The 56,749-nt window shown below is 54.9% G+C and carries 54 protein-coding genes and 2 tRNA genes; 30 read left to right on the top strand and 26 right to left on the bottom strand.

What is annotated here, in order from left to right; all coding sequences use genetic code 11:
• Positions 1-23: 23 nt before the first annotated feature.
• Together Q371_RS12755 and Q371_RS12750 are read right to left on the bottom strand one after the other, a co-directional pair.
• Entirely contained in the window at positions 24-338 is a 315-nt protein-coding gene (locus tag Q371_RS12755; RefSeq protein ID WP_034341198.1) for a metal-sulfur cluster assembly factor, read from the bottom strand.
• 1 nt (position 339) lies between these two features.
• Positions 340-654 (bottom strand): rhodanese-like domain-containing protein, encoded by a 315-nt coding sequence (locus tag Q371_RS12750; RefSeq protein ID WP_245618328.1) that lies wholly within the window; start codon positions 652-654, stop codon positions 340-342.
• A gap of 60 nt (positions 655-714) precedes the next feature.
• Between Q371_RS12750 and Q371_RS25755 the strand changes: the two genes are divergently transcribed.
• The 5 genes from Q371_RS25755 to Q371_RS12725 all read left to right on the top strand — a co-directional run bounded on the left by Q371_RS25755 (position 715) and on the right by Q371_RS12725 (position 7,127).
• The gene (locus tag Q371_RS25755) at positions 715-1,128 is read left to right on the top strand and encodes a rhodanese-like domain-containing protein (protein WP_157442694.1); all 414 of its coding nucleotides are present in this window, start codon (positions 715-717) and stop codon (positions 1,126-1,128) included.
• A gap of 118 nt (positions 1,129-1,246) precedes the next feature.
• Positions 1,247-2,110 (top strand): DUF2167 domain-containing protein, encoded by an 864-nt coding sequence (locus Q371_RS12740; RefSeq protein WP_034341195.1) that lies wholly within the window; start codon positions 1,247-1,249, stop codon positions 2,108-2,110.
• Between the two features lie 103 nt (positions 2,111-2,213).
• Positions 2,214-3,191: a Holliday junction branch migration DNA helicase RuvB gene (ruvB, locus tag Q371_RS12735; protein ID WP_034341193.1), complete on the top strand. Its 978-nt coding sequence runs from the start codon at positions 2,214-2,216 to the stop codon at positions 3,189-3,191.
• A 222-nt stretch (positions 3,192-3,413) separates the two neighbouring features.
• Complete coding sequence (gene dnaG, locus Q371_RS12730) at positions 3,414-5,192, top strand: DNA primase (protein ID WP_034341191.1); 1,779 nt, start codon at positions 3,414-3,416, stop codon at positions 5,190-5,192.
• 234 nt (positions 5,193-5,426) lie between these two features.
• The gene (locus Q371_RS12725; protein ID WP_034341189.1) at positions 5,427-7,127 is read left to right on the top strand and encodes a M1 family metallopeptidase; all 1,701 of its coding nucleotides are present in this window, start codon (positions 5,427-5,429) and stop codon (positions 7,125-7,127) included.
• A gap of 48 nt (positions 7,128-7,175) precedes the next feature.
• Here Q371_RS12725 and hutH read toward each other — a convergent pair whose 3' ends face one another.
• From hutH to hutU, 4 genes are read right to left on the bottom strand one after another with little or no spacing between them, the layout of a single operon-like run.
• Positions 7,176-8,693, bottom strand: a complete 1,518-nt coding sequence (gene hutH, locus Q371_RS12720; RefSeq protein WP_211253842.1) for a histidine ammonia-lyase — start codon at positions 8,691-8,693, stop codon at positions 7,176-7,178.
• Positions 8,693-9,898: an imidazolonepropionase gene (gene hutI / locus Q371_RS12715; protein ID WP_034341186.1), complete on the bottom strand. Its 1,206-nt coding sequence runs from the start codon at positions 9,896-9,898 to the stop codon at positions 8,693-8,695. Before hutI ends, hutH begins: the two co-directional genes overlap by 1 nt.
• The gene (locus Q371_RS12710) at positions 9,895-10,803 is read right to left on the bottom strand and encodes an arginase family protein (RefSeq protein WP_034341184.1); all 909 of its coding nucleotides are present in this window, start codon (positions 10,801-10,803) and stop codon (positions 9,895-9,897) included. Before Q371_RS12710 ends, hutI begins: the two co-directional genes overlap by 4 nt.
• Before the next feature lie 7 nt (positions 10,804-10,810).
• Positions 10,811-12,460 (bottom strand): urocanate hydratase, encoded by a 1,650-nt coding sequence (hutU, locus tag Q371_RS12705; protein WP_034341182.1) that lies wholly within the window; start codon positions 12,458-12,460, stop codon positions 10,811-10,813.
• Between the two features lie 65 nt (positions 12,461-12,525).
• Between hutU and Q371_RS12700 the strand changes: the two genes are divergently transcribed.
• Positions 12,526-13,227, top strand: coding sequence for an IclR family transcriptional regulator (locus tag Q371_RS12700; protein ID WP_034341175.1), 702 nt, complete (start codon positions 12,526-12,528; stop codon positions 13,225-13,227).
• A 382-nt stretch (positions 13,228-13,609) separates the two neighbouring features.
• Complete coding sequence (locus Q371_RS12695; RefSeq protein WP_169743842.1) at positions 13,610-14,023, top strand: ACT domain-containing protein; 414 nt, start codon at positions 13,610-13,612, stop codon at positions 14,021-14,023.
• A gap of 77 nt (positions 14,024-14,100) precedes the next feature.
• Here Q371_RS12695 and Q371_RS25750 read toward each other — a convergent pair whose 3' ends face one another.
• The 4 genes from Q371_RS25750 to Q371_RS12675 all read right to left on the bottom strand — a co-directional run bounded on the left by Q371_RS25750 (position 14,101) and on the right by Q371_RS12675 (position 21,032).
• The gene (locus Q371_RS25750) at positions 14,101-16,986 is read right to left on the bottom strand and encodes a protein kinase domain-containing protein (RefSeq protein WP_084571414.1); all 2,886 of its coding nucleotides are present in this window, start codon (positions 16,984-16,986) and stop codon (positions 14,101-14,103) included.
• 245 nt (positions 16,987-17,231) lie between these two features.
• Positions 17,232-17,750, bottom strand: a complete 519-nt coding sequence (locus Q371_RS12685) for a YqgE/AlgH family protein (protein WP_034341173.1) — start codon at positions 17,748-17,750, stop codon at positions 17,232-17,234.
• Between the two features lie 170 nt (positions 17,751-17,920).
• Entirely contained in the window at positions 17,921-20,368 is a 2,448-nt protein-coding gene (gene lon, locus Q371_RS12680) for an endopeptidase La (protein WP_425388040.1), read from the bottom strand.
• Between the two features lie 256 nt (positions 20,369-20,624).
• Positions 20,625-21,032, bottom strand: a complete 408-nt coding sequence (locus Q371_RS12675) for a c-type cytochrome (protein WP_051964244.1) — start codon at positions 21,030-21,032, stop codon at positions 20,625-20,627.
• Positions 21,033-21,286: 254 nt separating this feature from the next.
• Here Q371_RS12675 and Q371_RS12670 point away from each other — a divergent pair, with 254 nt between their 5' ends.
• Both Q371_RS12670 and Q371_RS12665 read left to right on the top strand, forming a co-directional pair.
• Complete coding sequence (locus tag Q371_RS12670; protein ID WP_034341171.1) at positions 21,287-21,667, top strand: acyl-CoA thioesterase; 381 nt, start codon at positions 21,287-21,289, stop codon at positions 21,665-21,667.
• A complete protein-coding gene (locus tag Q371_RS12665) occupies positions 21,660-22,277 on the top strand; it encodes a histidine phosphatase family protein (RefSeq protein ID WP_034341168.1) in 618 nt (205 codons plus the stop codon). Before Q371_RS12670 ends, Q371_RS12665 begins: the two co-directional genes overlap by 8 nt.
• Before the next feature lie 11 nt (positions 22,278-22,288).
• On the opposite strand, the gene Q371_RS12660 is transcribed toward Q371_RS12665, so the two are convergent.
• Positions 22,289-23,128, bottom strand: coding sequence for a hypothetical protein (locus tag Q371_RS12660; RefSeq protein WP_034341167.1), 840 nt, complete (start codon positions 23,126-23,128; stop codon positions 22,289-22,291).
• Positions 23,129-23,465: 337 nt separating this feature from the next.
• Here Q371_RS12660 and hisJ point away from each other — a divergent pair, with 337 nt between their 5' ends.
• From hisJ to Q371_RS12630, 6 genes are all read left to right on the top strand, one after another.
• Positions 23,466-24,236, top strand: a complete 771-nt coding sequence (hisJ, locus tag Q371_RS12655; protein WP_034341263.1) for a histidinol-phosphatase HisJ — start codon at positions 23,466-23,468, stop codon at positions 24,234-24,236.
• Positions 24,237-24,618: 382 nt separating this feature from the next.
• The gene (locus tag Q371_RS12650) at positions 24,619-26,304 is read left to right on the top strand and encodes a PHP domain-containing protein (protein ID WP_034341166.1); all 1,686 of its coding nucleotides are present in this window, start codon (positions 24,619-24,621) and stop codon (positions 26,302-26,304) included.
• A gap of 91 nt (positions 26,305-26,395) precedes the next feature.
• Positions 26,396-26,470 (top strand) — tRNA-Cys (locus tag Q371_RS12645).
• Between the two features lie 5 nt (positions 26,471-26,475).
• A tRNA-Val gene (locus tag Q371_RS12640) sits at positions 26,476-26,550 on the top strand.
• Between the two features lie 336 nt (positions 26,551-26,886).
• On the top strand, positions 26,887-27,153 hold the full coding sequence (locus Q371_RS12635) for a hypothetical protein (protein WP_034341164.1): 267 nt from the start codon (positions 26,887-26,889) through the stop codon (positions 27,151-27,153).
• 143 nt (positions 27,154-27,296) lie between these two features.
• A complete protein-coding gene (locus tag Q371_RS12630) occupies positions 27,297-27,686 on the top strand; it encodes a response regulator (RefSeq protein ID WP_169743841.1) in 390 nt (129 codons plus the stop codon).
• Here the strand turns inward: Q371_RS12630 and Q371_RS12625 are convergent.
• Complete coding sequence (locus Q371_RS12625) at positions 27,683-27,925, bottom strand: hypothetical protein (RefSeq protein ID WP_034341163.1); 243 nt, start codon at positions 27,923-27,925, stop codon at positions 27,683-27,685. The two genes, Q371_RS12630 and Q371_RS12625, sit on opposite strands and share 4 nt — an antisense overlap.
• Positions 27,926-28,264: 339 nt before the next feature.
• On the opposite strand from Q371_RS12625, the gene Q371_RS12620 reads away from it, so the two are divergent.
• The 4 genes from Q371_RS12620 (at position 28,265) to Q371_RS12605 (ending at position 31,139) form a co-directional block, all read left to right on the top strand.
• Complete coding sequence (locus tag Q371_RS12620; protein WP_034341162.1) at positions 28,265-28,561, top strand: hypothetical protein; 297 nt, start codon at positions 28,265-28,267, stop codon at positions 28,559-28,561.
• Between the two features lie 791 nt (positions 28,562-29,352).
• Positions 29,353-29,658: a hypothetical protein gene (locus tag Q371_RS12615; protein WP_034341161.1), complete on the top strand. Its 306-nt coding sequence runs from the start codon at positions 29,353-29,355 to the stop codon at positions 29,656-29,658.
• 142 nt (positions 29,659-29,800) lie between these two features.
• Positions 29,801-30,580 (top strand): HD-GYP domain-containing protein, encoded by a 780-nt coding sequence (locus Q371_RS12610; protein ID WP_169743840.1) that lies wholly within the window; start codon positions 29,801-29,803, stop codon positions 30,578-30,580.
• Positions 30,581-30,731: 151 nt separating this feature from the next.
• Entirely contained in the window at positions 30,732-31,139 is a 408-nt protein-coding gene (locus Q371_RS12605; RefSeq protein ID WP_157442692.1) for a hypothetical protein, read from the top strand.
• Positions 31,140-31,217: 78 nt separating this feature from the next.
• On the opposite strand, the gene fusA (Q371_RS12600) is transcribed toward Q371_RS12605, so the two are convergent.
• The 6 genes from fusA (Q371_RS12600) to Q371_RS12575 form a co-directional block, all read right to left on the bottom strand.
• The gene (gene fusA / locus Q371_RS12600) at positions 31,218-33,212 is read right to left on the bottom strand and encodes an elongation factor G (RefSeq protein WP_034341157.1); all 1,995 of its coding nucleotides are present in this window, start codon (positions 33,210-33,212) and stop codon (positions 31,218-31,220) included.
• 463 nt (positions 33,213-33,675) lie between these two features.
• Positions 33,676-35,751: an elongation factor G gene (gene fusA, locus Q371_RS12595; RefSeq protein WP_034341154.1), complete on the bottom strand. Its 2,076-nt coding sequence runs from the start codon at positions 35,749-35,751 to the stop codon at positions 33,676-33,678.
• Between the two features lie 3 nt (positions 35,752-35,754).
• Positions 35,755-36,225 (bottom strand): 30S ribosomal protein S7, encoded by a 471-nt coding sequence (gene rpsG / locus Q371_RS12590; protein ID WP_034341152.1) that lies wholly within the window; start codon positions 36,223-36,225, stop codon positions 35,755-35,757.
• A gap of 12 nt (positions 36,226-36,237) precedes the next feature.
• Entirely contained in the window at positions 36,238-36,642 is a 405-nt protein-coding gene (gene rpsL / locus Q371_RS12585; protein ID WP_034341258.1) for a 30S ribosomal protein S12, read from the bottom strand.
• A 280-nt stretch (positions 36,643-36,922) separates the two neighbouring features.
• On the bottom strand, positions 36,923-37,465 hold the full coding sequence (locus tag Q371_RS12580) for an antibiotic biosynthesis monooxygenase (RefSeq protein ID WP_034341256.1): 543 nt from the start codon (positions 37,463-37,465) through the stop codon (positions 36,923-36,925).
• A gap of 60 nt (positions 37,466-37,525) precedes the next feature.
• On the bottom strand, positions 37,526-38,578 hold the full coding sequence (locus tag Q371_RS12575) for an alpha/beta fold hydrolase (RefSeq protein ID WP_084571411.1): 1,053 nt from the start codon (positions 38,576-38,578) through the stop codon (positions 37,526-37,528).
• A 270-nt stretch (positions 38,579-38,848) separates the two neighbouring features.
• Here Q371_RS12575 and gnd point away from each other — a divergent pair, with 270 nt between their 5' ends.
• The 5 genes from gnd (at position 38,849) to Q371_RS12550 (ending at position 44,246) form a co-directional block, all read left to right on the top strand.
• Complete coding sequence (gnd, locus tag Q371_RS12570; protein ID WP_084571410.1) at positions 38,849-39,760, top strand: phosphogluconate dehydrogenase (NAD(+)-dependent, decarboxylating); 912 nt, start codon at positions 38,849-38,851, stop codon at positions 39,758-39,760.
• Positions 39,753-41,255, top strand: coding sequence for a glucose-6-phosphate dehydrogenase (zwf, locus tag Q371_RS12565; protein WP_051964234.1), 1,503 nt, complete (start codon positions 39,753-39,755; stop codon positions 41,253-41,255). The genes gnd and zwf overlap by 8 nt, the downstream gene beginning before the upstream one ends.
• A gap of 8 nt (positions 41,256-41,263) precedes the next feature.
• Complete coding sequence (locus Q371_RS12560) at positions 41,264-42,190, top strand: glucose-6-phosphate dehydrogenase assembly protein OpcA (RefSeq protein ID WP_034341146.1); 927 nt, start codon at positions 41,264-41,266, stop codon at positions 42,188-42,190.
• A gap of 109 nt (positions 42,191-42,299) precedes the next feature.
• On the top strand, positions 42,300-42,962 hold the full coding sequence (gene pgl, locus Q371_RS12555; protein WP_034341144.1) for a 6-phosphogluconolactonase: 663 nt from the start codon (positions 42,300-42,302) through the stop codon (positions 42,960-42,962).
• A 243-nt stretch (positions 42,963-43,205) separates the two neighbouring features.
• Positions 43,206-44,246, top strand: coding sequence for a peptidase C39 family protein (locus tag Q371_RS12550; protein ID WP_034341142.1), 1,041 nt, complete (start codon positions 43,206-43,208; stop codon positions 44,244-44,246).
• Between the two features lie 2 nt (positions 44,247-44,248).
• Here the strand turns inward: Q371_RS12550 and Q371_RS12545 are convergent, their stop codons facing one another.
• The 3 genes from Q371_RS12545 to Q371_RS12535 all read right to left on the bottom strand — a co-directional run bounded on the left by Q371_RS12545 (position 44,249) and on the right by Q371_RS12535 (position 46,691).
• The gene (locus tag Q371_RS12545; RefSeq protein ID WP_034341139.1) at positions 44,249-45,310 is read right to left on the bottom strand and encodes an endonuclease/exonuclease/phosphatase family protein; all 1,062 of its coding nucleotides are present in this window, start codon (positions 45,308-45,310) and stop codon (positions 44,249-44,251) included.
• 189 nt (positions 45,311-45,499) lie between these two features.
• A complete protein-coding gene (locus tag Q371_RS12540) occupies positions 45,500-46,249 on the bottom strand; it encodes a hypothetical protein (protein ID WP_034341138.1) in 750 nt (249 codons plus the stop codon).
• Complete coding sequence (locus Q371_RS12535; RefSeq protein WP_245618327.1) at positions 46,242-46,691, bottom strand: riboflavin biosynthesis intermediates N-glycosidase; 450 nt, start codon at positions 46,689-46,691, stop codon at positions 46,242-46,244. The genes Q371_RS12540 and Q371_RS12535 overlap by 8 nt, the downstream gene beginning before the upstream one ends.
• A gap of 199 nt (positions 46,692-46,890) precedes the next feature.
• Here Q371_RS12535 and Q371_RS12530 point away from each other — a divergent pair, with 199 nt between their 5' ends.
• Complete coding sequence (locus Q371_RS12530; RefSeq protein WP_034341136.1) at positions 46,891-47,685, top strand: SDR family NAD(P)-dependent oxidoreductase; 795 nt, start codon at positions 46,891-46,893, stop codon at positions 47,683-47,685.
• A gap of 57 nt (positions 47,686-47,742) precedes the next feature.
• Complete coding sequence (locus tag Q371_RS12525) at positions 47,743-48,378, top strand: hypothetical protein (RefSeq protein ID WP_157442690.1); 636 nt, start codon at positions 47,743-47,745, stop codon at positions 48,376-48,378.
• A 47-nt stretch (positions 48,379-48,425) separates the two neighbouring features.
• Here the strand turns inward: Q371_RS12525 and Q371_RS12520 are convergent, their stop codons facing one another.
• Positions 48,426-49,799 carry a nicotinate phosphoribosyltransferase gene (locus Q371_RS12520; RefSeq protein ID WP_034341132.1) on the bottom strand — a complete coding sequence of 458 codons (1,374 nt, stop codon included), beginning with the start codon at positions 49,797-49,799 and terminating at the stop codon, positions 48,426-48,428.
• A 106-nt stretch (positions 49,800-49,905) separates the two neighbouring features.
• Here Q371_RS12520 and Q371_RS12515 point away from each other — a divergent pair, with 106 nt between their 5' ends.
• Positions 49,906-50,214 carry a hypothetical protein gene (locus Q371_RS12515; protein WP_034341129.1) on the top strand — a complete coding sequence of 103 codons (309 nt, stop codon included), beginning with the start codon at positions 49,906-49,908 and terminating at the stop codon, positions 50,212-50,214.
• 107 nt (positions 50,215-50,321) lie between these two features.
• Here the strand turns inward: Q371_RS12515 and Q371_RS12510 are convergent, their stop codons facing one another.
• A complete protein-coding gene (locus Q371_RS12510; RefSeq protein WP_034341126.1) occupies positions 50,322-51,323 on the bottom strand; it encodes an ADP-ribosylglycohydrolase family protein in 1,002 nt (333 codons plus the stop codon).
• Between the two features lie 316 nt (positions 51,324-51,639).
• The gene (locus Q371_RS12505; protein WP_051964232.1) at positions 51,640-52,665 is read right to left on the bottom strand and encodes a bifunctional nicotinamide-nucleotide adenylyltransferase/Nudix hydroxylase; all 1,026 of its coding nucleotides are present in this window, start codon (positions 52,663-52,665) and stop codon (positions 51,640-51,642) included.
• 118 nt (positions 52,666-52,783) lie between these two features.
• Between Q371_RS12505 and Q371_RS12500 the strand changes: the two genes are divergently transcribed.
• From Q371_RS12500 to Q371_RS12490, 3 genes are all read left to right on the top strand, one after another.
• Positions 52,784-54,067, top strand: a complete 1,284-nt coding sequence (locus Q371_RS12500) for an alpha/beta fold hydrolase (protein WP_034341120.1) — start codon at positions 52,784-52,786, stop codon at positions 54,065-54,067.
• The gene (locus Q371_RS25740) at positions 54,060-54,584 is read left to right on the top strand and encodes a PadR family transcriptional regulator (protein WP_051964229.1); all 525 of its coding nucleotides are present in this window, start codon (positions 54,060-54,062) and stop codon (positions 54,582-54,584) included. Before Q371_RS12500 ends, Q371_RS25740 begins: the two co-directional genes overlap by 8 nt.
• Positions 54,585-54,685: 101 nt before the next feature.
• Positions 54,686-55,540: a DUF4350 domain-containing protein gene (locus tag Q371_RS12490; protein WP_051964227.1), complete on the top strand. Its 855-nt coding sequence runs from the start codon at positions 54,686-54,688 to the stop codon at positions 55,538-55,540.
• A 58-nt stretch (positions 55,541-55,598) separates the two neighbouring features.
• On the opposite strand, the gene trhO is transcribed toward Q371_RS12490, so the two are convergent.
• Together trhO and Q371_RS12480 are read right to left on the bottom strand one after the other, a co-directional pair.
• Positions 55,599-56,372: an oxygen-dependent tRNA uridine(34) hydroxylase TrhO gene (trhO, locus tag Q371_RS12485; RefSeq protein ID WP_084571408.1), complete on the bottom strand. Its 774-nt coding sequence runs from the start codon at positions 56,370-56,372 to the stop codon at positions 55,599-55,601.
• Positions 56,373-56,444: 72 nt separating this feature from the next.
• Positions 56,445-56,749 (bottom strand): ISAs1 family transposase (locus Q371_RS12480; protein ID WP_034341117.1); only part of this gene is annotated, 305 nt, incomplete at its 5' end.

Raw genomic sequence — 56,749 nt, 5'->3', positions numbered from 1 at the left:
AGGGTTCTGGAACGTTCAGAAGATCAGACGTTGAAGCCAAACATCCGCATCTGGCGTTTGCCATCTTCGGACATTTTTTCGGTGGTCCATGGTGGAGTCCACACAAAATCCACGTTGACTTTGTTGACCTCTTCCAAACGCATCACAGCCAGTTCGGCATCTGCACGGATCATGTCCTGCACAGGACAACCCACACTGGTGAGGGTCATTTCGATGTCCACGGTGCCTTCTTCTGAAATCTGCACATCATAAACCAGACCCAGATCCACCACATTGACGGGAATCTCGGGGTCTTTCACCACTTTCAGGGCTTCCAGCACCTGTTCAACGGTTGGCACGTCATTCTCCTTTCACGTGAGGCAGACCCTCATTGACCCAGGCCATGGTGCCTCCGGCCAGATTGACCACGTTGGAATAGCCGTTCTGCAAAAGGTAGCTGCCTGCTCGAGCACTGCGGGCACCGCTGCGGCAGATCATCACCAGTTCGCGGTCCTGGGGAATTTCGGTGTAACGGGCTTCGAATTCAGAGAGGGGAATCAGCTGTGCACCTTCAGCATGCACTTCCTGATACTCTCCGGGCTCGCGCACATCGATGAGCAAAGCTCCGGCCTGCACACGGGCCAATCCTTCCTGAGGGCTCACATCTTCAATCATGGCACTCAGCATAACAAAGGAAATCCTGCAAAACAGTCCATGGGTTACACTGCAAAAGCCATGACTGAACAACCCCTCAAGCACCTCCTTGATTTGCGCGATGAACTGGACCGTGAAGCCGAACCTCTGGGGCTGTATTTTGAAGGTTTTGAGGCCACCGCTCTGGACCTTGCCACCCTGGAACAGGGAGAACACCACCTGACCCCAGAGCACACCTATCTGGTGGTCTGTGAGGTGGGTCAGAAAAGCAAACTGGCCGTGATGTATTTGCAGGCCGATGGCATTCAGGCCAGCCATCTGGAGGGGGGGATTCTGGGCCTCCGCAAGCAGACGGAACAGGAGCACCGTCTTCCCTATTCGGATGCATTGTTCAAAAGAGGACTCCTGCATCCCAGAGTTCGGTTTGTGGCCAGAGATGGGGACACCCTGGTGATCCGAGGGGCCTTGAGCCAGGACGACCTGCGCGACATGTGATCCGCAAAATGCCCACCATTCTGTTATAAGCTAAACAACCTATAGGCATGTGAAAAGAATTTGTCATAGATTAAATGGATGAGGAATTGGGAACTCCACTGGAAATGTGAGGAAATCAATGAAAAAAATGCTGATTTTGGGCCTTTCGCTGCTGGGTGTTGCTCTGGGCCAGAGTGACACTTTTGATCCTGCACAATTTGAAAGAAGTTTGGTGTACCAGACCGGTCAGGTCAGCGTACTGAATCAGAAAGTCAACATTCAGGTGCCGGTCAACATGCGGTTTCTGGATGCCAGCAATGCACAGAAACTGCTGGAAGAAGGTTGGGGCAACCCTCAGGACCCCGATGTGCTGGGCATGCTGGTGCCTGCAAAAACCAGTCCCATGAGCAACTCGGGCTGGGGTGTGGTGGTCACCTATGAGGAAGATGGACACATTTCGGATAAAGACGCCAGCACCATCAACTACAGCCAACTGCTCAAAGACATGCAAGAAGCTTCCAGAAGCAGCAATGCAGAGCGCAAAGAGGCCGGTTATCCAACAGTTGATTTGATCGGCTGGGCCACCCCTCCCCGATACGATGGCCTCAGTCACAAAATGTACTGGGCCAAAGAGATTTCCTTTGACAGCGATCCTGTGCACACCCTGAACTACAACGTTCGTGTGCTGGGCAGGACTGGGGTTTTGAACCTCAATGCTGTGGCAGGCATGAACCAGATTTCTGAAGTCGAAGCAGCCATTCCAGAGATGCTGGATGCTGTCAGCTTCACCCCTGGCAACCGTTATGAGGATTTTCAGGCCGGACGCGACAAGGTGGCCGAATACGGTCTGGCAGCTCTGGTGGCCGGTGGGCTCGGGGCGGCAGCCAGCAAAACCGGGATTCTGGCCGTCATCTTGCTGTTCTTGAAGAAGTTCTTTGTGTTCATTCTGGCTGGAATCGCTGCCCTGTTCAGGGCCATCACGGGCAGAAGGCAGCAAGCTTAACCCAGAATCCATTGAAATGCCCCGGATTGAACCCTCCGGGGCATGCTCCTGAATTGTGCCCTCCCCCTCCCCTTCAATCTGTTTATAGCGTAAAATAGAAACAATGGAAGCCGACCTCACTTTGCGCCCGAAAACCCTCTCGGATTACGTCGGGCAGGAAAAAGTCAAAGAAAAACTTGCGGTGTACCTGCAAGCCGCCAAAACCCGAGCCGAAGCGCTGGACCACACGCTGATTTTCGGGCCTCCCGGTCTGGGGAAAACCACCCTCGCCCACATCATCGCTTATGAAATGGGCGTAAACATCAAAGTCACCTCTGGACCTGCCATCGAAAAGCCCGGAGATCTGGCCGCCATCCTGACCAACAGCATCGAAGAAGGCGATGTGCTGTTCATCGACGAAATCCACCGTCTGGGACGGGTGGCAGAAGAACACCTTTACCCGGCCATGGAAGATTTCAAACTGGACATCGTGCTCGGGCAGGGTCCAGCAGCACGCACCATCGAACTGCCCCTCCCGAGGTTCACTCTGGTGGGGGCCACCACCCGTCCCGGTCTGATCACCGCGCCCATGCGCTCCCGTTTCGGGATCATTGAGCACCTGGAGTATTACACCCCTCAAGAGTTGGCGTGGGGTCTGACCCGAGAAGCCACCCTGAACGGCTACGAGCTTTCCGAGGAGGCCGCTCTGGAAATCGGAGCCCGTTCACGCGGAACCATGCGGATTGCCAAACGTTATCTGCGCCGGGTGCGCGATTATGCCGTGGTTGCCGGAGAGCACAACATCTCCAGAGAACGGGCAGAAAAGGCTCTGGACCTGCTGGGTCTGGACTCTGCCGGTCTGGACGAACGCGACCTGAAGCTGCTGGAAACCCTGATTCACCGTTTTGCGGGCGGACCTGTGGGCCTCGACACCCTTGCCATTGCCATGAGTGAAGATGCCAACACCCTTGAAGACGTGTACGAGCCCTACCTGATCCAGCTGGGTTTCATGAAACGCACGCCCAGAGGCCGTGTGGCAACCGTGAGGGCTTACGAGCACCTCGGGCTGCCGGTGCTCCACTACGACGAAGATCAATATTGACCGTCTGGCACAATCAAAATGCGCTTTTCCCGTCTGAGTGAATTGCGCATTTTTTTGCAAAGATGTCAAGCGCTCCACTCTCTATTTACACCGTGACCTTGCTTTAAGATAGAATGACAACCCCGAATCTTGCGGGGCACGTTTGCGTGTGAACAAAAAATGGGACTTTTGAACAGAGGCTCCAGCACATTTTTCTTTTGCTGGAGGTGAAGAAAGACAGGCATGGGGACCAAAGAAGAAATCAAAGCCAGACTGAACCTCGCCGACCTGATCGGAGAGTACGTCCGTCTGACCCCTGCTGGAAACGGCAGGTTCAAAGGTCTGTGCCCATTCCACAAAGAAAAATCCCCCTCTTTTAACGTGGACATCAATCAGGGCTACTACTACTGCTTCGGATGCAAAGCCGGTGGAGATGCTTTCAAATTTCTGATGCAGGTGGAAAACCTCCCCTTCTCGGATGCCCTGCAAAAACTGGCAGACCGCACCGGCATCAAACTGGAATTCAACACCTCCGACAAGAAGCAACGGGACCTTTTTGAGGTCAATGAACTGGCCCTCAGCTACTTCCGCCAGAGCCTCAAAAAGCCCGAAGGCAGCGATGCTCTGGGTTACCTGTACGCCCGTGGCCTGACCGAAGAAAGCATCACCCAGTTTGAACTCGGGTATGCCCCCGCAGGATGGGACGGCCTGATCAAATTCTGCAAACTGCAAGGGGTTCACGAAGCCCAGTTGCTGCAAGCTGGACTCCTCTCCGAAGCGCAGGACACCGGACGGGTCTATGACCGCTTCAGAAACCGGGTGATGTTTCCCATTCGCGATTATCTGGGCCGGTTGGTGGGCTTCGGAGGCCGGGTCCTCGATGACAGCAAACCCAAATACCTGAACACCCCCGAAACCGACATCTTCAAAAAGAGTGAGTTGCTGTACGGCTTTAACATCGCCCGCAATCTGGCCCAGAGCAGCCATGAAATTGTGGTGGTCGAGGGTTACATGGACGTGATCGCCATGCACCAGTGGGGCTTCAAGCAGGCCGTGGCCACTCTGGGCACTTCATTGACTGCAGAGCACGGAGCGCTGCTGGCAAGGCAGGGCATCCGCACCGTCAAACTGATGTTCGACCAGGATGGAGCCGGACAGAAAGCCACTCTGGCAGGCTTGGACCAGATGCTGGGCAGCAAATTTTTGATCTCTGCCCACCGGGTCCCGAGTGGCAAAGACCCAGCAGATGCCCTGCAACACGGAGACACCGAAAGCATCCGCACCTCTTTGCAAAAAGGGGTCAGCGAGGTGGAATTCCGCATCCAGCACGCCATGACCCAGTTTGACCTGACCCACCCTGAGGGCAAACGTGGCTTCCTGCAAATGCTGCTTCCCCGCATGCAGGACCATGACATCTACGATGAAATTGCAGCCGAGGTGCGCCGTCAGGTCTCCGAAAAAGCTGGCATCGACGAAGCCAAACTGAACGAGTGGGTCCAGAGCAAAAGCAAACGCAAAAACCTCACCGAGGTGAACATCAAAGGCATGGTCTCCTCGCAAACCCAGGAAGACCGCCGTGAGCTGTATCTGGCTCAGCAAATCCTGCTGGACCCCAAACTGCTGCAAAAAATGGAAGGCTCCAGCCCCTTCAAAAACACCTTTGCAGAGGAAATCATCCGGGTGGCCCGAGAAAAACCCTCCCGCGAGGCCATTCTGGAACACTTCCGGGGTCGCCCAGAAGAAAAAATCCTGATGTCTTTCCTCTTTGAGAACCCCGAGGCCCAGATTCAGGCCCAGCATCAGGACATGGTGGAACGCCTCACCGAAATGAAAGAACAGGGCCTCATGGAAGCAGAATCCCTGCACACCCAGACCCTCATGAAAGATGAAGTCTCCAAGCTGAAAAAACAGCTGGCAACCGCAGATCCCACCCAGCAAATCCAGCTCCTCAAACAGATCAGCGAACTCCAGAGGGCCATTGAAGCGGAAAAACGTGGTCGGATGATGCGGACTCGGGCGTAGGGGTCGAGGGTTTTGTAGGGGCTAGGCGTGCCTCGCCCTGAGGCCGAGAGCATCGTGCTGTACGCATAAAACATGGTCAAGGGGAACTGTAGGGGCGCAGCACGCTGCGCCCCTCATCGCTTTAGCCAAAGCTTTCTTTTCCTTCTGCCTTCTGCTTTTTGCCATTCTTGGCCCTCAGCCCTCGGCATTCTCGCCTCCAACCCTTAAAATGTTCCTCTGGAGGATCTTTTCACAATGCACAAACACCTGATTTCCGCCCTTTTGATGTCAAGCCTTGCTTTCGCTGCCCCCAGAGTGGGAGAGCACGACAACGCTTACCGTCTGGTGTTTGACCTTGCTGGCAACACCGATTTTTCCGTGCAGGCCCTGACCAGTGGCATTCAAATTCAATTGACCCAACCTGTCCTGACCCCAGAGTCTGGAACGGTGAATGTGCCTTTTGTGCGCTCTTATGCCACCACAGCCAACAGCATCACCCTGAAGTTTGATCCTGCTTATTTGCAGGAGATCAAAGTGTCTTTTTTGCCTGCCTCTGGTGAGCAAAAAGCCCGTCTGGTGCTGGACTTGCCCAAAATGGTTCTGGCTTCTACACCACCCAGCCCTTCCAAAGATTTCCCAGTCCCAACCCCTGCCAAAAATCCAGAGGTGATGTATCCCGAGTCTCTGGACCCCAATCTGGATGTGCTGAATTACGATCTGGGTCTGGAGGTGGATGTTCAGAAGAATTTTCTGAAAGGCACGGCTTTGATCCAACTCAAGACGGTGGCCTCTACACCTGCCATCCGTTTGAACCTCCTGGGCCTGACGGTTTCAGAGGTGCAGGTGAATGGGAAAACCGCAGCTTTCCAGCAACAGGGGCAACACCTGCTGATTGATCTGAATGAAACCTCCAGCGTGGGCAAAACCTACCGTGTGCAGGTGATTTACTCTGGGGTGCCCAAAACCGTGAAAGATCCCGGAGACACTGAAGAAGATTCGGTGGGCTGGAAGAAATTCAAAGACGGAATTTACGTGCTGAACGAGCCCAATGGAGCCATGTCGTGGTTCCCTTGCAACGATCACCCGAGCGACAAAGCGACTTTCACCTTCCGCATCACGGTGCCCCTGCCTTACATGGGGGTGGCGAATGGGACGTCCAAAACCACAAGCAACCTGAACGACTCCAAAACCTACGTCTACGAGATGAAAGAGCCCATGGCCACCTATCTGGCCACCGTGCACATCAACCGTTTTGGGCAAGAAATCCGGCAACTGAGGCCCAACCTGAAGATTCGCAATTACTTTCCGGCCAGTCTTCCAGAGGATTTTCAAAAGAAAGAACTGGGCAAGCTGGAGGCCATGTTGAACTTCATGGAAAAGCAGGTGGGACCCTATCCGTTTTCAGAGTATGGGGTGATATTTACGGAGTATCCGACCCCTTATGCGCTGGAAACCCAGACCCTGTCCACCTTTCCCAGCCAGAAAAAAGCCGACTGGGCTTTTGTGCATGAGTTGTCCCACGGGTGGTTTGGCAACAGCGTGACACCCAAAACCTGGTCGGATTTGTGGCTGAGTGAGGGGTTTGCCACCTACTTTCAGGACCTCTGGCAGTACCCCAAAGAGAAAGACCTGAAGGCTTTTCTGAAAACCCGCTACGAGCGCAACCTCAAGAACAAAATGAAGCCCCCTTACATCACCGAGCGAAAAGAGTTGTTCAGCCAGAGGGCTTACCAGAGGGGGTCTCTGGTGCTACATGCTCTGAAATTCAAAATTGGAGAGAAGGCTTTTGGGCAGGTGCTGCAAAATTACCACAAAACCCATGCCTTTAAAAATGCCAGCACCGAAGATTTCGTGCAAAGTGTGGTCAAAACCACCGGGAAACCGGAGCTGAAAGGCTTTCTGGAAAAGTGGATCTATGGGTCTGTGGTGCCAGAGTTTCCGGAGTTGGGACAGTAACTCAAAAGACCGGGAGTGAATTCCCGGTCTTTTGCAGGTTTTTGTCTTTCAGTGCAACTTGCCCACTGCGTTGACTGCTGCCTGCACCAGACGCCCAGAGCGGACCATCTCACGGATTTTGCTGACCTCGGGTTTGAAGTAGCGGTCCCGTTCAAGGTGGGGGATTTCGCTGCGGATGGCGTCATAGACGGCTTTGACTCCATCTCCGGGCTTCAGGGGGGCCTGAAAGTCCAGCGCCTGTGCAGCCGAAACCAGTTCTATGGCCACCACCCAGAGGGTGTTTTCAAAGATCTGGTGGGCTTTGCGGCAGGCGATGGTGCCCATCGAAACGTGGTCTTCCTGATTGGCGCTGGTGGGGATGCTGTCCACACTGGCCGGGTGGGCCAGCACTTTGTTTTCGCTGACCAGACTGGCTGCGGTGTACTGGGAGATCATCAGGCCACTGTTGAGGCCCCCCTGATCGGCCAGAAAGGCAGGCAGTCCGCTGAGGGCAGGATTGAGCATCTGTTCAATGCGCCTTTCGCTGATGTTGGCCAGTTCAGCGATGGCGATTCCGGCATAATCGGCAGCAAGGGCCAGAGGTTGGCCGTGAAAATTGCCGCCCGAGATGACTTTCCCCTCGTCTGGAAAAATCAGGGGGTTGTCGGTGACGCTGTTCATCTCGATTTCGAGGACTTCACGGGCATGGCGCAAAGCGTCTCTGGAAGCCCCGTGCACCTGAGGGGTGGCCCTGAGAGAGTAGGCATCCTGTACCTTCTCGCAGTTCTCGTGTGAGACTTCGATTTCGGAGTTTTGCAAAAGCAGCCTGAGGTTTTCGCTGACCTGTCTGGCTCCGGGATGGGGTCTGAGGCGCACGATGCCTTCAGAAAAGGGTTTGTGGCTGCCTTTGAGGGCTTCGATGGTGGAAGCTGCGGCCAGATCCACACTGGACAGCAAAATCTCCACATCATGAATCAGCAGGGCCAGCAAACTGCACATGGCCTGCGTGCCGTTGATCAGGGCCAGACCTTCTTTGGCCTGCAGCACAATGGGGCTCAATCCCACTTCGTTCAGGACTTCTCTGGCCGGGCGAACCTGTCCCTGATGCTCCACTTCTCCCTCACCAATCAGGGCCAGCGTGAGGTGTGAGAGGGGAGCAAGGTCTCCACTGCTGCCCACCGATCCCTGAGAGGGCACCACAGGGTGGATCTGGTGGTTCAGGAAGTTCAGAAGCCCCTCAATCACCAGAGGACGCACGCCAGAGTGTCCCATGGCAAGGCTCTGTGCCCGCAAAAGCAGCATTCCGCGCACCACATCTCTGGGGAAAGCCTCCCCCACCCCGATGGAATGGGACAGAATCAGGTTGCGCTGGAGTTCTTCAAGCTGGTGGCGGTCAATGCGGGTGTTCTGGAATTTCCCGAACCCGGTGTTCACACCGTAAACTGGATCGCCCTTCAAGGTGATCTCCTCGATGAAGGTGCGGCTTTTCTGGACCCGCTCTCGGGCTGTGCCAGAGAGGGTCACCGTTTCAAAATCACGGACCACGGCAATGAAATCTTGCAGGGTCAGGTGCTGGTCAAGTTCAATCATGCTTCCTTTCCGGAAATGTACACTTTGCCGACAGCGTTGCCAAAACGGTAGGCGATTTCTCGCCAGTCGTGGCTGTCGAGCACCAAGAAATCGGCCTTCATGCCTGCTTCAAGGCGTCCGGTGTCAGAAAGCCCCAGAGCGTGGGCAGCGTTGGCGGTCATGGCGATGAGGGCTTCTGCAGGGGTGAGACCATTCAGGCGCACCCCGAGGGCAAGGGCCAGACTTGCACTGAACATCGGACTGCTGCCGGGATTGTGGTCGGTGCCAATGGCCACAGCCCCACCTGCATCAATGATTTTGCGGGCAGGTGCAGCAGGCAAACCCAGATGTAAAGTCACACCGGGCAGCACCGTGGCCACCGTCTCTGAGGCTGCCAGAGCCTGAATTTGCTGATCTGCAGAGGCTTCCAAATGGTCCACACTCAGAGAGCCCAGCTCACAGGCCAATTCCACCCCTCCCAGAGCGTGAAATTGATCGGCATGCAGTTTGGTGTGCAGACCGTGGCTTCTGGCAGCTTGCAAGATTTCTCTGGCCTCCTCTACAGTGAAAGCTTCTTTTTCCACGAAGACATCCACCGCAGAGGCCAGACCCTCTTGCGCAACCTCGGGAATCCAGACCTCCGTCACTTCACGGATGAAATCTTTGCGGTCCCGGTCTTTGGGGGGCAGGTGAATGAGCAAGGTCGGAACGATGCGGGCCGGAGTGAAGTCCTGCAAATCACGTATGGCTTCCAGCATGCGCATTTCGGTGTCGTAATTGAGGCCGTATCCGGTTTTGACCTCAATGGTGGTGGCTCCGCTGCGCACCAGAGCATTCATGCGTGGAACCGCCAGAGACACCATCTCAAAGGCAGTGGAGGCCTGCGTGTAACGCACCGTCTGGTGGATGCCTCCCCCTCTGGAGAGGATTTCTTCGTAAGAAACGCCTTTGATGCGGTCCTCAAAGTCATTCAAGCGACTGCCAGACCAGATCAGATGCGAGTGGGGATCAATCAGGCCGGGAACCACCGCTTTGTTGCGGAAATCCACGGTTTTGTCGTGGGCAGGGGCGTCTTTGCGTTCTCCCACCCACAGCAGGGTCTCCCCTTCCACCAGCAAGGCTGCGTCTTTGATGACCTTCAGGTTGCGTTGCTCGGGGCCTTTTTTCAGTTCAGGGCCGGTTGCGGTGGCCAGTTCCGTGATGCCAATGTAAAGCGTTTTCATTCGAACACCTCTTGAAGTGTTTCCATGATGAGCCTTGCGATCAGCAAATTGCTATTCCCGCTGTGGTCCAAATGGGGGGTGAGTTCCACCACATCTAGACCCATCAGATGGTTGCGCCGAACTGTTTCACGGATCAGGTGCATGGCCGTGCGGTAGGTCATGCCGTCCACCTCTGGACTGCTGGTGGCCGGAAGCACTGTGGGGTCCAGCACATCCACATCGAAAGACAGGTACACGTTTTTGTTCTCTGGAAGCTGCTGAATCACCTCTTGCAGGTCTTCGCAGGCCCACATGCCAATCAGGGTGTGACCTCTGACACGGGCTGCCTGAACCGCCTCCTCATCGAAACGCAGGCCCCTTAAGCCAATGGTGGTGATGTGTGTCAGGTTCGGCAGGTCTTCACAAGCCCGCCTGAACGGACTGGAATTGCTGAAACGCGTGTCGTTGCGCACATCGGTGAAATCCAGATGGGCATCGAGTTGCACGATGTGCAGGTCCTGAACATCTTCAAACGCCCGCAAAATCGGATAGGAAACGCTGTGGTCCCCTCCCAGAAAAACCGGAAGTTTCACGCTGGACCGCAGTTGTTTTGCTGCCAGAGTGATCCGGTCGCGGGCCAGTTCAGGCTCCAGACTGGGAAGCACCACATCGCCAGCATCCACCAGCTTCAAACCAGCCAGTTTGCGCGTTCCAGAGCGCAAATCGTAAAAACCTTCCTCGGGCAGGGTGTAACGCAAAGAGGCTTCACGGATGGCTCTGGGAGCAAACCGGGCACCGGGCCGAAACCCGAGGGCAATGTCAAAAGGAATGCCCAGCACGCCCACATCGGCATTGAAGGAAACGGTCAGGTCCACAACGGGAGACCTTGCGAATGAAATCAAACCCGAAAACGGCAAATGGGACATGCAAACCTCAGATCGACGGCAGGTCCAGACCGCGTTCTTTTGCGACCTGTTTGGCTTTGTCGTAGCCTGCATCGGCGTGGCGGATCACACCCATGGCGGGGTCATTGACCAGACACATGGAGAGGCGTTTTTCGGCCTCCTCGCTGCCATCGGCAACGGCAACCAGTCCAGAGTGCTGGCTGAATCCCATGCCCACACCACCTCCATGGTGGAAACTCATCCATGCTGCGCCACTTGCCACGCCCGTTGCGAAGTTCAGCAAGGGCCAGTCTGAAACCGCGTCACTGCCGTCCAGCATGGCTTCGGTTTCACGGTTGGGACTGGCCACCGAGCCAGCGTCCAGATGGTCCCGTCCGATCACGATGGGGGCTTTCAGGCGTCCATCTTTCACCATCTGGTTGAACATCAGTCCGGCCTGATCGCGCTCTTTGTATCCAAGCCAGCAAATCCGGGCAGGCAGCCCCTGAAAAGCAATCTGGTCTGCAGCGTATTTCAGCCAGTTTTGCAGTCGGTGGTCGTGTGGGAACAGCTCCAGCAATGCCTTGTCGGTTTCGTAGATGTCCTGAGGGTCACCACTGAGGGCTACCCAGCGGAAAGGGCCACGCCCTTCACAGAAACTGTCCCGGATGAACGCAGGCACAAAACCGGGGTAATCGAAGGCGTTTTGCACTCCAAATTCCTTTGCCCTCTGGCGCAGGTTGTTGCCATAATCAAAAGCCACTGCGCCCCGTTTCTGCATCTCCAGAATGGCCTCAACGTGCTTGGCCATGCTCTGGTAGGCCCTCTGGCGGTAGATTTCCGGTTGCTCACGGCGCAAAACATCGGCATCTTCGTCTGGACCCAACACAGGGATGTAGCCCCACATGGGGTCGTGGGCGCTGGTCTGGTCGGTCACCAGATCGGGGGTGAAGCCCATCTCCACCAGAGCAGGCACCACCTCGGCAGCATTCCCGAGCAGGCCAATGGAACGGGCCACACCCTGAGTTTTGTAAGATTCTGCACGCTGCAAAGCGTCTGGCAGGTTTTCGGCCACCTCGTCAAGGTAACGGGTTTCCAGCCTGCGCTGAATGCGGTGCGGATCAATCTCGATGTTGATGCTGACCCCTCCGGCCAGTTTGACTGCCAGAGGTTGTGCCCCTCCCATGCCACCCAGACCCGCGGTCACAGTGATGGTGCCTTTCAGGCTGCCTCCGAAGTGTTTTTCTCCAGCAGCAGCAAAAGTTTCATAGGTGCCCTGCAAAATGCCCTGCGTGCCAATGTAAATCCAGCTTCCAGCGGTCATCTGGCCGTACATCATCAAACCCTTGCGGTCCAGCTCATCGAAGTGTTCCCAGGTGGACCAGTTGGGCACCAGATTGCTGTTCGCCAGAATCACTCTGGGGGCAAGGCTGTGGGTTTTCAGCACCGCCACGGGCTTGCCAGACTGCACCAGCAAGGTTTCATCGTTTTCCAGACGGTCCAGCGTCTCCACAATTTTGTGGAAGGCTTCCCAGTTGCGGGCCGCCTTGCCCCGGCCTCCGTACACAATCAGGTCTTCGGGTTTTTCGGCCACTTCAGGGTCGAGGTTGTTCATCAACATGCGTTTGGCGGCTTCCTGAATCCAGCCTTTCGCGGTTTTTTCAGGCCCTCGGGGGGCACGCACCATGACTTGTTCCATGGGTCCAGCATGATCTGATTTTTAAGGGAGTACAATAAGGGTGTCCAGCATGATTGGACACCCTTATGCTCGAAACCCTGCAAAAAAGTGCCCAGATCTTGAAGCAATTCACCTCCACCCATCCAGAGTGGGGTTCCCGTGAACTGGCTTTGCACCTGCAACAACCCAGAAGCACCGTAAACCTGCACCTGCAAGCCCTTTCTCAGGCAGGATTCCTGAGAAAAACCCCCAGAAACAAGTACGCCCTGTCATGGCGTTTGCTGGAATTTTCCAGCCATTTGCACCAGCAACTCGGCTGGTATCAGCAGGCCATCTCCCTGATGAACCGTCTCGCAGAGGATGTAAAGGCCCTCACTTACCTGTGCGTTCAGGAAGGACAGGATGTGCTGTGCATCGCCAGAGCCCACCACGAACCACAGGAACACCGCGAAATCCAGACCGACCTGTACTTGCCCACCCACGCCACCGCAGCAGGCAAAGTCTTCTGCGCCTTCTCTGACTTGCAAGTGAAGAAATTCGAGGGCTACACACCGGGCACCATCACCACACCAGACGAATGGGAAACCGCCCTGAAGAAAGTGCGAGAAGACGGTTACGCCCTGTCTCTGGAAGAATGGGTGTCCGATTCCTGCGCTCTGGCAGCTCCGCTCTGGCATGAAGAAAAACTTGTGGCCGTGCTGGGGTTGCAGGTCAAGACTGTGCGGTTCAGGGGCCAGAAGGGGGCATTATTGCAGGCGTTGTTGGAGAGGGTGGAGGGGATCTGGTGAGGGCTTCGCCCTGATGCCGAGAGCCGAGCGGCCCAGCGCGAAACTGGCCGTCCAGTGAGCGCGTAGTGGGGCCAAGCCGAGAGCCAAGAGCCGAGAGCCGAGAGCCGAGAGCCGAGAGCCGAGAGCCGAGAGCCGAGAGCCGAGAGCCGAGAGCCGAGAGCATGATGTGCTAGACGGTAAAAATCGTCAAGGGAAATGTCTTTAGGGGCGCAGCGTTCTGCATCGCTTTCGCCAAAGCTGTCTTTTGCCCTCGGCCCTGTGCCCTCGGCTCTCGGCTTTTCCATTGCTTCTAAACAAGTGACAGGTTTCCCAAGCAAGATCTCTTAGAGTAAAGACAAATAGCCCTGATCAGAACTGACACAGCCCCCCTACAATGAGACCCATGAGAGTGATGGAGTCTGAAACGAGAAAGCGAGGCAGCATGGTCACCTTACAGCGCCTGGATGGAGAATACGCCATCATCAAATTTTCCCCGGACAGCACCCCCCCAGAGTGGGCTTTTCAGGGGGATTTCTCCAGCGTCACCCGCACCCCCAGCGAACTGTCCATTGTTTGCGACGCACGTTTTGCTCCCCTGCAAGCCAAAGCCGAAATCGGCTGGGTGGTTTTTCAGGTGATGGGTCAGTTTGGCTTTGAACAGTACGGCATCCTCGAATCCCTGATCCGTCCTCTGTCCGATGCCGGAATCAGCATCCTCTCGATTTCCACTTTCGACACCGATTACATTCTGGTCAAAGACAGTCAGGAAGAAAAAGCCCGTGCTGCATGGACAGACGCTGGCTATCGTTTCGAGTAAGCCCCCTGTTCTTCGCTGATGCTCAGAACTGTCCCCCTAAAAGGGGGACAGCTTCAAACGGAGTGAGAAGCAGGGGGTTACTGCGTTCCACCCTGCACAGCAGACACCCGGCCAATGCTCACAAATTGGCCGTTTTTCACTTGCAGGATCACAAAGGGTCTGTTGATGATGCCTTGCTGGTCATCGAAACGGATGCTGGAAGTCACCCCTGAGAGCGCATTTCCACCTTTAAAGGTTTGCAGGGCAGCCTGCATGTCTTCTCTGGTGGGCAGGGCACCCTCGTTTTTCTTCTGGGCATAACCGAGGGCTGAGAGCATCAGTTTCATGCTGTCGTAGGCCTGCATGGCTCTGGCGTTGGGATCTGCTCCTCCAAAAGACTTGCGGAATCTGTCCCGGAATTTGACAGCACTGGTGGTTTTGTCGGTGTGGTGGTAGAAGCTGAGGATCTTGATGCCTTCCACCTGCGTGCGGGCTTCCTGCAAGAGCTTCTGACTGTAAGCCGAGTCTCCAGAGTACAGGGGATAATTGATGCCTTCGGCTTTCAGGGCTTTGGCGATGCGGGCCACATCGGTGAACCCTCCAGCAATGAAGACACTGTCTGCTGTGCTGCCCTCTGGAATCAGGGTCTCGGGCAATCCGTTGGCCGGGTATTCCACGGACCAGATGTTGATGTCTTTCTCTCCTGCACTGGCAATGAACGATTCGTGCAAACTGTTGGAGTAGGCGTTGTCCGGGTTGTAATACACCAGCACACTCTTGCGACCCTCTTTTTGCATGAGTTGTGCCATCGCCTGAGCCTGTTGGGTGTTGGTCGGGGCCATGCGGTAGGTGTAATCGCCAATGCCGATCAGGCGGTCGTCGGTGGCAGTGGGCAGCAACTGTGGCACCATGCTGTTGTTGTAACTGGGCGCAGCATTCAAGCTCTGGCCAGAGCTGACCGGACCAATCACGCCCACCACCGCAGCATCTGCAGCAAACTCTCCGGCAACTGTGCTGGCCGTGTTGGCATCGTAATGGTCGTTGAGGATGCTGACCAGCACCGGTGGAGGGTTTTGTGCTTCACCAAGGGCTAGGGTGACCCCTTGCAGCACCGCTTCAGACACCTGCACGTTGTCTCCACTGGTCGGTACACTGATGCCGATGGTGACTGTGTCCAGGTTTTTGCGTTGCAAAGCCGCGTTCCAGCGGGTCAGGCGCACCAGAGCATCGGTCTTGTGGGTGGGAATCCAGGCATCGGCCAATTTGAGGGTGTTGCTGTAATCCCCATTCTGATAAGCCTCCAGAATGGCTTTGCGTTCAGGATTGGTGATTCCATCCAGAGGATTGATGCTGTTTTCGGACGTTGTTGGGGTGGGCGCAGGGGTGGGCGTGACCGGATTCAACTCGGGATTGGCCACCGTCAGGGTGCTGTTCAGGTCTTGCAAATCCTGCTGGGCCAGACTGGCATCTTGCTGACTGAGGAACGGTCCCACCACCACACGGTTGGTGTTGGCATCGTCCAGATACGCACGGTAACCTGCTGCATTCACCTGCTCAACCAGACGGTTGGCCTCTTCCAGAGATGACAGTTCTCCAGAGACCACCCGGTAGTCCTGAACGGTTGGAGCACGCTCGGGTTGACGGGAAGGGTCCACTGCTGGGGTTGCGGTGGGAGGTGCAGTCTGCTCTGGTTGCGTCTCTGGTGAAGGCACAGGTGTGGGATTCTCGGGCTGGGTCTGGGTTTGGGCTGGAGGGGTGGTCTGCTCCTGACGGTTCCAACCTTCCAGAAAACTGGGGTACAGGAAATAGGCAGCCACACCCACACCCACCAAACCCAATCCGCCCACCCATGCCAGACATCCGACACATCCTGCATTTTGTTGTTTGCGAGGTGCAGGCTGCGGGACAGGCTGAGGTCTGGGTTGAGGCGCAGGTTGGGGGGTCGGCTTCGGTTTGGGTTGTGGAGCAGGCTGAGGCTGGGGTTTGGGTTGAGGGGCAGGCTGAGGGTTTGGTTTCGGAGTGGGTTGAGGGGCAGGCTGAGCGGCTGCTTTGTTGCCCAGAATGGCCAGAAAAGCATCTGCGGTTTGAGGCCGCTTGACCACTTCCACTTGCATGGCTGCTTCTACAGCAGAACGCAAGGCTCTGGGCATGTTGGCAGGCAATGGAGCCAACTGGGCGCCTGTGGTTCTGGACACTGCATCTGGGGGTTGCTGCCCGGTCAGGGCGTGGTGCAACGTGGCACCCAGAGCATAAATGTCCGTGTACGGCCCGAGGGTGGCCTGCGTAGCGTACTGCTCAAGGGGCGCATAACCGGGGGTCACCAGTCGGGTGTGCTTGCTGGACTGCCCGGAAGCAAAGTTTCTGGCCGATCCGAAATCAATCAGAACCACCCGTCCGGTTTTTTCCAGATAGATGTTGTCCGGTTTGATGTCGCGGTGCAGGAGGCCGTTGCCGTGCACCACCTTGAGGGCCTCCGCGACCTCTCTGGCGGTTTTTTCCACGAGGTCCATGCTGGCCGGACCTTTTTCAAGGACTTTTCCGAGGGGTTGCCCTTCAAGGTACTCCATCACCAGATAGGCGGTGCCGTTCTCCTCGAAGATGTCCATCACCCGCACGATGGCCGGATGGTTGAAGCGGGCCACCGTCTGGGCTTCCAGAATGAAGCTTTTCTTGAGTTCCTGCCATCCTCCACCACCAAGGGTGCCAGGAGGGGCCACTGTGGTCCCCTGCCGTGCTGTGCCCTCTGGAAAGAGTTCTTTGATGGCGACTTTGGAATTGAGCACCGTGTGCGTGGCTGCATAGGTGATCCCAAATCCACCCTGACCAAGCACCCGATCAATCTTGTATTTTCCCTGCAGCATCGTCCCGGCAGCGAGTTCTGAAGTCAGAAAACGCGCCTGTCCAGAGTTGGGATTGGGCGTGCCGCAAACGGGGCAGAAGGATTTGTCATCCGGATATGTATGGGAACAGGTAATGCATCGCATAAGATGGCCGTCACCTTAAGCATACGGGAATGTGGGGGAAAAAGTTGCATTTGGGGCATGCAGAAGGTGGAAGGCAGAAAGCAGAAGGCTTTTTGGAGGGCTCGGTGGGCCTCACCCAGTTGCCGAGGGCCGAGAGCTTGAGGGTATACCTCCAGAAAATCATCAAGCAAAAATGCAGGAGCGAGGCATGCCTCGCCCTTCATCGCTTTTCTTGCCCTCAGCCCTCGGCTCTTGGCCCTCGGCAATTACGCCTTTGCCCCCCCCGGCATGATCTGTGCAGGTTCAATCCCCAGAGAGGCAATGGCTTTGCTCCAGCGTTCTTCCAGAGGCGTGTCGAAGATCAGGCTGTCGTCCATGTGGACCCACAGCCATGTACCGTCCTGACATTCCTTTTCAAGCTGTCCTGCTCCCCATCCCGAGTAACCCATGATCAGCTGGTACTCTGATCCCACGCTTTGCATCATGTGCTGAAGGATCAGGTAACTGGTGGACACACAGGTGGTGTCATTCAGGCGGATCTCCCCTTCCATGTTGGTGGGGTAACGGTAGAGGCACCAGCCAAATTTCTGGTCCACGGGACCGCCCAGCAGCACCGGGTCATCTGAGGTGCCCCCTTCCACCACGTCTGCGATGGTGGCGTTGCTCTCCTGATTGACGATCAGGCCTAGAGCCCCTTTTTCGTCGTGTTCCAGAATCAGGATCACGCTTTCCTGAAAATAATCGCCTTGCAGGTAAGGATTGGCCACCAGAAAAGTCAATTCCATAAGTGAGAACCTCCAAGCGCGAGATGGGGCCCCCTCCAGAACGTTCCCTCAGGCCGGATCTCACACATTTTGAATTGGGTCAGGATGGTGTGGAGTGTGTTCCTCTGCTTCCCAGTGTTCCACACCTCCACAAAAAGAAGGGTGAGGAATACCCCTCACCCCTTTAACCGTTACGCGCTTGCGCTCTGGTCCCTTTTGGTTTTTTTCTTGCTGGGTGTGGTTTTGCCTTCCAGGGCTTTCAGTCCGCCCACCAGAGCCACGTCGAGCACCTGATCGATGTTCTCACAGGGATGGAAGGAGATGCTGGCCCGCAGGTTGGCTGGAATGTCGGTGATGTCCCGTTCATTCATTTTGGGCAGCACGATGTGTTTGATGCCTGCCCGACGTGCTCCAAGCACTTTTTCTTTGAGGCCGCCAATGGGGAGCACCCGTCCGGTGAGGGTGATTTCTCCAGTCATGGCCACATCCCTGCGGGCAGGAATGCCGGTCAGGGCACTGACCAGACTGGTCACCATGGCCACCCCTGCGCTCGGGCCTTCTTTGGGGATGGCTCCGGCAGGAACGTGCACGTGGATTTCCGAGTTGTCCAGTTTCTCCTGGGTGATGTGGAAGCGGGTGCTGTTCTGTTTGGCGTAACTGAGGGCAGCACGGGCGCTTTCTTTCATCACTTCGCCCAGTTGACCGGTCAGCACGAGGTTGCCTTTGCCGGGCATCACACTGGTTTCCACAAAGAGGATGTCTCCACCAACGGGGGTGTAGAACATGCCTGTGGACACGCCCACAGCGTCTTCACGCGCTTCGGACTCTGGCAGGTAACGTGGGTTCCCGAGGTAACGCTCAAGCTCTTTGTCCGTCACGCGGGCGCGTTTCAGTTCTCCGCTGGCAATCCGGCGGGCCACTTTGCGCACGGCTGTTCCGATTTCGCGTTCCAGATTGCGAACTCCGGCTTCTCTGGTGTAGTGGGAAATCAGTTTTTCCAGAGCGGCATCGGTCACCTGAATCTGGGCGGGTTTCAGACCGTTTTCTTTGACCTGACGGGGCAACAGGTAACGCTTGGCAATCTCCAGTTTCTCCTGCTCGATGTAGGAGGTGAATTCAATCACTTCCATGCGGTCCAGCAAGGGGCCGGGGATTTGCTCGGGGTAGTTGGCGGTGGCAATGAACATCACTTCGGAGAGGTCAAAAGACACCCCGAGGTAGTGGTCTGTGAAGCTGTGGTTCTGGGCAGGATCCAAGACTTCCAGCAGTGCGCTGGAAGGATCTCCCTGATAGCTCTGGCCGAGTTTGTCCACCTCGTCCAGCAGGACCACAGGGTTTTTGGTTCCAGCGTTCCTGAGGCCCTGAATGATGCGTCCGGGCATGGAGCCAATGTAGGTGCGGCGGTGGCCCCGGATGTCGCTTTCGTCGCGGGCACCCCCGAGGGCAATCCGCACGTATTTGCGTCCGAGGGATTTGGCGATGCTCTGGGCAATCGAGGTTTTGCCGACACCGGGAGGTCCAGTGAACACCAGAATGGGTCCCTTGTTCACATCCGAGAGGTCAATTTCGCCTTTTTCGGCACGCTCTTTGCGAAGTTGACGCACAGCCAAAAATTCCAGCACCCGGTCTTTGACTTTCTCCAGACCGTAGTGGTCCTCAGCCATGGTTTTTTCGGCCTCTTTGAGGTTGAGCTGGTCTTCGCTGCGCACGTTCCAGGGAAGCTCGGTCATCCAGGTCAGGTAAGTGCGGATGACGGCAGCCTCTGCGGAATCGGGGTGCATGCGCTCCAGACGGTTGAGTTCCCGGTCGGCTTCTTTTTTGGCATCGTCAGGGAGGCCCAGAGCGTTGATTTTTTCGCGAAGCTGGGCCATTTCGTCCTCTTCGGAGTCTTCGCCATGCAGCTCTTTCTGGATGATTTTCATCTGCTCACGCAGGTAGTAATCGCGCTGGTTTTTGTCGATTTCTTCTTTGACCTGCTGCTGGATGCGCCTCTGGATGGCCATCAGTTCGGCTTCGCTGTCCAGCATGATCAGGACTTTGCGCACCCGTTCGGTCAGGTTGGGGGCTTCCAGCACGGCTTGTTTGTCCACGAGTTTGAAGTCCATGTTGAAGGCGATGTAATCGGCCATCACACCGGGATCTTCACGGTTGAGGATCAGTTCCACAACGTCAGGGGCAAGAAATTTGCTGCCGGGGATCATCTCTTCGAATTTGGTTCGCAGTTCGCGACCCAGAGCCTGGTATTCGGAGACTTCACCCGCGGGCACCTCGAAGGGTTTCACTTCGGCCTGAATGAACTCGGTTTTGTGGTAGGTTTGCACGGAAACACGGGTGACTGCAGAAACCAGCATTTGCACGGTGCCATCCGGGTTGCGCTTCATGCGCAGGATGTTGCAGGCGGTGCCAACGGTGTACAGGTCGTTTCCGGTGGGGTCATCGATGTCTTTGTCTTTCTGGGACACGATGAGGATGGTTTTGCTGCCCTGCATCGCCGATTCAATGGCTTTGATGCTGACTTCGCGGGCGGCGTCGATGTGCTGGACCATGGTGGGGTAAATCACAGAACCCCTGACCGGGCACACCGGGAGAATCTCTGGAATGGGCGGATTGGGAATGTCGTTCTGGTTGTCATCCGACATGTGGGGTTCCTTTCATGGCTCCTCAAGAGTATACCAAAAAGTACATAAGAAACTTGAGTCTACCTGTATCAAGTCTAGTGGCTCTTCTTCCCTGAGACAAGTCCTTCAGCCAGCCCTTTACGGGGTGAACGCTCCCGTTTCGCCTGCTTGCACCTCCATTGTGGACAGCATATCACTCTGCCCTTCGCGTGGCACCGACAAACCCATGAAAAAATGAGAGGAAACCCGAAGGCTTCCTCTCATGAAAACTTTAAGTTTATTTCTTGTCGAGGCTGTGGTTTTTCAGGTCTTCTTTTTGCAGCTCTCTGGGCTTGAAGCCGTTTTGTTGCAGCAGGTAAGCATAGATCGCTTCATACTGGTTCTGGGTCAGAGAACCCGGCTTGTTTCTGGGCATGGTGGTGGCAATCTTGTTGTAAAGATCAGCAGCAGTTTTGCCTTCACCAGACCACTTGGCCAGGAATGCATTGCCTTTGAGCACTGGAGAACGGCCATCATCTAAGGCTTTGCCGTGGCAACCTGCGCAACTGGCATTGTAAGCTGCTTCGCCTGCTTCTGCTTGTTTCTCTGTGAATGTGGGAGCACTGGAGTTGCTGCTGGATTGAGCGTAAACCCAAGTTCCTGCAGCACCCAGAGCCAATACACCGAACAACACCATTTTTTTCATGGAGCCTCCTCTTGCGCGGGTCGTACTTTAAAAAACAGTGTACTTGAACATTTAAAACTTTAAAAGAGTGGGGCAGGGAAAACCCTCATCTGGGATTGATGTTTAGCAGTGTTACAGAACTCATACAACTCTCAGAAGATGTAGTCTTTTTCCTTACATCCCGTTCAAGACCGGGTTTTCTGGATGTGAAGGGTCACTTCAAAAGGGACGCCTGCCATGGATTTAACCGGGTACAGACTTGTTATGATGCCCCTATGTCAGAAGCCCGCATGCTGGAAATCATCTTTCCTGCCAACACCAACAACCTTGGAACCGCCTTTGGGGGTTACATCCTCAGCCTGATGGACAAAGCCGCCAGCATCGCTGCCGTGCGCCACTGCCGCAAAACCGTGGTCACGGTCAGCATGGACACCGTCACCTTCCACGTGCCCATCAAAGTCGGCGATGCCGTCAACCTCTACGCACAGGTCGTCAAAGTGGGCCGCACCAGCATGCACATTCAGGTGGATGTGCACAAAGAAAACCTCGCCACAGCAGAGCAGGTGCTCGCCACCTCGGGGCGCTTTGTGTTCGTGGCTCTGGACGCTGAAGGCAAACCCACCCCGGTTCCCCCTCTGGACCACGTGCATGATTAAACTGACACTGGTCCGGCACGGCATCACGGTGCTCAACAGCACCGGACGCTGGCAGGGCCACACCGATGAACCCCTCTCAGCAGAAGGCATCCAGCAGGCCCTGAAACTGCGCAGGGTCCTGAACCCCGAGGATTACGACTCCATCGTCAGTTCTGATTTGCAACGCGCCTATCATACTGCCGAACTGGCCTTGCCCAACACCCCCATTCAAGCCGACCCGAGGCTTCGCGAGCTGCATTTTGGCGTGATGGAAGGCCGCACCCTTGAGGAAAACCAGCAGCACCCGAGCTACCTTCCCTGGAAAACCGACCCATTTGGACACAAACCCGAAGGTGGAGAAAGCTTTGAAGACCTGCTGGAACGTGCTCTGGACTGGCTCTCCGAAATTCCAGAGGACAGCAGTGTGCTGGCGTTCTCGCACAATGGGTTCATACGGGCTCTGGTGGCCCACCTGATCGGCATTCCCAAAAAAGCCCACGAACCCATGCTGCTTCCTTTTCCCCTGAACACCTGGAACACTGGAGTCACCCTGCTGCAAAAACGGCAGGACCTGTGGGTGCTGGAAAAACTGAACGACACCGGCCATCTGCTGGAACCGGTGTCGTTGTAACACAAGCAGGGTTACTGCTCTGGCAGGATTTCGACAACCAGAAGCTTGCCTTTTCCGGTCAGGTGCTCTGCGTATTCATACGGCTCTGCAAAACGCAATTGGAGGCTTCCCAGTTGGGCGGTGTGCCCGGCCTCCAGTTGCGCACCGTAATACACCACATACTTGAGAAGCGCACCCAGCACATCAAAAGCCTGCTGCCCCTCTCCAGGCTGCCCAAGCAAGGCAAAATTCGGTGAACCAAAACGCTCAAAGCCCCGACTGGCATACCAGATGCTGCCGTCTGGCTTGTGAAACTTCAGCAGGTTGGTCCAGAGCATCACTGGAAAATCCTCTTGCAAATCCTGGACTTTCAAGGTGCTGAACACCTCCTGCAACACATTCACAGGGGTGACATTGAAAGCGGTCTCATCTGCAACAGCCAGAAGACCCAGATTGCTGAACGCTGCTGCCAACTGGTAAAGGGCCAGCAGTTGCTCTCTGGCATCTTCACGGTTGCCTTCATAGGTGCAGACCAGATGGGCACGGTGGTGGTACAGACCATCCTTGACGCTCTGGGGCCAGTGGCTGAAGTGGATGGTGCGCTGCTGAAAATCACGGGGCAGGGGGGCAGGAATCCCAAAGGCACGGATCTGGTGCGGTCCAAACCGGTAAGTGCCCAGTTCGGTGCCATCCACCCGGTCAAGTTCCACATTCAGACCTGGCAAAAGGTGCCGAAGTTGCAACATCCCACGCATCAGGTCAGGAGGGGCATCAAAAAGCAGCACAATGCCCTCTCTGGTAAGAGGGGCAGGTACAGGTTCTGGCACAGCCACAGCGGCTGGTTTTTGAAAGAGTCGTTTGAAAAATCCCATTACACAAATTATACATTTCTGGTCTTCTCAACATCCGGATGCTTTCATGATGTAAAGGGGCAACGCAGCGTCGCTGTTCGGACGATGCAAGCAGAGAGAGCCATCAGCCGTCAGCAATCAGTGGTCAGCAAGAAGGAAAAGCTTCTTCTGACTTTTTGATCCTGCAAAACCCACACGAGCTTTACTGTTTTGGTCTTGCTGTTTTCAGTAGGAAAAGACTTTGGAAAGGTTTTTTGCTGAAAGCTGAGGGCTGACGGCTGAACGCTTTTTCAGTGGAGGGGCCAAACCTCAGACTTTGCGCTTCCCTGCCAAGCTGCAGGCATGGGAAAATGGCCCCATGTTTGACTCCCACATGCACACCCCCCTTTGCAAACATGCCTCTGGCAGCCCCATGGAATATGCGCAGGCCGCTCTGGACCGGGGCCTGACCGGGATTGTCTTCACCGACCACATCCCCATGCCCGAGTGGTATGACGCCCCATGGCGCATGCACCTCTCTGAACTGGACCGCTACATCGCGTGGGTTCAGGAGGCGCAGGAGGCATTCAAAGGCCAACTGGACATCCGTCTGGGTCTGGAAGGCGACTATCACCCCGGCACCGAACGGTTCGTGGAAAAAGTGCTGAACCGTCATCCCTGGGATTATGTGATCGGCAGCATCCACTACCTTGGTGCATGGGGCTTTGACAACCCAGAGTTTGCCTCCGAATACGAAGCGCGCGACCTGACCGAACTGTATCAGCAGTACTACCGTCTAACGACACAGGCCGCCCAGAGTGGCCTCTTTGACTCCATCGGCCATCTGGATTTGCCCAAAAAATTCGGACACCTGCAACCCGAGCTTTCTCTGGCCTTCGAAACACTGGACGCTGTCTCAAAAGCAGGCATGGCTCTGGATTACAACACCGCTGGATACCGCAAACCCGTTCAGGAAGCTTACCCCAGCCACAGCCTTGTTGCAGAAGCGGTCAAACGAGACATTCCCTTCGTGCTGGGCAGCGATGCCCACAAGCCTGAAGAAGTGGGGCACCGCTTTGAGGAGGCCAGAGCGGATCTGGAAAGGCTCGGGGCGAAAGTGGTGGTGTTTGAGGGGCGGAAGGCGTTTTAAAGATTTGTGTCTTGTAGGGACTTGACATGACTCACCCTGAAGCCGAGGGCCGAGGGCCGAGAGCCGAGAGCCGAGAGCCGAGAGCCGAGAGCCGAGAGCCGAGAGCCGAGAGCCGAGAGCCGAGAGCATCGTGCAACACATAGAAAAAATGTTCAAGGGGAGTTGTAGGGGCGCAGCGGACAAGGAGACCAGGACGCGGTCTCCTGTTTTGTACAAGAAGCGTGCTGCGCCCTCAAAGCTTTAGCCAAAGCTTTTCTTGCCCTCGGCTCTCGGCCCTCGGCTTTTCCTCTGCTCGCAGCCCTATGCCCTCTGCGGAGCGCAGCCCCTGCTTTTCCACCCCATCTCTCAATTCCCCCTCCTCCCCTCAACGTAAAATGACCCCATGAGCCTCAAGGACCTGATCAAAACCCTGAATTTGACGGCAGACCTGTTTGAACTGCTCGAAGAAAATGCTTTTCGCATCAACTCGTACCGTGCAGCGGCACGCAGTCTGGAAGGCATCGAAGAAAGCCTGGAAAGCCTGACTGAGAGGAAATTCAAAGGGGTGCCCAAAATCGGCAGCACCCTTGCCGTCCTGCTGGTGGAATACGCCCAGAGTGGGGTGTTTGGCCCTCTGGAGGAAGCGGCCAGTCAGGTGCCTGCTGGAGTGCTGACCCTGTTCAAAGTGCGGGGTCTGGGTCCGAAAAAGATCCGCCTGCTCTGGAACACCGGAATTGAATCTCTGGAAGACCTGCGCGAAGCCTGCGAGAATGGCGTGATCGCCACCCTGAAGGGGTTTGGAGCCAAAAGTCAGGCCAACATTCTGGAAAGCGTGGTGTTTGCCTTGCAGTCTCAGGAGCGTTTTCACCTGAGCACCGCCATGAGCATTGCAGATCTGCTTTTGCAGCATTTCAAAGACATGGCTCCCAGATTGGCAGGATCGGTGTCCAGAGGGCTGGAAACGGCAGCAGATGTGGAAATCACCATTTCTTGCAGCAAGGACAGCACCGAAGACACCCTCAAGAAGATTGCTGAAAATGTGCACCATGCCGAGGGCTATCCTGCATGGCAGGGAGAGATTCAAGGGGTGCGCATAGAGGTGGGCTACGCCGAACCCGAGGTGCGTGGTGCTCTGGACGCCACCTTCAGCGGTGCTTACTGGCGTGAAACATTGCAAGCCAGAGCCACCGAAAAAAGCATGGAGCTGTCTTCCGCAGGTCTGAAGCAAAACGGCTCTCCCCTCTTCACCCTTTCTGAAGAAGATGTGCTGGAGGCTCTGGACTTCCCGTACCTCCCCCCTGAGTACCGCGAACCCGAGCATGAAGGGCTTTCCCTGCCTGAGGCCAGTGAACTGGTCACGGTGCAGGACATCAAAGGCATGCTGCACGTCCACAGCCATTACAGCGACGGCATCCCCACCCTGAGGGACCTGATCCAGACCGTGACCGCCAATGGACACGAATACCTCGGGATGGGCGACCACTCGGTGAGTGCTTACTACGCCAGAGGCCTGTCCATCGAACGCCTGCAGGAACAGATGCAAGAAATTGATGCTCTTCGTTCTGAAGGCTTCAAAATCCTGAAAGGCTCAGAAGTGGACATCCTGCAAGATGGCACTCTGGATTACCCAGACGAGGTGCTGTCCCAACTGGATTACGTGGTGGCCAGCGTGCACAGCCACTTCACCCTGTCTGAAAAAGAACAAACCGAGCGCCTGATCAAAGCGGTCAGCCATCCCCTCATCACCATCCTTGGGCACCCGACAGGGCGTTTGTTGCTGCGTCGCCCGAGTTACGCCGTGGACCTTGATGCCGTGCTCGAAGCGGCAGCAGCCCACAACACGGTCATTGAAATCAATGCCAACGCCTACCGCCTGGACCTCGACTGGCGGGTGGCCCTGAAATGGCGTGACCGCCTGAAGTTCGCCATCAACACCGATGCCCACGTGCTCGGAGGCCTCAAGGACATCCGTTATGGGGTGGCGGTGGCACGCAAAGCGGGTCTGACCCCCCAGCACGTCATCAACACCCTGTCTTACGAAGAACTGCAAGAATTCGTGAAAAAACAACGCTCTGGACGCCAGAGCTGAACATGGTCTTGGATCAAACGGGTGGACCACCCTCCACCCGTTTGACAGAAAGCGGAACAGATGCTACTATTTTCCCTGCTAGGCCAACCCCGGCGCTGTAGCCAAGCGGTAAGGCAGAGGTCTGCAAAACCTCCATGCGGCGGTTCAAATCCGCCCAGCGCCTCCAGGAATAGACTCGTAGCTCAGGGGTAGAGCACTACCTTGACACGGTAGGGGTCAGCGGTTCAAATCCGCTCGAGTCTACCAAACCCAACCTCCAGACCAACTCTGGGGGTTTTTTCTTTTCTCCTCTACCCAAATTTGATCAAGCCCTACCTTCCGCACCAAATTGGGCTCAGCGGTTCAAATCCGCTCGAGTCTACCAAACCCAAACCTCCAGACCAAACTCTGGGGATTTTTTCTTTTCTCCTCTACCCAAATTTGATTAAACCCTACCTTCCGCACCCAATTGGGGTCAGCGGTTCAAATCCGCTCGAGTCTACCAAACCCAAACCTCCGGCCTAAACTCTGGGGGTTTTTTCTTTTCTCCTCTACCCAAACCTGCTGCCGGTTTAGCTTCATGATGCAGTGTTAACCTGATGCATGTCCTATTACTTTTACCAGGCCGCAGATGGAAGTTATTGCAACCTCGCCAGAGCCACCCGCATTTACTTCAAGATGCAGCAGGATGAAGTCGAGGATGACCAGTCAGACGATTATGTTTTGACATCAACCCCCAAAACAGGAAATGGGCTTTTTGCGCTCATTGACAACACAGAGTACATGCTGGCCGAAGGTCAGGACACAGAAACCTTGCAGATTCAACTGAGGTCCCTGATGAGCGATCTGGCCCGTGCACAATCCAGATGACTTTTCCAGCAACAAACCTTCTGAAAGCACCTCAATGGGTCTCCAGCAAAAGGATTCAGCATGTCTTGAAAATGTCTGGAATGGGACAGATCAAGCCTGTGTTTTCTGTTGTACTGGGCTCTGAAGGTCCTCTGGAGGCACCCGTGAACACCTCAAATCCCAAAGTTTTGGTCATTGAAGACGATGGCACCGTGCGCCGGATGCTGGTGCGTTTTTTGAAACTCAACGATTATGTGGTCAAAGATGCCACCGATTTTCAGGAGGCTGTGGAAACCATTGCAGAAGACCAGTGTTTTGATGTGATCCTGCTGGATGTGAATTTTCCAGGTGGAGGTGGCCTGGAATTGCTGCCTCACCTGAAAAGCCATTGTGCGGCTGCCAGTGTGATCGTGGTGTCGGCCACCGAAGACCTCGATGTGGTGCGCCGGTTGATGGAAGAAGGGGCTGCAGATTTCGTTCCCAAACCTTTTGATGTCACCCAACTGCTTGAGCACATTGAGCGACATCTGAAACCTGCAGAAACCACCCCTTAAATCCGGTTTCTGCGGTCTTCCTGAATCACACTGACGTTTTTCAGGGTGTCTTCGAGGGTATGGTCCACCATGCCGATTGCGGTCACGGCCGAACTGCGCACAAACAGCAATTCAATGCTCTCCTCTCCAATGCTGGCATTTTCCAGAGTGAACATCTGTTCTGCAAGCATTTCAGAGATGGATTTGTCCGATTCACCGATTGCGGTCATGCCGTTCAGTACCACCATCACTTTTGCCATGGTTCTAAATTAACACCTCTGCAAAAGGGATGCAAAAACCTCAGAGCCAATTCAGTTGGCCACAGTACCCTCAGAAGAGGACACCACACACGGATGTGTTGTCTTGATGCTTTTGCACTTGAACCTCATACCGAGGCCACACTCCTCTGGTTCTCCCACCTGTTTGCGGCACAGGTGGGATCTGTTTTGCCACCTTCAGGGCTTCAAAACCCACAACCTTGGTAGAAATTGTTACAGGAAAACAGCCAGACCCTTGCTTACACTGCCTTTAACCCCGAGCGCAGGCCCGTTGGTGGCTGGCTTTTCCCTCGGGGATTTTTTGCTCTATTGGAGGTTTGCATGAACATTCAAGATGCCAGGGTGCAGCTGGATCAGGTTTTCGAGCTGTTGCGTGACCCTGACTTTGACCTTTTCAAACATGGCCGTCTCAATGAGACTCTGGAGCAGTTGCAGCGCCTGACCCGTGATCCGGACAGCATTCAAGAATTCCGTCACCTGACATATGCCGAGATGAAAGGCCACCGTGCAGAGCTGCTGGAGAGGCTGCAACCGGTGCCTGAACTGCTGGACCAGAACCGTTTGCAAGATGCTGTGGGTGTGATTCGCTCTGGTCTGCGTGTGCTGGAAATTCCTTGACCCAAACGACATGTTTTCCTCTTGCCCCCATCAAACTCAGCACCGCTTCAGTTGCCTCAGTTAGGATGCTGGATACAAAATTGCAGGAGGTGCTGATGTTGTTGTCCATTGTCATTTCATTGTTGCTGGGTCTTCTGGCATACATTTTGATTTCAGCCCTTGACCGTGATTTCAAAAAACCCAGAGGCTCAAAAGATTCTCGAATGTGAATGATCTGCAAATGAATAAAAGCAAAACCCAGGTCTTTTCAAGCACCCATCTGTTTCAGACAGATGGGTTTTTTTAAGGTCCAAAGCAAGCTTTTTTTCAAGTCCACAGAAAACTCATTTTGCTCAAAAAAGGCTTCATGTTGAGGTTAAACAGTGAGAATTCGTCCGAAACACCACATGAAAATCTTTCATGATGAAACCATCCCTTTTTTCTTCTCCCATTGGAGGTGTCATGCGAAAATACATGCTCTGGTTGTGGCGTCATACCCGTCCTCACAACAAATGGCGAAAACATCGCTAGGGAGGTGATCCTGATCTCGCAGCCATGCGTCAAATGGCAACAACTGGGCATGCAACTGAAGCCATGCACCTGACATTGAATTCAAGCCTGTCCGTCACGTGTCTGGAGGTGTCCTTCAGACACTTTTTCTCTGGAAGACATCCTTTTAAACCTGGTACAAACACGGGCTCAATTTGATCTTTTGTTTAAAATTCACGCATTTGTAACCCCATCCAGCCCAGTTCGGCCCTCAAACCTTGGAAACTGAAGTGAAACTGAATATTGATGTGCTACCCTGAATCATGGACTATAAGCGTGCACTCCAGGAACTGGATGCCATCAGTCGGGAGGTCGATCAAGACACCCGCTATTTGCGCAGCCACCGTTCGTTCAAAGAGTTCTTCAACCCCAACATGGAAGCAGGGCTGGACACCGAATGCGGTTTCATCCAGTCTGCCCGAACCATGATTCTCAAAGCTTCCAGTGGCGAAAAAGTCGATGAGGATCAGGCCAGAAAACTGCTGGAACGGGCCGAAGCCCACAAAGAATACGTCAAACAGTGGATCCTCATGATCGAAACCATCTGTGGCAAACGCCAGCTCAACTGAATCAAACTGCAATGATGCCCCCGGAGATGTCCGGGGTATTTTTTTGGACCGGGTGTCGGATTGTTGCTGCATTTAGGCAACTTTACTCAGCTTCACTTCAGGAAGGTAACATCAAAGTAACTTTTTGTGTTGTGGGGGCTGTGTGTTCAAGCGACGTGTGCTTTCAGTGCAATGTGTGTTGTGGGGAATGGTCAGCCTTTTGACAGGCTGGGTGTTGATCCACCTTCTGACTTCGTGGGGGATCCCGGGACAACTCCTGTGGGCCCTGTTCGTGAATGCAGGATTGCTGCTGCTTGCCCGGCCTGCGGCCATGCCCACCGCCCAGAGGGACCTCTGTGAAGCTGCTGTGCAGGGCTGGGCCAGAGCCCTGCAGATGGGAAATCCTGCAGCCCTTGAACACAGCCAGCGCACCATGCTGCTTGCAGAATGGCTCGGGCGTGAACTGCACCTCAATGAAACCGACCTGCAATACTTGCGCTGGGGAGCCCTGCTGCACGACATTGGCAAACTCGCCATTCCACAGAACATCCTCTGCAAACCCATGCACCTTTCCGAAGAAGAATTCCAGGTGATGCAAAAACACACCGAGTATGGCTTGACCTGGATGGAAACATTGGAGTTTTTGGGACCTGCCCGAGAAGTGATCCATTGCCACCACGAAAAGTGGGATGGCAGCGGCTATCCCCTGAAACTCAAACACAAAGACATCCCTTACCTTGCCCGGGTGTTCACTCTGGTGGACGTTTACGATGCTTTGACCAGCCACCGTCCTTACCGGGCCGCTTTGCCCCACGATGAAGCCCTCCGCATCATTCAGGAAAGGGTGGGCAGCCACTTTGATCCAGAGATTGCAGGTGTCTTTCTGAGCAAAATAAATGAGCAGAATAAAATTGCACGGGCCTGCGATCCAGGCCCGTGCTGATGTGCTCCAATAAGAGACATGCGCAAAGAGGTATCTGAAGTGTAGCACTGGACAACTGACACGAACCTTAAACCGTTTGATTTAAAACTTTTCACATTCACCAACAACACAAGAGCTTGTTATCAAGGTTACATTTTTGTACATTGGAGCCATGATCAATCGTTCCATTCAACCTTCCAAATTGAGCTGGGTCACTGTCAACCTGTACATTTATCTGGCCATCAGCATCCTGATGGTTTTCCTTTCACTGGCAGGCGGAGCTTTTTTTGGTGCTCTGGTCAATTCTGCTGCAGAAACCACAGACGACAACATTGTGGGCACCATTCTGGCCTTTGTGTTTGGCATCGGTGGCGTGATCTTCTTCGGAATCGCTGCTGTGCTTCACGGCATTGCAGCCCGTGGAATGGCACAGGGCAAACGCTGGGGATGGATCCTCAGCATGGTCCTGATGGTGCTGAATGTGATCAGTTACATCGGTACCCTTCTGCTGGCCATTCCTGCGGTGCTGGGTCTGGTGGGCTTGCTGGACCGGGATGTGCAGGACTACGCCAAAAACTGAACCCTTTCCCACAACAAAATCAAACTGCAAAATCAACTGCAAAATCAAAACTCCCGAAATGATTCGGGAGTTTTTCATTCAGCCGGGAACCGCACAAGCACGGTAATGCCCGAGGGTCATGCTGGCCTGTCCACGCCCCTGTGTCAGGGACCTCAAACGGGTGGTGTACTGGAACAGTTCAGACAGGGGCACCAGAGCTTCAATGCGTTGCAGGTTGCCTGCAGAAGAAAGACCCTGCACCACTCCCCTTCTGGCCTGCACATCTGAAAGCACATCGCCTGTGAACCCCACAGGAACCGCAATTTCCAGACGCATGATCGGTTCCATGACCACGGTTTGGGCTTTCTGCATGGCCTCTTTGAGGGCATCGTGACCTGCAGTGGTGAAACTGGCTTCATTGGAATCGGTGCTGTGGATCTTGCCATCCAGCACGGTGATTTTGAGGTCGGTCACAGGGAAGCCTTGCAATCCTGCTCCCAGAGCCTGTCTTGCCCCTTTCTCGATGGCTGGAATGAACATTCTGGGAATGCTGCCTCCCACCGTCTGGTTTTCGAACACCACACCCGATCCCTCTGGCAGAGGTTGCAGGTGGAGCACCACATGGGCGTACTGCCCTTTTCCTCCTGTTTGCTTCTTGTGGGTGTAAGCCAGTTCAATGGCCTGCTGGAAGGTTTCACGGTAAGCCACTTGCGGGGCAGTGGTGCGAATCTCAAGCCCGGTTTCACGGATCAAACGTTCCAGAGTCACCTCAAGGTGCAATTCGCCCATGCCAGAGAGGGTCAACCTTCCCGTGTTCTGGTCGGTTCCCACATGCAAGGTGGGGTCTTCCTGTGTGATCCTGAGGAGGGCTGCAGAGAGCCTGTCTTGCTCTTGAGGATGGGCGGTTTCCAGAGCAACTGTGATCACCGGATCAGGAACGTGCAGGGTTTCCAGCAGGTGAGGGGTGGTTTCATCGGTCAGGGTTTGTCCGGTCAGGGTGTACCTGAGACCCCGGATGGCCCCAATCTCTCCGGCTTGCAATGCTTGCACCTCGATTTCCTGATGGGCTTGCAGTTTCACCAGACGGTTGATGCGCTCGCGGGTTTCGGTGCTGGCATTCCAGACGTGTTCTCCTGCTTTGAGGGTTCCTGAATAGACCCGCACAAAAGTCAGTTTCCCGAACCTGTCGGTCACCACTTTGAAGGCCAGAGCACTCAGGGCGTCCAGAGGCACATTTTCAGGCAGCACACGGTCCTCTGGGGCAGGCAAGAAGTCCACAATGGCATCCAGCAACATGGGCATGCCTTTGCCTTTCAGGGCACTTCCACACAGCACAGGAAAAGCCTTTTGTTGCAAAGTCACTTCGCGGATGGCCTGTCTCATCACATCGGTCTGCACGTCCAGACCCAGCAAATATGCCTCCATGATGCCTTCGTGCACTTCTGCAAGGGCTTCGATCAGGCTCTGGCGGGCATCTTGCGCCCATTCAGGCAACTGGGCTGGCAAAACCTGCAATCCATCAAAATGGCATGCCTGTTGTTCCAGCACATCCACCACACCCACAAAATCCGTTCCATCAAAGAGGGGTTGCTGAACAGGCAACGGCAGAACCCCGAGCTTCTCTTGCATGTCTTGCAGCACCCTCTGGAAGTCTGCACCCACCTTGTCCATTTTGTTGATGAACACGATGCGGGCCACACCATAACGCTCAGCCTGACGCCAGATGGTTTCCGATTGCGGCTCCACACCCTGAGAGGCATCAAGCACCGCAACAGCACCGTCCAGCACACGCATGGAGCGCTCCACCTCGATGGTGAAATCCACGTGACCGGGCGTGTCGATGATGTTCAGCTTGAAGGTCTCTCCTGAGCGTTCCCATGAAGTCTCAATGGCCGCAGCAGCAATGGTGATGCCTCTGGCTTTTTCTTCAGGCAAATGGTCTGTGGTGGTGTTCCCATCATCGACATTGCCCAAGCGGTGGGTCATGCCAGTGAGGAACAGAATGCGTTCGGTGGTGGTGGTTTTGCCTGCATCGATGTGCGCAGCAATGCCAATGTTGCGAAGTTTGCGGATGTTTTCTTGATGAAGGGTCATGAGACTTTCCTTTCTCGGGCTTGCACAGCACAAGAAACCTCAAGTCCTTCTTTTGGTGATCCATCAACATCATTCAACGGTCCATGATTTCAACATCGGCATTTTATTTTCAAAATGCCATGTTTGATGTTTTCCTGCACCGAATTGAAAGTGATGGCTCAAAAAAAGAGGACTGCTCTGGTTGTGTGCCTCCAGGAGCAGTCCTCTTGAAATTCAGAGGGGGTTAAAGCCTGAAACGATGCCAAAAGCATTTTCCAGAGCTTTTTTGCTCCTGGAGGCGGTATATTGAGGTTTCGTCCACCATGCTTTTGCACCTTTCCAGCTTTTTCAGCTGAGATTGAACAGCTTCGCTGTCCTGAACCAAATTAGCAGATGATTTTGGGAAATGCAATGGTTGTTTGCTCGGGGTTAAATGCAAAAGAAAAACCCACCCCGAAGGGTGGGTTTCAAGCATCAACAGGAATTACTTCTTGATGAGCTGGTTGACGATGTTGGTGGGGGTGGTGGCGTAGTGATCGAAGAACATGCTGTAAGAAGCACGTCCCTGGGTCATGGAACGCATGTCGGTGGCGTAACCGAACATTTCAGAGAGGGGCACGAAGGCCTTCACGATTTGTGCGTTGCCACGGGCTTCCATGCCCTGGATCTGGCCACGGCGGCTGTTCAGGTCGCCGATGATGTCACCCATGTACTCGTCAGGCACGGTCACTTCTACGCGCATGACGGGCTCCAGAATGGCAGGTGCACCTTTCTGGACGGCCTCTTTGAGGGCCATGGATCCTGCAATCTTAAAGGCCATTTCGCTGGAGTCCACTTCGTGGTAGCTTCCGTCGTAGATGGTCACTTTCATGTCCACCACGGGCATGCCAAGGAGGGGACCGGACTGCATGGCTTCTTCGATGCCCTTCTGGGCTGGGCCGATGTACTCTTTGGGCACGGTTCCGCCCACCACACCGTTTTCGAACTGGAAGCCAGTGCCGGGGGGGAGGGGCTCGGCCTTGATCTTGACGTGACCGTACTGACCACGACCACCGGACTGACGCACGAATTTGCCTTCGACGTCAACGGGTTTGGTGATGGTTTCACGGTAAGCCACTTGAGGAGCACCCACGTTGGCGTCCACTTTGTGTTCACGCTTCAGACGGTCCACCAGAATCTCGAGGTGAAGCTCACCCATTCCGGCGATGGTGGTCTGACCGCTCTCGGGGTCGGTGGCCACGCGGAAGGTGGGGTCTTCTTCGGCGAGTTTGGAGAGACCAATGCCCATGCGCTCCTGGTCGGCCTTGGTTTTGGGCTCGATGGCCAGGGTGATCACGGGATCTGGAATTTCGATGCTTTCCAGAGCCACGAAATCGTCGTCTTCACCGATCAGGGTGTTGCCGGTTCCGGCGTCTTTCAGACCGATGACGGCTCCGAGTTCTCCAGCTTTGAGCTCTTGAACTTCTTCACGCTGGTTGGCGTGCATCTTCAGCAGACGACCGACACGCTCGCGCTTGCCTTTGGTGGTGTTCTGCACGTAAGAACCGGACTTCATGGTGCCCGAGTAGATGCGCACGAAGGTCAGACGGCCCACGTAGGGGTCGGACATGATTTTGAACGCCAGAGCAGCCAGTTCGCCCTTGTCGTCGGCGGGGAACGCTTTGGTTCCGCCGTCGTCGGTGGTGCCTTTGATGGCAGGCACTTCGAGGGGGCTGGGCAGATAATCGATCACGGCGTCCAGCAGAAGTTGCACACCTTTGTTTTTCAGGGCGCTTCCGCAGAGCACAGGGAAGATTTTCTGGGCGATGGTGCCTCTGCGCAGGGCAGCGACCAGTTCCTCGACGGTGGGTTCTTCCCCTTCGAGGTACTTGTTCATCACGTCTTCGTCGACTTCGGCGGCAGCTTCGATCAGCTGGGCGCGCATCTCTTCCACTTTGCCAAGGAACTGCTCAGGAATGTCATGCTCCTGAATGTCGGTTCCGAGGTCGTTGGTGTAGGTGTAAGCACGCTGGCGAACCAGATCAATGATGCCTTTGAAGTCGCTCTCTTCACCCATGGGGTACTGAACGGGTGCAGGAATGGCTCCAAGACGCTCTCTGATGTCTTTGATCACCAGTTCAAAGCTGGCTCCGGTCTTGTCCATCTTGTTGGCGAACGCGATGCGGGGAACCCCGTAACGGTCGGCCTGACGCCAGACGGTTTCAGACTGGGGCTCCACGCCTTGGCTGGAGTCGAACACGGCAACTGCACCGTCCAGCACGCGCATGGAACGCTCCACTTCGATGGTGAAGTCCACGTGGCCGGGGGTGTCAATGATGTTGACGGTGTAGTCCTTGCCGAAACGCTCCCAGTGGGCAGTGGTGGCAGCAGCGGTGATGGTGATGCCACGCTCGCGCTCTTGGGCCATCCAGTCCATGGTTGCAGCACCGTCGTGCACTTCACCGATGTTGTGGGTGCGGCCGGTGTAGTACAGGATGCGCTCGGTGGTGGTGGTTTTACCAGCGTCGATGTGCGCGGCAATTCCGATGTTGCGGAAATCGTTCAGGTATTCGTTAGCCATGGATTACCACCTGTAGTGGGCGTAAGCGCGGTTGGCTTCGGCCATGCGCTCCACGTCGTCTTTCTTCTTGATGGCGCCACCACGGCCCTGTGCAGCGTCCAGGATTTCTCCGGCAACGCGCTCAATGGCGGTGCGCTCAGGACGGCTGTCGCTGGCGAGGATCATCCAGCGGATGGCCAGGCTCTGGGCGCGACGGGCGCTCACTTCGACGGGCACCTGGTAGGTGGATCCGCCGACGCGGCGGGAGCGGACTTCCACGCGGGGCTTGACATTGTCATAAGCCTGCATGAAAACCTTCAGGGGCTCTTGGCCGGTGCGCTCTTGGATCAGACGGCAGGCTCCGTAGAAAATACGGCTTGCCAGGTTCTTTTTGCCATCACGCATGAGTTTGTTGATCATGGAGCTCACCAGAGTGCTCTGGTACACCAGATCGGGTTGTACTTCGCGTACTTCTGCTCTACGACGTCTTGCCATGTCCTAAACCCCTTACTTCTTCTTCCCAGCGGCGGCGGCTTGGCCGGGCTTGGGACGCTTCGCGCCGTATTTGGAACGGCTCTGCTTACGGTCTTTCACACCTGCGGTGTCCAAGGAACCACGGACGATGTGGTAACGCACACCTGGCAAGTCTTTTACACGTCCGCCGCGGATCAGAACCACGGAGTGCTCTTGCAGGTTGTGGCCTTCACCGGGGATGTAAGCAGTGACTTCGAAGCCGCTGGTCAGACGCACACGGGCAATCTTACGCAGAGCGGAGTTGGGCTTTTTGGGGGTGGTGGTTTTCACAACGGTGCACACACCACGGCGGAAGGGGCTGCTTTTCAGCGCAGGCACTTTGCTTTTCTTCTTCAGAACAGCGCGACCTTTGCGGAGAAGTTGGTTAACGGTTGGCAGTGTAATCACTCCCTTTGAGTGGGATTTTTGTGGCCCACTAAAGAATTTCAGCTTTGTTTCTAACTCCCACTCGGGAATTGCAACTTTGCTAGTGTACCCCATAGATGCAGATGATGCAAGGGGATGGGGGTGCTCTTTGCCCTACAGAACACCAAAAAGTTAAATGTGCTTAGCCGTCTTGACATTTTTATATTGAATATGCTTCACATGCTTGACAACCCAAAAAAAGGAGCACCTGGTCAAAAGGGCGCTCCACAAACACTTCACTCTGTGACCACCTTCAGCGGGTGAGCCACACCCTCAACCATTTGTTGATGTTGGGCATCACCACATAGGTCATCAGGACCACCACAATCACCGAACTGAAAAACTGTCTCACCAGAAAAGGCATTCCAGAGAACCAATGGGGTGAGATGTACGACATGGCCAGACTGAGGGGAAACAGACCCAGCATGACTGCCACCACCTGTTTGTGTTGGGGTGGAGTTTTGAGGATGGGCGCGGTTGCCGGGGTGAACCAGTACTCCAAACCCGGAATGATGTTGACCCTGGGCTCGCCTTGCAACAAAGGCTCTGAACGGTCCAACCACTCCTGGCGTTCAGGGGACTCCTGCCAGTTCTTGAAGTTGTCGTACGAGTCAAAGCGCACGATCATGGTGTACTCGGGGGCAGATCCATCCACAGGGCGAATCACATTCAACCCGAGGTGTCCTGGATACTTCTGGGCGATCTTGCCAAAAGCATTGACCCACGCTTCAAAGTCTGGAATGCGGTCTGGTTTGACAAGTCTGGATACGGAAAAGGTCACTGCGCCCTCTTGCATGCAGACATTGTAGTGCACGTGCTCGCATGCAAAAGTGCGGATGTCCTGAAGAACCAGAGGTCAAGAGGTCTGCACAGCAGTGTTTTCTGAATCAGCAGCTTTTTTGGCGGGCTTGGGAGGGGTCCAGCCTTCCAGCAGGAATTTCTGCATTTCACGGATGGCCTGCACCACCACTTCAGGCTGGTCCATGATCACCTGATGCCCACTCTTTTTCGCCACCATCATGCGAGAATTGCTGGACAGTTTCATGAGTCTTTCCTGGGCCTCAATCATCATTTTTTCGGTTTCTTTGAGCATCTCGGGGGCGGTGTCCGAAACCTCTTTTCCATGACGGATCACGATCAAAGGTTTTTCCCCGAGGCTGCTCTCCTGTTCTGCCGCCTCCACGCAATCTGCAACGATGGAAAGCTCGGTCAGGTAGGTGCGGGCCGATTTGCGCAGAAAGAACATGTTGAAAAGGGCCAGTTTGGTGCGCCATGGAATGTCCTTGAGGGGTTTGAGCATCATGGGGTGCAGTAAATTGAGCTGGGCAATCCAGAGCGGGAAGCCCATTTTCAACAGGGTGTTGCGGACTCTGGCTTTGCGGTTGTGTTTCTCGAAGCCTTTTTTGCCCTTCCAGAGGGTGGCAGAATCCACCAGAATCACTCCGGCCACTTCATCGGGGTACTTCTGGGTGAACAGGCGGTTGACCACCCCTCCAAACGAGTGACCCACCAGAATGTAAGGTGGCTGGATGTTGGCTTCTTTTAATAAAGTGTGCAGTTCTTCCACGAGGCACTCGATGGAGCAAACCTCGGTGCGGTTGTCGCTCCAGCCGTATCCTGCACGGTCATAACTGACCACAGGGGCAAATTTGGCCACAATCGGAGCCACTGCGGTCCAGTAAGGGGTGCTGCCGCCCATTCCGGCTTCCAGAATCACGGTGGGGGTCTCGGTGCTCTGGACTGGTCCGGTCATGTGGTAGTGGATCTTGTACCCACCCACATCCACACGCTTGCCGGGCATGAACCATTTGCGGGCCAGAGGTGTGTTGTGAAAAAGCTGGTAAAGGTGGTTGATGCCCATCAGGTACAGCAATGATTTCAGTGATTTCGGGAGTCGTGGGATCCGCATATGGGCATGATAAGGCGTTTGGTAGGGGGAAAACAGTGGGTTAATCTTCAGGTTTGATTGAACGTAGGGTTTTGCCGAGAGCCGAGAGCGAGAGCATCATGCACTTCGTGATTGGACAGATCAAGAGGATGGGTCCTGCTCAAAGCTTTTGCCAGAGCTTTTAGAGCCCTCGGCCCTTGGCTCTCAGCCCTCGGCCTCTAAAGTGTTTCATATACACAAATACGAAATTCGCACATTGCTTTTTGACCCTCAGGGTTTATCATCAATGTCATGAAAATGGGTTTGATTGGTTTGGGGAAAATGGGCGGAAACATGGCCACCCGCCTCATTCGTGCTGGACACGAAATTGTAGGATTTGACTTGAGCGAAGAAAACCGTCAGAAAGCTGCAGAACAGGGCGCAGAGGTGGTCACCTCTCTGGACGACCTGATTGCAGCCCTCCCAGAGCGCAAAGTGGTCTGGGTGATGGTGCCCCACGGCAAACCCACCGAAAGCACACTGGCGGGCTTGCTGGACAGGCTTTCTGAAAATGACATTGTGATTGATGGGGGCAACTCCAACTACCAGGACAGCATCAAACGCGGCGAAACCTTCAGGGAGAAAGGGCTGTTCTTTCTGGATGCCGGAACCTCTGGAGGGATCTGGGGTCTGGAAGAAGGGTACTGCCTGATGATCGGCGGAGACACCGAACCCGTGGTGCATGTCAGCCCGATTTTTGCCGCTCTGGCACCCAATCCCAAAGGTTGGCTACACGTCGGACCGACAGGCTCGGGGCATTTTGTCAAAATGGTCCACAACGGCATTGAGTACGGCATGATGCAAGCCTACGCCGAAGGTCTCGAACTGATGCGCGCCAAAGAAGAATTCGGGCTGAACATCGCCAACATCACAGAACTGTGGAGGCATGGCAGCGTGGTGAGAAGCTGGCTTCTGGACCTCACCGCCGAATACCTCAAGAACGACCCCGAGCTGAAAGACCTCTCTGATTATGTTTCCGACTCGGGAGAGGGCCGCTGGACGGTGATCGATTCCATTCAGGAAGGTGTTCCGGCACCAGTGATCACCCTCAGCGTGCAGATGCGCCTGCGCAGCCAGCAAGACCAGTCTTACGCTGGAAAAGTGCTGTCTGCAATGCGCAATGCCTTTGGCGGGCACGCAGTGAAAAAGGTGAGTGATGAGTAATCCATTTCGTGAAGGCATGCGCAGACGCAGAACCCCCGACGCCTGCGTGCTGGTGATTTTCGGTGTGGGCGATTTGACCCAGCGCAAACTGCTTCCTGCCCTGTACCGTCTGGCCATGGAAGGCGAACTGAACCCCAACTTCTCCATTGTGGGCGTGGGTCGCCGCGACTGGTCCGATGAGGGCTTCCGTGAATTCGCCGAAGACAGCGTGAAAACCAGCAAAGAAACCGGCGAGTTTGACCAGCAAACCTGGGACGGCTTTGAAGAAGGCCTGTTCTTTGTGGGTGGCCCTTTCGACCAGAGTGAAACCTTCAGAAAGCTGAAGGAAAAGCTGGACGAGGTGGCCCGCCAACGGGACACCGGTGGCAACGTGGTGTTTTACCTTGCCACCCCTCCCAGTGTGTTTGCCCCCATCGCTGAACTGCTGGGAGAGCAGGGTCTGCAAGAAGAAGGAAGCAGCTTCTGGCGCCGTCTGGTGATCGAAAAGCCTTTCGGTGTGGACCTCGAAAGCGCCCGTGCCCTGAACGCCCACATCCACAAGACCTGGGAAGAGCACCAGATTTACCGCATCGACCACTACCTCGGCAAAGAGACCGTGCAGAACCTGATGGCCATGCGTTTTGGCAACGTGATCTTCGAGCCCCTCTGGAACCGCCAGTACATCGAGCACATCCAGATCACCGCTTCTGAGGACCTCGGGATGGAAGGGCGCGGGGCTTACTACGAAGAAGCCGGAATCATGCGCGACATGCTGCAAAACCACCTGATGCAGATGTTCTCTCTGGTGGCGATGGAACCCCCCGCCAACTTTGATGCCAACGCCATCCGTGACGAAAAAGTGAAGGTGCTGAAAAGCATCACCCCCATTCCCAAAGAGCGCGTGGCCGAATTTGCCGTGCGTGGCCAGTACGGCAAAGGCACCCTGTACGGCGAAAATGTCGCAGGTTACCGCGAAGAAAAAGGGGTCCATCCAGAGTCCGTCACGCCCACCTACGTGGCCCTGAAGCTGGAAGTGAACAACTGGCGCTGGCAGGGAGTTCCTTTCTTCCTGCGCACCGCCAAACGCCTGCCCAAGAAAGTCACCGAGATTGCTGTGGTGTTCAAAAATCCCCCCTCAGACATCTTCCCCAACAAGGCAGAGCGCAATGTGCTGGCGATCCGCATCCAGCCCGATGAAGGCATGAGCCTGAAATTCAACTCCAAAGTGCCCGGTCAGGACAACTACCTGCGCGAAGTGGTGATGGATTTCAAATACGACGCCTTCGGACAGCTGACCACCACCCCTTATGGCCGCCTCCTGCTGGACAGCATGCTTGGCGATGCCACCCTGTTCCCCCGCGAAGACGAAGTGGAGTTGGCCTGGCAACTGGTGGACGGCATTCTGGAAGCCTGGAAAGCCCCTGCCCCAGAGTTCCCCAACTACAAAGCCGGAACCTGGGGACCAGACGCTGCCGACCAACTGATTGGTCCCAACCGCCGCTGGCGGAGACTGTGAGGTAACCCATGTACGGTCCTGTAACCACCGATGTCAGACAGGCACCGAAAGCGCTGGAGAAACTCTGGGCGCAAACCAATCAGGAATTCCGCACCCACACCGGAAACATCGTGGTCATCACCGAACTGGACTTGCAGGACAATGTGCTGACCGCCCTTTCTGAACTGAACGCCCGGCATGCCAAACGGCAGATCGTGGGCATCATTGACCCCAATCAGGAAGGGGTGCGCGTCGAGGTCAGCCTGTTTGACCAGATGGGCCGCTACATCGAACGTCTGGTGATGTACGGCCACGAGGAGCACCTGACCGGGGCCATCCTGCCCCTTTTGCAACCCGGCGTGCAAACCTACGTCTGGTGGGGCACCTACCGCAACCCCAACGCCGAACTGTTGAACGAACTGGCAGAACTGGCCGATCTGGTGATTGCAGACACCGTGACCCTCAACCTGTCTCAGGATGCCCGTTACGACCTGACCGACCTGAACTGGGCCAGAACCCTCAGTTGGCGTGAAATCACCGCCCAGCTTTTCGAAGCTCCAGAGGCCGCCGCCCTGCTGAACAAAATCGAAAAACTGGACGTGTACTACGCCGAAGGTCGCCGCAGAGATGTGATTGCCCGCCTTTATCTCGGGTGGTTTGCCTCCAGGCTGGGCTGGCAGGACCTTTCTAAGATCACCCTGCATCCAGAGCCTGCCGATGGACGGGGCAACGGGGAAATTCTGGGCTTTGACATCAAAGCAGACAGTGCCACCCTGAGCGCCCGGGCCCTGAACACCGACTGCGTGGATGTGAACATCAGCCTGTCTTCCGGCACCCACCACAACACCCTGCACCAGCCCACCCGTTCCATTGCTGCCCTGCTGGGTTACGTGCTGGACGGTCAGGAAGATCCCAGTGTGTTTGAGGAGTCCTTGAGGAACGCCAAGGCTTACTGAACCTCCCCCATCCCCTCCTCACTGTCGCTTTCCTCCCCCATTGGGGAATTTTACCCCTCCTCGCTGTCGCTTTCCTCCCCCAATGGGGGAGGATTTTCAAGGAGCAAGCATGCAATACCGTGTTTCCAGCACCCCACAAGAACTCGGGCAAGACGCTGCCCGGACTTTTGTTGAACTGTACCAGCAAGCCGTTTCCGAAAGGGGCGTGTTCACCGTGGCCCTCTCTGGAGGGAGCACACCGGTGCACCTTTATAAAGCCCTGTCCCAGACCCGTCTGGACTGGTCCAGAGTGCGTTTCTACTTCAGCGATGAACGCACCGTGCCAGCAGACCACAAAGACAGCAACCACAAAACCGCCAAGGACCACTTCTTTGATGTGGTGGGCATTGCTCCAGAGCACGTCTTTCGCATGGAAGGCGAACTGGATCCTCAGGAAGCTGCCAGCCGTTATGCAGCTGTGCTGCCTGAGCGTCTGGACCTCTGCTACCTCGGAATGGGCGACGATGGCCACACCGCCAGCCTGTTCCCAGACACCGAAGCCCTGCACAGCTCTGGTCGGGTGGTGGCCAATTTCGTGCCCAAACTGAACACCTGGCGCATCACCTTCACGTTTGAAGAAATCAACCGTTCCAGGAACATCCACATTCTTGCCACCGGAAGCAACAAAAAAGAAGTGCTGCTGGAAGTCAAAAACCACAGCGGCAAGCACCCCATCGAACAGGTGGAAAATCCGGTGTGGTATGTGGATGGGGCGATTGCTGAATTGCTTTGAAGGTTAGGGCTGCGCCCTGCCGAGGGTCGAGAGCATAGAGCCGAGAGCATCGTGTGATACGTATAAAAAATGGTCGAGGGGATCTGTAGGGGCGCAGTGCTGCGCCCTTCATCGCTTCAGCCAAAGCTTTTTTGCCTTCTGCTTTCTGCCAAGGGCGAGGCATGCCTCGCCCCTACATTGGCCCTGTGCCCTCGGCCTTCTTACCAAAACCCCCTCCCCTTCCCTTACACTCAGCGCAGGACCATGAACCTGAAAACCCTGCCTTTGTTTCTGTTGCTGACCCTCATGACTGCACACGCCAAAACCACCTTAAACACCTTCACCCCCCAGAGCTTCCAGAGCAGCACCCTGAAGCAAGTTCAGGCCAGCCCTGTCTTGAAACTCTCTGGAAAAGCCATGAACGGGACTCTGGAGTCTGCCGAGATCACCGTGCCAGAGTTTGACACCCTGATCCTCTCGTGGAATGGTCGGGCACCTGTGGGCAGCCAGATCACGCTGGAAGCAAGGGTTTTCACGCAGGGACACTGGAGCAGGTATTACACCCTTGGCATCTGGTCTGAAGATGACCGGGTGAGGAAAAGTGTGAATGGGCAGAAGGATGCAGATGCCCGGGTCCTGACCGACACCCTCAAGCTTTCAGCAAAAGGCAGCAAGTACCAGTACCGGGTGACCCTGCAGTCGAGTGCCTCCAACCTGACCCCAGAGCTGCGGAACGTCACGGTGATGACCTCCTCTGCTTCCAAGATGCCTGCTTACACCCCCAACAAAACGGTATGGGGCAAAGTGCTGGATGTGCCTGTGCGCTCCCAGATGATTTATCCCAACGGTGGAGAAGCGTGGTGCAGTCCCACCAGCACCAGCATGGTCATGAAGTATTACGGTCTGGACCTGACGGTGCCCGAGGCTGCCCGCAAAACCTTTGATCCTGTTTATGACGGCAGTGGAAACTGGGTGTTCAACACCGCTCTGGCTGGGCAGTATGGCCTCAATGCTTATGTGACCCGTCTGGAACACCTCGGAGAGGCAGAGAATTGGATTGCTCAGGGGGTTCCAGTGATCATCAGTGTGGGATGGAAGAAAGGCGAGTTGCCCAATGCACCTTTGCCCCAATCTGCAGGTCACCTGATGGTGGTGGTGGGTTTTGACAAAAGCGGCAATGTGGTGGTCAACGACCCAGCAGGAAAAGACAACACACAGGTTCGGCGCACTTACCAGAGAGCCACTCTAGAAAAGCTGTGGGTGGAGCACTCTGGAGGAACGGCTTACATCATTCAGAAGCCCTAAACTTACTGCACCTGAAATTCCGCCACCAGAGGCAGATGGTCCGAAATCTTCAGGGTGTCTTCGTTCCTGATGCGGTGGTCCAGCACCTTCAATCCTTTGCCGTAAAAGAAATAATCGATGGTGCGGTCCGGGCCTTTCGCCAGAGGATCGTTGGGATAATGGGTAAACCACTGCTCTGGACGGGCTGCCGCTTCTTGCAAAGAAGGCATGCTGCTGTAGATTTCCAGAATCTGCTTCAGCTCGGTTTGTGGGTTGTAATAGGCCTGATGCTCTGGAGGCAGTCGGTCACGGGATGCCTGATCGGGAAGCAAATTGAAGTCTCCACCAATCAAAACACGGTCGCCAGCACCCTGAAGCACCGCTCTGGTTTTCAGGACCTGTTTCTCCATGGCATCGGTGCCCTGTGCAAAAGCGTCCAAATGGGTGTTCATGATGTGGATGGGTTCGCCCCCTTCCACAGGAAGCACCACTTCCAGAATGGCCCGTCTGAAATTGAACGCCTGTGTGACCGGATCGGCGGGAATCAGGGGCAACTGGTGACGGACAGCCTCCGACATCTGGTGTCTGGAGAAGGTCACCACTTTCATGCCCACGGCACCCATGATTTTGGGATGGGGCACAAAAGCGGCTTTCCAGTAGTAACTGCTGGCAACACACGGATAATTCAGACGCTCTGCAAGGAGTTGCTGTTGGTCCTGAAAATCGGTGCGCTTGGCCCCCACATCCACTTCTTGCAGCAGCACCACATCGGGATTTTCGGCTTTGATGACCCGCACCACTTCGTCGAGGGTCTGGGCGATGGCTTCTTTTGAAGGGCGGACATCCGGGCCACTGCCGTCCAGCAGGTCATAAAAGAACACATAACCTTTGCCTGCCAGATACTGGATGTTCCAGTTCAGCACCTTGAATTTCTGTCCAGCCTTGAGGGGTTTGGCCTCGGGAGAGCAGGAAACGGTTTCCTCTTGCCGTTCTTTCGGATGGTAAGTCAGGGCGTACACCACTCCAGCCAGAGCAGCAATCACCACGCCCAGTCCCAGCAGGACACGCAGCACCAGTTTTGACATTTGGATGAATTATACCCGGTTCAATTCAAAACAGAAAGCAGGACCAGAGCGGAAAAGCCTGCCTTCCTCTGGTCCTTGATGGAATGGCGTGTTTTCCTGCGTTGACCTGCGTTGATCAGTGAAAAGAGAGGATTCGTCTGAACCCTCCCTTTTCAAAAAGCCATTTCCAGAGACAACTTCTTCAAGGCGTTATTGCACTTTGCGGAAAATGCCCTGGGTCATGCGGTCTTCAGAGGTCCATTTCAGGTACTCCGTCCAGCCTTGCTGCTTTTGCCATGGGGTCAACAGCTTCGTAGGGATGGAGTTGGGACGGTATTTGTATTGAATCCAGACCTTTTCTTGCGCAGGGTCCAGTTTCAACAGGCCGTTTTCTATCTTGAGGATGTTGTACACAAAGAAACTGTGGTTCTTGCCATCGATGCTCTTTGTGTTCACAAAGGCCGTGTGCAGGATCTGATTCTGCCCATTTCTGCGAATCAAGGCAGATGGGTTGAAGCTCAAAGAATCGATGGCTGAAAGCTGGTAAGTCTCTCCATCTGAGATGGCAAAAACCACCACCGAGCGTTCCGATCCCAGACCATTGCCGCCCCACAGCAGGGTCACGATCACATCGGTGCGGTTGTCACCATTCAGGTCGGTTTGATAAGCCTCACCCAGAAAGTGAGGGATCAGGTCCATCTGTACTGAAAGCTGAATGCCTCTGGGCAGGTCCAGCAGCACCTCTGGGGAAAGGTCAAAGTCCTCTGGATTTTGCAGGTTCTGGGTCACTTTGACCCTGGAGCAAGAAAGGACCGTTTGGAGTTCGGTGGGTTGGCTTCTCTGGCAGGTTTCCACTGGAATTCGGCTGGCCTTGGGAAAAGGATGGTAATTCTCCAGCAGGGATTGGGCATGTGCAGCGCCCAGCAAAGTGACAACAAGAAGGGTCAGATGTTTACGCATGGGTTTCTTTCAACTCCTGCCTGACCTGCATGAGCAGGATCCCGAGGCGGTTTTTTCCAGAGCCGTCTCCCCCATCGGCCCAGTAAAAGTCGTTGGCGGTGTGTTCAATGAGTTCGGCGTCTCCAGTGGCAAGCAAGGCAGCTTTCAGGTCGTCATGCTGGGTGAACTTGGCACGCAAGGCCTCCAGCATGATCTGTTCTTTGACCTCTTCCCAATCTTTGCGGAGGGGCTTTTTGCGGTCCCGTCCGGCTTCAGCGGCTTTCATGGGGCTTTCGATCAGTCGAATTTTTTCTTCGTGTTCGGTGCCTGCAAATTTCTGGGCCTGAAAGTAGTGCTCTGTCGTGCGCCAGCTTTTTCCTTTTAAAAAGATCCGGTGGGCACTGAAATTGCTCATGTACCCGTGTTCTTCCTGTGTTCGATAAAACAAAATGCGGTTCATCATGCCTCCAAGGTCCAGAGTAAAACCTCCTCTGGCAGCTTGAATCCGTATCTTTGCTTACGCCACTGGCACACCAGATCGAAATCCAAGTTGACAACTGACCAACAGTCATTTATTATATGACCATCGGTCAGTTAAGCTGGCAGCATCCTCAAAAACCATTCACACACCCAGAGCACCCCCTCTGGCAAAGGAGCAAACCATGAACAGCCTCAAACCCACTGCACTGATCACCGGAGCCTCTGGCGGACTGGGCTTCGACTTTGCACAATTGCTGGCGCAGGACGGGCACAACTTGATTCTGGTGGCCCGCAGCACCTCAAAACTGCAAAACATTGCACAGGAGCTTTCCAGAAAACACGGCATCAAAGTGGAAACCATCGCTCAGGACCTCTCCAGAATCGGAGCAGGGCAGGAACTCTGGAACACCCTGCAACAAAAAGGCTTGCAGGTGGATGTGCTGGTCAACAATGCCGGGTTTGCTTCCTACGGCAAATTTCTGGACCTTCCCTTGCATGAACAGCTCAACATGATGGACCTGAACATGCGCACTCTGGTGGAACTGACCGGCCTGTTCACCCCAGAGATGGTCAAGCGAGGCAAAGGTCGGGTGCTGAATGTCGCCTCGACGGCAGCTTTTTTGCCCGGTCCCTTGATGGCGGTTTACTACGCCAGCAAAGCTTTTGTGCTGTCTTTTGGCGAAGCCCTCTCCAACGAATTGGAAGGCACCGGAGTCACCGTAACCACCCTCTGCCCCGGCCCTTTTGCCAGTGGCTTCCAATCCAGAGCCGCCATGCAGGACTCCAAAATCGTGCAGGGCAAGAAACTGCCCACCTCTCTGGAAGTGGCCGAATTTGGTTTTGCAGCCATGAAAAAAGGTGAACCTGTGGCCATTCATGGGGTGTCCAACTACCTGACCGCGCAGGCCCCGCGTTTCCTGCCCAGAACTCTGGTGACCCGCATGGTCAGGAGTGCTCAGGACCGCAAACCGGCTTGATAAAATCAGGTCATGTGGTTCTGGAACACATCCAAAAAACCGACTCAGAATGTACGCTTGGAAAGCATTTCTTTGCCTGAAGACCTCTGGACCTTGAGGATCGAAAAGCCGGGGCAGAAAGTCTGGAGCAATGCTCAGGGAGATGCACGGTCTTTGAATTTTTTCAATGTTGTTCCTGATCTGGCTGCAAATCTGATTCCTGAAAACCTGCACATCCTGCGCAACGATTTCCGCAGCAAAATTCCTGCAGGGGAAGGGGGACTGGTGTCTCTGGATCTGGTCAACATTCAAAACATCTCAGCACTTCAAATCATCATCAAAGTGCGAATTGAACAGATTCGTGGCTTCATGTATGCAGGGTCATGCCTGATTCCCAGAGCAGATTTCAGCCATGTGATCCGTTTTGAGTGCATTGAAAGGTCTCCCACAGGGCTGCGGGAAGCCATGGTCATGATGGTCAACAAACAATTCACAGGAAACCTCGAAACAGGCAAAATCATCGGCTGGAACAGGGATCCCTACGATCCCGCTTTCGATGAAACCGCCATGTACAACTTTGCCGATGAAGAAATCCACGATGCTCAATTTCCAGACCATCCCCTCACCCGAGTGCGCCAACATATGCGCACCCTGTCCCAAAGCATCGTGTTTGACCCTCTGGTTCTGAAATCCAAACCCTTCCAGAAAAAGTAAAACCACATCCCCTTACAGAGAATGTGGTTGAGATGCCCTGATGGATCTTATCTGGCGCGGATGTCTTGCAGAGCCTCATCAATGAGCAGTTCACCATTGCGGTACACCACCCTGAGCAGGCTGTCTTCGCTGTACTTGCCAAATTCTTTGCCTTGCAGGGTTTCAAATTTGCCGTTGCGTTTCACCAGATCAAGGATGCCGTCTTTCGAGCGTTTGCCGGGATCGGTGACGGGGTCTTTGTAAATCGGCTGGTATTTGCCGTCGATGATGCCTGCGCTGGCTTTGTAGGCAAATTTCTGGGTGTCACGGTTGACCATTTGCAGCAAAGCCCCACCCATCCCGAAAGCCACGTTGGTGGCGCTGTATCCCTCTCCGAGGAGAACAGCCAGAATTTCGCGGATGCTGTCTTCGTTGATGCCGTCTCCCTGAATGACCCGCACGGCATTCAGCACCTTGAATCCTTTGCTGTTGATGGTGTGCCCGAACTTGGCGTCCAGAGCCCGCACGGTCATGCGCACCATGGCGGCAGGATCACCTGAGTCAGGACGGATCACCACGGTGGCTCCGCTTTCCAGAATTTCATCGCGCAGGGTGGTGCCCCAGTGCTCGTTGATGGCTTTCTTCAGGTCGTAAGAGTCGCTGACGATGGCCACGGTTTTGCCGGGTTTGGCAAACTGCACCAGCATGTTGCGGTAGGCGTCCACCTCGTGCTCTTTGCCCCAACTGGTGATGCTGGAGTGTTCGGCAGCAGGGATGCTGAAACCGGGCATGGGGGTGTTGTAAAACTTGCGGCCAAACATCAGGGCGGCCACGGTGTCGGTGCCCATGAAGTTGGTGAGGTGGGCCAGACCCCCAATGCCTGCGCTTTCCTGACTGCTGACCCCTCTGGAACCAAAGTCGTGGAGTTTGAAGGCAATTTCGGATTCGGGATCGTCGCTGCTTTTTTCGAGGGCTTCCCGGATGATTTGTTTGAGGTAGTAGGACTGGGTAGCCACCGTGGTGGGGTACCAGACGCGCATCAGCAGGGTTTCAAACCAGCTGACCAGCCAGTAGCACTCGGGGTCGGTGTTGACCACGCCCATCAGGATGTTGTGGGTGGGCACCACGGTTCCCTCTGGCACAGCACGCACTTCCAGAGGCAGTTTGCCCCCGTGGGCCTCCACAATGTGCATCCAGCCCGCGTAATTGAAAGGTTCGCCGTGGGATTCGAAGATTTCTCTGGCCTCCTCCACCATTTCACGGGTGACAGGGGTGGTCAGGTAACGCTTGATCAGGTACTGCAAACCGAAGAAACGGGTGTAGGGGTATTTTCCGCCTCTGGACTCCAGATAGGAGTGGATGTACTGGGTTTTGGGAGGGTACTGAAGGTAGTGGCTGGCTTTGTAGGAATCGGTGTCAATGATGATGTTGTCAAAGTTCATGGTGGATCTCCTTGTTGAGGAACACTTCTTTCTTGTTCTCATAATCCAATTTTCTATTATGAGTTTGGTGAGATTTTGTCAAAAAGGTTATTCTGTAGAGCAAAGTATGGCTTACACCCTGCACATCACAGGCAAAAATGCTGCAATCTTGCAGGAGGATTTTCTTGACTTTCTGGCCCAGCATCCAGAGTTTCAGCCCATGAAACCTCAGCTTCACAATCCCAAAACAGCAGAACTGCTGACTTTGCCAGACCTTCTGATGGTTCAATGCCATGGACTGGTGTTTGCACTGGTGAGAGGAAAAATTTCTTTTCAACCCCGCAATTTGGAAGAAGACCTGAGGGTCGCTCAAGCACTGGCCACTGCTCTGGATGCCCGCATTGTGGGCGATGAAGGAGAAGAGTATGGACTCTGAAAAAAACAGCGAGATCAAACTCGCCTTGATCTCGCTTTTCACTGTCTACTGTGAACTGTAAACTTGCACCACCATGTTTTTTTGCTGATGGCTGACGGCTGATTGCTCTAAACCAACACCTCATGCTTCAGGGGCAAAGCACGGGCCAGACGCTCCAACTCTGCACGGTATTCGATGCGCTCGAACCAGTCTGATGGGAAACCCCCATCCCCCAGATACGCCCCGAGGAAACTTCCGGTCAGGCAGGCAATCGAGTCGCTGTCTCCGCTGGACACTGCAGCCCGTTTGAGGGCCTCTCTGGGGTTCTCTGGATGCAGCAAGAAGCAGTACAGCCCTGTTGCCAGAGCCTCTTCAGCAATCCAGCCGGGACCCGTGAGCAAGCAGGGATCGGTGTCAAAATCGGGGTTTTTCAGGGCCTCTTTGACCCGCAAGAGGGCATCCATGGTTTCACGCCAGCCTCTGGCAATGAAATAAGCGGCGGCAGGGTGCTGGGACTCTTCCCAGAGGTCTCCCAGCCAGTCCTGATGGTACATGCCCAGCTGGGCCTCGGCGTAGTCCAGCAACGTTTGCAGCAAGCGCTCTGGGGCAATGCCGTGCATCAGGAAGTACACGGCTTGCGCGGTGGCATCGCTGGCAGCCAGAGCGGTGGGGTGCCCGTGGGTCAGGGCTGCCTGAAACTGGGCGAGTCCAGCTCGGGTTTCGATGGGCAGGTTGAGGAGGCCCACCGGAGCCACCCGCATGTTCGCCCCACATCCCTTGGACCCCATCTCGGTGGCTTTGATCCAGGGCAAGCCCTGTTCAAGCTTTTCACAGGCCCGCATGCAGGTCATGCCAGGTGCCCGAGTGTTCTCTTCGGAGTTGGACCATTCAATGAATTCTTTGCGCAAAATGGGCTCCAGCGTGGCCACATCAAAACGCTCTGTTTGCACCAATGCGCGCGAAACTGCCAGAGCCATCTGGGTGTCGTCTGAAACGGTGATGCTTTTCAGATCCTGCGGGCCGTCAGGAGGATAAAGTTTCAGGATCTCGGGAACTTTGAGAAATTCGGTGGGATACCCGTAAGCATCTCCAAAAGCCAGTCCATAGAGCACGCCTCGTGCGTTTCCCATATGTACCTCCTTTATCAGGGTGAATCAAAACGTGTGAATGCTGTAGGACAGAAGACCCGGATGTTTAGGCATGCATTTAGGCCGAGGGCTTGTCGTTGTAGGGGCTACGCGTGCGTCGCCCTGAAGCCGAGGGCCGAGAGCATCATGGAATTCGTGGCTGGATCGGTCAAGGAAAACTGTAGGGGCGTAGTGTGCTACGCCCAAGAAGAAAGCTCGAACAACACTCTGTAGGGGCGAGGCATGCCTCGCCCGAAATGCTTTAGCCAAAGCTTTCTTTTGCCCTCGGCCCTTGGCCCTCGGCGAGGCGAAGCCTCCCTCAATTCTTCAACAGAAAATGCTCAATGATGATGTAGTGGTCTTCAAAAAACCACTCTGGATGGGCGAACACATCGGAAATGGGGACCCAGAGCGCCTCTGAAGCATCATCGAGGCCCTGCACTTTGGGCAGTTGTCCGATGCCCAGATCAAAGTGAAAAGCGTGGGTGATGGTGCGGCCCCTGAGGGAACGGGTGGGGTAATCGAAAACCCTCTGGTCTTTGAGGTAGGTTTCGATGTTGTCGATCTGGATGCCGGTTTCTTCGCGGAGTTCGCGGATGCAACTGGTGATCAGTTTTTCGTCGATCTCCAGAAATCCTCCGGGCATGGCGAGTTTGCCTTTGCCAGGGTTGGCTGCACGGCGAATCAGGAGCACGTGTCCGCTTTTGACCACCACAGCATCGGTGGTGACGAAGGTGGGTGGGAACGGGGCAACTTTCCAGAGTTCCTTGTAGGCTTTGATGTCCTGATGCTCCCCTTTGAGGTTCTGGTAGTCCTCGGTTTTCTGGAATTCGGTCAAGAAGCGGGACACCGCACCGGGCACGTTGGCTTTGAGGTTTTCGCTGACCCCCTCTTCGAAGTAGATCTTGCGCAGATCGGTGGAATTGAGGGGGGATTTGACGCGGGTGGGAATGAAGGCCCACTCGGGGAAGGAACGCAGGTAGTAGCTGCTTTCGTCTTTTTCGTGTCCCAAGAGGGCAATGTCGGTGTTGCCTCTGGTGAGGTTGAGCACCCCGGCCTGCACATCTGCGAGCCACATGTTTTCGTTGTAGAAGTAATCCCGGACGTTGGTGAACAGGATTTTGTTCTTGTTGGCCCCGGCGTCCAGCAGGGATTGCAGGATCATCTCCTGACGTTCTTCTGCAGTGAAAGGGTTTTTGGTGTTGCGGGCCGCTCTGGCACTGCCGATCACCACAATCAGCTTGTCTGCTGCTTCCAGACCTTCCAGCATCACTTGCAGGTGGGCGTTGTGGGGGGGCTCAAAGCGTCCGATGAAGACTCCAAAGGTGTATTTGCGTTTGCGCATGGGATCTCCTGTATGTCTCATATTCTACAACATGATTATGAAAACAATGAGCAACGAACACCATCTTGACCTCAATATATCTATAAGATATATTTCTTTTAGATATATAGGAGCAACCATGAATGTGTCAAATGTGGCATCTTCCAAAAAACGCTGGCTGAAGTGGAGCCTCTTGACTGTGGGTGTGATGGCCCTGCTGGGAGCTGGACTGGCGGTCCTGACACGTGACCTGCCCATTCCCAAACCCTCCGGCCCTTATGGAGTGGGATTCACAGAAACAGAACTCCAGACCACCGGAGGAGCATCCTCCAGAGTCCTCGCTCTGGACATCTGGTACCCTGCAAGAACCACCGAAGGGCATGCAGCAGAACCCTACACCACCGCCCTGCTCAACCGGGAAATTGCAAAATCCATGAACCTTCCGGCTGTGCTGGGAACCATCACCCCTTCTTACAGCTTCAGGAATGCACCTGTTCTGGAAGGACAGCACCCTGTGGTGGTGTTCAACCACGGCTTTGCTTCGTTCACACGTCAGAACTTTTCCAACTTTCAGGAGCTGGCCAGCCATGGGTATCTGGTGATTTCCATCGGGCATCCTGGTGATTCTCTGGTGTCCAGAGGGGCACAGGGCCAACCCATTTTGCTGAACTCCCAGAGCCCAGACCATCTGGCCGTCATGGAAGCACAGAAAGACCTGAACGTTTTTCTGGACCACCATGCCAACCTTCTGGAGCAACAACGCACAGCCAGAGATTTCCCGTCCTATCTGCAAGTCAGCCAGCAACTGGCACAGATTGCACCTTTCTTGCAACTGAAGGACCGCATCGACCGCTGGATTCAGGACACCCAAGGGGTGCTGGACGCCCTTCAGACACACCCACAGGGGATCCTTTCACATGCGAATGCCCAACAGGTGGTGCTGATGGGACACTCTCTGGGAGGTGTGGTGACCCAGCATTTTGCACAACATCCCAGTGCAGGAATTCGGGGCATCATCAATCTGGATGCACCTTTCATTCAGCGGGATCAAACGTGGACAGAGATGCAAGTGCCCAGCCTCAATCTGCTGTCCACCCACAACACCATGAAAGGTCGGGACCTGTCTCTGGCACGCACACTGGATCCCCTGTTCCAGCACAGTTCTGCTGGAAGCCATGTGCTTGAATTTCCCAATACGGCACACTACAACTTCACAGATCTCAATCATGTGCAGGCGTTGCGCTTCACACCCATGCTGGGAAAGGTGGATGGTCTGAAAATGGAACGCTGGCTGAACACCGCTGTGTTAACCTTTCTGCAAAGGCTGAATGACCCCCATGACCCTGTGGCATTGCAACAATCTCTTTTGAACGATCCTGAGGTCCATGAGGTGTTCTTCCGCCCGAGGAGAAGCCATGATTGAACACATTGTGCTGGGCTTTCTGATGCACCGCAGCATGACCCTTTACGACATCAAAAAAGGCATGGAGAAATCCACCGAGCATTTCAGCAGTGCCAGCTTTGGAAGCCTGCATCCCACTGTGCAACGCCTTGAAAAACAGGGTTTGATTGAAAGTCAGGAGGAAACCGTCTCTGGACGCAATCGAAAGCGCTACACCCTGACGGAAGCAGGCAGGCAGCATTTCATGGACTGGCTGCAACAAGACATCGAACTGGAAAAAGTCAAAGACAACAGCTTGCTGAAGCTGTTTTTTCTGGGCCACCTGCCTCTAGAAAAGGTGCAACCCCTGATTGCACGTTACTGCGAACATCTGGAGCAGCAAACCCAAATGCTGAAAATTTTGCACGACCAAACCCGTCACATTCCGGTTCCTGAACACCTTGAACGGATCAAGCAACACCAGTTGGCGACTCTGGAGTTTGGCATGGATTATTATGCCTTTGCCCGGGAATGGTACACCCAAAAATTTCTCAGGTGATTCCCTTCAAACACCCGTGAAATCCCTTATACACATCAAAATCCTTTAAATTCTTACAGATTCATGACATGATCACAGTACATCTTTAAACGAGGTACAACATGCAGAAAAAGCACTTCCTGATCGGACTGGCTTTGCTGGTCACCGCCTGTTCCCAGCCTTCCAACGTGACCGAAACCCCAGAGGTGAACCCTCAGGCCAGCAAGGTGGTCCTGTTCGACCTGTCCAAAGCCGAAGACGCTGGAAATGCCGACTGGCGCATTGACGGGGCTTACAGCAACTGGGCAGACAGCCTGAGGAGCCTCGGGTACACCGTTCGGACCATCACCTCTGTGAACAGCAGCACTCTGGCAGGTGCAAGTGTTCTGGTGGTCCCAGAGCCTCAAAACCCCTTTTCCCTGACCGAAAGGGACGCCATTCTGAGCGCCATGAACAGCGGAATGGGTCTGTTCATGATTGCCGACCACCGCATCAGCGACCGCAACAGCAACGGCTGGGATTCTCCAGAGGTTTTCAATGGCTGGGATGGCAGCACCCCATCCTCGGTGTCCAGCACCTACAAATGGAGCCTCGACAGCCAGTACCAGTTCAAATTGAAGTTCAGCTTCAACAGCAGTTACAGCGATCCGGTGTACACCGCCACCCCCCTGACCACCACCCACCCGATCATTCAGGGCAGCACATCAAGCACCACAGACAACGTGAACAGCGCAGGTGTGTATGTGGGCACCAGTGTGGACGTGACCTCGGGCCAGAGCCTGATGGGGGCCAACGGCAAAACCTACCTCGCCACCAGCGGATACGGCTCTGGACGCGTGGTGGCATGGGGCGATTCCAGCACTTTCGCAGACAACACCCTGTCCAATGGCAGCACCGGGCAGTACAACAACTGGGTGAACCTCTCGAATGCCAACCTCGCCCGCAACGTGGTGAAATGGCTGGCCAAAGACCTGTAATTTCGATAAGAACCAACAAGAAATCCCCCGGATGGGGGATTTTTCATACCAGCACCCATCAGAAAGTGGTTTCTTTGACCCCATCACCAAACTGCTCGTTCACATCTTTGAAGGTGAGGTCACCTTCCTGCAAAGCCGGATCCAGCGTCACCCGCTCATCGAAAACGAAGCACTCTCCGACCCATCCGGTTTCCTCTGGGGGATTCAGGAAGTAATTCATGATGCCCCCTTCAAGCTGGTAGACCTCCATCCCGAGGTCCAGCATCCATGCACTGGCTTTCTCACAACGGATGCCACCCGTGCAGAACATGGCGATGCGTTTGCCTTCCCACTCTTTCTGGTGGTCCAGCACGTATTTGGCAAAATCACGGAATTTTTTGACGCCGGGGTTGATGGCCCCTTCAAAAGTGCCAATCCGGGCTTCAAAGTCGTTGCGGTTGTCCAGCAACACCACATCCTCTTGCTGGATCAGGTTCAGCCATTCGGTGGGCGGCACCTGAACACCTGTTTTGGAAACGGCATCCACCTCGGGCATGCCCAGAGGAACAATCTCTGGTTTCTGGCGGATTTTCAGGCGCTTGAAAGGCATGTGGCTGGCCTGTGTGCGCTTGGGTTGCAAGGTGGCAAAACGGGCATCCTGATGAAGCACATCCCAGAAAGCTTCAAGGTTTGAGCGTTCTCCGGCCAGCATGCCGTTGATGCCTTCTTCGGCAATCAGGATGCTGCCCAGCAGGTGCAATTGGGTGCACAGTTCGGTGAGTTCAGAGACCAGCAGGGCTGGGTCTTCGACTTTCACGAACCGGTAAAACGAGTCATGGCACAGGTCTAACACAAGTTTTTATTTTAGCAGAGGGGGAAGGCCGAGAGCCGAGAGCCGAGAGCCGAGACGCAGGGGTGACGCACGTTAAGGCTGAAGGAGAAGCATCAGGAGGGTGGAGCGAAACTCATCACTCAACGCAGCTCGTTTCCTCTTGCGCTTCATTCCCCCTTTGGACGGTTCGCGATTCAGCAGATTCAACGCCATGTGCCGCAACACCGCTAGATTTTCTGGCCCATGATCCTTCGCATAACGGTGATCATCTTCCCCAAACACCACATCCAACATCCAGTGCAGCTTGTTTTCCACCTCCCAGTGCTGACGAACCGCTGCCAAGATCTGTTCAGGTCTACCTGCAAGGCTGCTCAGGTAAAAACGTCTCTCATGGCTGG

It is taken from the genome of Deinococcus misasensis DSM 22328 (genome assembly GCF_000745915.1).
GTDB classification, from domain to species: domain Bacteria; phylum Deinococcota; class Deinococci; order Deinococcales; family Deinococcaceae; genus Deinococcus_C; species Deinococcus_C misasensis.
Note: the sequence above shows the minus strand (reverse complement) of the source record. Positions and strands in the feature narration are given on the sequence as shown.

What these genes read in the sequence shown, in the direction of transcription:
- Q371_RS12750 (WP_245618328.1), bottom strand. Translation starts at nt 654, where the DNA reads ATGATTGAAGATGTGAGCCCTCAGGAAGGATTGGCCCGTGTGCAGGCC.
- Q371_RS25755 (WP_157442694.1), top strand. Translation starts at nt 715, where the DNA reads ATGACTGAACAACCCCTCAAGCACCTCCTTGATTTGCGCGATGAACTG.
- Q371_RS12740 (WP_034341195.1), top strand. Translation starts at nt 1,247, where the DNA reads ATGAAAAAAATGCTGATTTTGGGCCTTTCGCTGCTGGGTGTTGCTCTG.
- ruvB (WP_034341193.1), top strand. Translation starts at nt 2,214, where the DNA reads ATGGAAGCCGACCTCACTTTGCGCCCGAAAACCCTCTCGGATTACGTC.
- dnaG (WP_034341191.1), top strand. Translation starts at nt 3,414, where the DNA reads ATGGGGACCAAAGAAGAAATCAAAGCCAGACTGAACCTCGCCGACCTG.
- Q371_RS12725 (WP_034341189.1), top strand. Translation starts at nt 5,427, where the DNA reads ATGCACAAACACCTGATTTCCGCCCTTTTGATGTCAAGCCTTGCTTTC.
- hutI (WP_034341186.1), bottom strand. Translation starts at nt 9,898, where the DNA reads ATGAAAACGCTTTACATTGGCATCACGGAACTGGCCACCGCAACCGGC.
- Q371_RS12710 (WP_034341184.1), bottom strand. Translation starts at nt 10,803, where the DNA reads ATGTCCCATTTGCCGTTTTCGGGTTTGATTTCATTCGCAAGGTCTCCC.
- hutU (WP_034341182.1), bottom strand. Translation starts at nt 12,460, where the DNA reads ATGGAACAAGTCATGGTGCGTGCCCCCCGAGGGCCTGAAAAAACCGCG.
- Q371_RS12700 (WP_034341175.1), top strand. Translation starts at nt 12,526, where the DNA reads ATGCTCGAAACCCTGCAAAAAAGTGCCCAGATCTTGAAGCAATTCACC.
- Q371_RS12695 (WP_169743842.1), top strand. Translation starts at nt 13,610, where the DNA reads ATGAGAGTGATGGAGTCTGAAACGAGAAAGCGAGGCAGCATGGTCACC.
- Q371_RS25750 (WP_084571414.1), bottom strand. Translation starts at nt 16,986, where the DNA reads ATGCGATGCATTACCTGTTCCCATACATATCCGGATGACAAATCCTTC.
- Q371_RS12685 (WP_034341173.1), bottom strand. Translation starts at nt 17,750, where the DNA reads ATGGAATTGACTTTTCTGGTGGCCAATCCTTACCTGCAAGGCGATTAT.
- lon (WP_425388040.1), bottom strand. Translation starts at nt 20,368, where the DNA reads ATGTCGGATGACAACCAGAACGACATTCCCAATCCGCCCATTCCAGAG.
- Q371_RS12675 (WP_051964244.1), bottom strand. Translation starts at nt 21,032, where the DNA reads ATGAAAAAAATGGTGTTGTTCGGTGTATTGGCTCTGGGTGCTGCAGGA.
- Q371_RS12670 (WP_034341171.1), top strand. Translation starts at nt 21,287, where the DNA reads ATGTCAGAAGCCCGCATGCTGGAAATCATCTTTCCTGCCAACACCAAC.
- Q371_RS12665 (WP_034341168.1), top strand. Translation starts at nt 21,660, where the DNA reads ATGATTAAACTGACACTGGTCCGGCACGGCATCACGGTGCTCAACAGC.
- Q371_RS12660 (WP_034341167.1), bottom strand. Translation starts at nt 23,128, where the DNA reads ATGGGATTTTTCAAACGACTCTTTCAAAAACCAGCCGCTGTGGCTGTG.
- hisJ (WP_034341263.1), top strand. Translation starts at nt 23,466, where the DNA reads ATGTTTGACTCCCACATGCACACCCCCCTTTGCAAACATGCCTCTGGC.
- Q371_RS12650 (WP_034341166.1), top strand. Translation starts at nt 24,619, where the DNA reads ATGAGCCTCAAGGACCTGATCAAAACCCTGAATTTGACGGCAGACCTG.
- Q371_RS12635 (WP_034341164.1), top strand. Translation starts at nt 26,887, where the DNA reads ATGTCCTATTACTTTTACCAGGCCGCAGATGGAAGTTATTGCAACCTC.
- Q371_RS12625 (WP_034341163.1), bottom strand. Translation starts at nt 27,925, where the DNA reads ATGGCAAAAGTGATGGTGGTACTGAACGGCATGACCGCAATCGGTGAA.
- Q371_RS12620 (WP_034341162.1), top strand. Translation starts at nt 28,265, where the DNA reads ATGAACATTCAAGATGCCAGGGTGCAGCTGGATCAGGTTTTCGAGCTG.
- Q371_RS12615 (WP_034341161.1), top strand. Translation starts at nt 29,353, where the DNA reads ATGGACTATAAGCGTGCACTCCAGGAACTGGATGCCATCAGTCGGGAG.
- Q371_RS12605 (WP_157442692.1), top strand. Translation starts at nt 30,732, where the DNA reads ATGATCAATCGTTCCATTCAACCTTCCAAATTGAGCTGGGTCACTGTC.
- fusA (WP_034341157.1), bottom strand. Translation starts at nt 33,212, where the DNA reads ATGACCCTTCATCAAGAAAACATCCGCAAACTTCGCAACATTGGCATT.
- fusA (WP_034341154.1), bottom strand. Translation starts at nt 35,751, where the DNA reads ATGGCTAACGAATACCTGAACGATTTCCGCAACATCGGAATTGCCGCG.
- rpsG (WP_034341152.1), bottom strand. Translation starts at nt 36,225, where the DNA reads ATGGCAAGACGTCGTAGAGCAGAAGTACGCGAAGTACAACCCGATCTG.
- Q371_RS12580 (WP_034341256.1), bottom strand. Translation starts at nt 37,465, where the DNA reads ATGCAAGAGGGCGCAGTGACCTTTTCCGTATCCAGACTTGTCAAACCA.
- Q371_RS12575 (WP_084571411.1), bottom strand. Translation starts at nt 38,578, where the DNA reads ATGCGGATCCCACGACTCCCGAAATCACTGAAATCATTGCTGTACCTG.
- gnd (WP_084571410.1), top strand. Translation starts at nt 38,849, where the DNA reads ATGAAAATGGGTTTGATTGGTTTGGGGAAAATGGGCGGAAACATGGCC.
- zwf (WP_051964234.1), top strand. Translation starts at nt 39,753, where the DNA reads ATGAGTAATCCATTTCGTGAAGGCATGCGCAGACGCAGAACCCCCGAC.
- Q371_RS12560 (WP_034341146.1), top strand. Translation starts at nt 41,264, where the DNA reads ATGTACGGTCCTGTAACCACCGATGTCAGACAGGCACCGAAAGCGCTG.
- pgl (WP_034341144.1), top strand. Translation starts at nt 42,300, where the DNA reads ATGCAATACCGTGTTTCCAGCACCCCACAAGAACTCGGGCAAGACGCT.
- Q371_RS12550 (WP_034341142.1), top strand. Translation starts at nt 43,206, where the DNA reads ATGAACCTGAAAACCCTGCCTTTGTTTCTGTTGCTGACCCTCATGACT.
- Q371_RS12545 (WP_034341139.1), bottom strand. Translation starts at nt 45,310, where the DNA reads ATGTCAAAACTGGTGCTGCGTGTCCTGCTGGGACTGGGCGTGGTGATT.
- Q371_RS12540 (WP_034341138.1), bottom strand. Translation starts at nt 46,249, where the DNA reads ATGCGTAAACATCTGACCCTTCTTGTTGTCACTTTGCTGGGCGCTGCA.
- Q371_RS12535 (WP_245618327.1), bottom strand. Translation starts at nt 46,691, where the DNA reads ATGATGAACCGCATTTTGTTTTATCGAACACAGGAAGAACACGGGTAC.
- Q371_RS12530 (WP_034341136.1), top strand. Translation starts at nt 46,891, where the DNA reads ATGAACAGCCTCAAACCCACTGCACTGATCACCGGAGCCTCTGGCGGA.
- Q371_RS12520 (WP_034341132.1), bottom strand. Translation starts at nt 49,799, where the DNA reads ATGAACTTTGACAACATCATCATTGACACCGATTCCTACAAAGCCAGC.
- Q371_RS12515 (WP_034341129.1), top strand. Translation starts at nt 49,906, where the DNA reads ATGGCTTACACCCTGCACATCACAGGCAAAAATGCTGCAATCTTGCAG.
- Q371_RS12510 (WP_034341126.1), bottom strand. Translation starts at nt 51,323, where the DNA reads ATGGGAAACGCACGAGGCGTGCTCTATGGACTGGCTTTTGGAGATGCT.
- Q371_RS12505 (WP_051964232.1), bottom strand. Translation starts at nt 52,665, where the DNA reads ATGCGCAAACGCAAATACACCTTTGGAGTCTTCATCGGACGCTTTGAG.
- Q371_RS12500 (WP_034341120.1), top strand. Translation starts at nt 52,784, where the DNA reads ATGAATGTGTCAAATGTGGCATCTTCCAAAAAACGCTGGCTGAAGTGG.
- Q371_RS25740 (WP_051964229.1), top strand. Translation starts at nt 54,060, where the DNA reads ATGATTGAACACATTGTGCTGGGCTTTCTGATGCACCGCAGCATGACC.
- Q371_RS12490 (WP_051964227.1), top strand. Translation starts at nt 54,686, where the DNA reads ATGCAGAAAAAGCACTTCCTGATCGGACTGGCTTTGCTGGTCACCGCC.